A 56,222-nucleotide genomic window follows, 5' to 3' on the forward strand; every position below is an offset into this window, starting at 1 on the left:
CCACACCCAGGAGCACGTGCTCGCCGAGTCGGGAGGGAACGAGATGTCCGCAGGGAGTGCACTCTGACAGGGTGGTACCGAATTCGCAGTGGCGTAGTCGGCTTTTCGTGAACTCGTGGTCGAAGGAACAGCGGCCACTGGAACAGACATTCGCCGCCTCGCACGCCTACACGGCCATCGCCCACTTCTTCCGCGTGTACGAATCGTAGGAACTCAGGCCCGGTTTCGTTGCTGCCCAAGGCGCACGACCGAGCCGCTGAAATCGGTCGTTGGCTCGTCGCCCACCGAAGGGGCAATCTCCGCCCAGTTCTGACGTGACTGACCCGTTGCACGTGCTGTGGTGTGACAACAGGCCAAGAGGATGGCCGAGTCCAATCTGGTCACCGCGAGGGATCGGTCTGGGACCTGGCAGTTGTTCACCTCAAGCTCGACTGAGGTACACCCGCGCCACCAGGACGAATCGTCGCTGCGCCGGCCGACTGTCCGCTCGACATCTTCTGACTCGACGCGGACTCAAGCTAGCCCAACCACGCTCAGCGTATTTCGTATCCAGGCAGGTCTTGACCACTACACATGCCTACTTGGCAATATAGCTTAGTTGGCATATGGGCCCCTACGGGTGAATCGCTTGAGCATCGTTGCAAGGCGCTGACGTCAGGTGTCCGTTCAACGAAGTAGGACAACCTAGAGCGCCAGCTGCTGTTCTCCCAGGTCACAGCCGCATTGCCGATGCTGACCGGTTAACGCACCGTTCTGGGGAGGTACGGCGTCTCTGACCGCACCCGCACGGCAAGCGGTTCTGACCTGCAAAGACGCTTCGGCTCGCCCATTCACCGGCCCCACGCGAACTTTCGCCGGTGGAGTGTCTACAGTTCCCGCACCCCAACCACCCGCACCCGAAGAGGGTGCTTGTTCGCGCACCCCTTTAGTTTCTTCGGCCGCCGCGAGCACGCATGTAAGTCGACGACCTAGAGCCCTGGACACAAGCCCGCCCCGAGGAAGGCCACGATGCAGACGCCAACAGTGCAACCCCCAGACCCCATCTGGGACTTCCTAACGCAAGCGCTCCCCTACGTCTTCGGGTTCGCTGTCGTCCTAGTCGTCCTCAAGTACAACCGGGGCAGGATCGAGCTGACGTTCCTCAAGATCTTCAAACTCCTGCACCTCGGGACTAAGACCGACCAGCCCGAAACGAAGGAACTTCCGAAGGAGCCGGGTGACGGCGGCTCACACTGATGCGCCTCGTACTCGACATGGCCTCGCCCAACTCGGGACACCGAGCACCGCTCTCAGAGCCACGCGCATACCGAACGCCAGCGGTGATCGAGTGAACTGGGTGGTACATGTCCGCACCACACGCCCTCATCGACAACCCCACAGATTCCGATCGTAGGCACAACGCCAGCTGACCGGAGTGAACGTCTGTCAGCAGAACGTCCAGAAGTCCAGCAGCACGATCTTGCCGCGGAGATCCTTGAGGGCGACGGTGGTGTCACCGGTGTTCAGCCAGCCGCGTCCTACCAGCTCAGGGGCACGGACACGGGCACGGCGCTTCACAGTCGTCACGGCCGTATCCAACACCGTGGAACGAGTGCGTGTTCCTGCGTCCAGTACTTGAGACTTTCGTTTTGTTCGTTTTGCTGGGCTAGGATGGACGCATGACGGCTGCCAGTGAACGAACGGTGCTGCCACCCGCCAGACCTGAGAGCTTGGCCGGCTGGGTAGCAGCGCTGAGTTCCCTGCGCGGAGAGACCGCTGCCCTGGTCGCACCGAACGGCGCCCACCTCGACCTTCCACCGGAGGTCTTCGAGGTGCTGCGGCAAGTGGTCTTCGCGATGTCGCAAGGGCTGGCGATCACAGTCGCGCCACAACACACAGTTCTGACCACAAGCGAGGCCGCTCACCTGCTCGGTGTCTCGCGGCCCACCCTCGTGCGACTGCTCGAAGCGGGCGAAATCCCTTACGAGCAGCCGAACCGCCACCCCCGCGTCATGCTCGCAGACTTGCTCGCATACCAGGATCGAGTGCAACGGGCACGCGCCGCAGGACTGGACGAGATGGTTCGCGACGGTGAAGACAGCGGTCTGTACGACCTTCCGCTGGACACTCCGTTCGAACGGCTACCGACCGACGACAGGTGATCTTTGTTTCCCGTCTTCTTCGACACCTGTGTCCTGCTCAAGCCGTATTTGTGCGACACGATCCTCACAGTCGCCGAGTCCCGCATCTACCGGCCGCTGTGGTCCGTCGACGTGCTGGCCGAGCTTGATCGGAACTTGCGCAAGCGCGGTGCGTCCGATGCCCAGATCTCACATCGCCTGGAGCAGATGACCCGCCATTTCCCGGACGCTGAGGTCAAGGACTACGAGCAGCTCGTCGGATCGATGACGAACGACCCGAAGGACCGGCACGTGCTGGCCGCTGCGGTCCGAGGAGGAGCCGAGGTGCTGGTCACGGAGAACTTGAAGGACTTCCCGAACTCGTCCGCCGACCCCTACGGCATCACGATCCTCCATCCGGACGAGTTCCTGCAGGACCAACTCGACCTCGCACCTGAGGTGGTTCATGACGCCATCCGGCGCCAGGTGTCCCGGTACCGACGAGCTCCGCGGTCGGTGGACGACCTGCTGGACATCCTCGGCAACGAAGGCCACGGGTGCCTCGGTTTCGCGGATGCGTGTCGCGGTGATCGCAGGTTCGACACCTGGAGAAGCTGAGCCGTGGCAGCGGGCGTCCAGAAACGGGCACGGCGATTCACACTCGTCCTGGCCGTGGCTCAGGTACTCGTGTCCCACCGGAAGATCACGTGCGGCGCCACGTCCCCCCAGTGCACGACCACGCGGGTCTGCCCGCCCTTCGTGTGCCGCATCGTCAGCGTGAGCGGCGCCCACGTGCCGCCCGGCTCCGCGGTGCCGGACGTCGTGCAGGCGATGTCGCGCCCGCCCTCGCACGTCCACCCGTCGCCGCCGACGGTCAGGTCACCCTCGCCGTCCATGTCCTCGACGACGAACCTGATCCTGGCGCCCGTCTGCGGTGTGCTGGCGGTGTTGCGCGGCTTCAGCGTGAAGTCGACGGGCTGCGACCGGTAGACGAACCCCATCTCCTCCGGGGAGTTCTGCCAGGCGCGGATTTCCTTGCCGTCCGTCTCGATGTCGAACGGCTCCTGCCTGGGCGGCGTCGGCGGCATGGTGGTGGGCTCGCTCGTCGGCTCGGTGGGGGTGGGCTCGGGGGTGGAGGTCGGCTCGGCCTGGGAGGAGCAGGCGGCCAGCAGCAGAACCAGTGCCGGTACCGCGAAGAACCTCATCACCCCAGCGTAATGGCGCTGGCCCGAACTCGCCGGTAGCCGTCATCATGGACGCAGACCGCCCGTCTGAACCTTTTCGCCGTGTTCGGCGTAGAGGAGGCCGGGAGGGGTGCGTGATGGTTGATTACCTGGTGATCGGTGCGGGACCGGCCGGCCTGCAGATGGGGCGCTTCCTGCACAGGGCGGGCCGCGACTACGTGATTCTCGAGGCAGAGCCCGGACCGGCGAGCTTCTTCCGGATGTTTCCCCGGCACCGCGTCCTTTCGACGGACGACAACTCGCTGTTCGACGGAGTGCCGTTCTCCAGGTACAGCAAGCGTTCCTTCCCCGACGCGGACGATCTGGTGCGCTACCTGGAGGACTTCGCGCGGCCGTTGAACGTCCGCTACAACACCCCCGTCACCGACCTGGACCGTTACCAGGCCGGGCACGTCATCATCGCCACCGGCAAGAAGCCCCACGTGCCAAGCATTCCGGGCATCGAGCACGCCGAGACGTACGCGAGCGCCAGCACCGACCCGACCGCGTACGCGGGCAAGCGGGTGCTGATCATCGGACGCGGGCACAGCGCGTTCGAGACCGCCGACAACATCTCGACCACGGCCAGACTGACGCACACGGTCGGCCGAACGGTCCAGCGAATCGTCAAGCAGGGCAACGAGTTCGTCGCCACGATCGACGGCACCGGCGAGCTGCGGTACGACAGGGTCGTCGTGTGCGCGGGCTTCCGCAGGGACACCTCGCTCGACGTGCCGCACGCCCACGTGATCAGCGGCGACTCGATCAAAGCGATCAGGCACGCCGCGAGGTCGTTGCACCGCACCCTGGAGGCCCAGCACCACGGAGTGCCGTGGCCGCACCGCAGGCTGCGCAACCGGCCGGACGCGCTGGCCGCCACCATCGCCACGCGCGCCAGCGAGATCCCGGACGGCCTGGCGGACGTCGTTGTGCCACAAGGAGGACACGCGCTGCTCTACGACGAGATGCCCACGACCGAACGCAACGGGTTCGTCGTCACGAGCACCCAGGTCAGGCACTACCGGCGCAACGAGCTGATCGCGGTCGAACGCCGGCTGCACCGCAAGCCGCTGGAGAGGTTCTTCTCGCAGCAGCTCGCGGTGCCGTGCATCTCCTAGGCGGGCAACGTGCGCGCGAGGAACGCGGCGGTCAGGTCCCAGGCCCGGCCGGCGGCCTCCTCGTCGTACCAGGGGCCGAGGTGGTTGAGGAACGCGTGACCCGCGGGCTCCAGGTGGATCTCGGCGCCCTCGTGCGCGGCCACCGCGTCCACGACCTTCTGGTACCCGGTGATGAACGAGTCCTCGGTGCCGAAGTGGAACAGGATCGGGCAGGACACCTGGTCCAGCGTCCCGACCTGGTCGGGCACACCGGAACCGTAGAACGAGACGGCGGTGTCGGGGTCCGACGCGACGGCCGCCGAGTAGGCCAGGGTGCCGCCGAGGCAGAACCCGAGCACGCCGACGCCCCCGGTCACCTCGGGCAGCCCGCGCAGGTACTGCAGCGACGCGACGACGTCCTGCACGGCCAGCGGGAAGTCGAGGCTGCCGACGACCTCCATCGACTTCGCGATGCCGGCCTCGTCGTGCTCACCGACCCAGCCGGGCTGGAAGCGGTGGAAGAGCTCGGGCACGGCCACGACGTAGCCGAGGGCGGCGAGCTTCTCCGCGACGCCGCGCAGGTAGCCGTCCAGGCCGAAGATCTCCTGGATCAGCACGATGCCGGGGCCGGAGCCGGACTCGGGGAGCCAGACCGGCAGGGGCATGTCGTCAACTCGATGGGTCATGAGTCGATCCTGCCTGATGATCGTTGGTGGTCGGCAGCGACTTCGCCCTGCGCGACGGGTCGCGGCCGCGCCTGGCCGCGCTGATCAGGTCGGCCAGGGCGCGGATGATTTCGGGGCGCTGGCTCGGATCGGTTCCTCGGAGGGCGATCAGGCTGACGACCAAACGGCCACCGTCACCGGGAACGCGGCTCGGGGGACAACGCCGGGTTGCCCACCTGCGGTTCCTCAACTGACGACAACGGTGCTCAGGGAGTACTCCCCTCCGGATTGCACGTTCGAGTATGCCGCCCTCCACGGAGGCGAAGAGGCTACCGTTCGAGTGAGTCGGGAGTCCTGCCCGATAATCGGCCGATGATCCGGCTGATCGCGACCGACCTCGACGGCACGTTGCTGCAACCGGGCGGAGTCCTCAGCGACCGCACCCGCGCCACCCTCAACGCCGTCGACGCCGACGTCGTGGTCGTCACCGCGCGGCCGCCGCGGTTCGTGCAGGACCTCGAGCTGACCGGCACGGCGATCTGCTCCAACGGGGCGATGATCTACGACCTGACCAACCGCGAGGTGACCCAGGCGCAGACGGTGCCGCTCGACGTCGTGCGCAAGGTGTCGGAGGCCCTGGCCAATGTCATCCCTGAGGTCGGCATCGCGGTCGAGACCGGGCTGGAGGTGCTGTGCGAGCCCGGGTTCAAGGGGTTCAGCGCCAACAATCCACATCGGACACTGGAGTTGCTCGACCACGTCTTCGAAGAGGCGCACCAGGTCGTGCAGATGCTGGCTTGGGCTCCGGACGCCGAGGTCGACCACATGATGGAGATCGCCAGGGAGGCCGTCGGGCAGCACGTCACGGTCACCCACTCCGGTGGGCTCGGTCTGCTGGAGATCAGCCCGCCCGGCGTCTCGAAGGCGGTGACGCTCGAATCCCTCTGCACAGCAAGGGGAATCACCAAAGAAGAGGTCATCGCGTTCGGTGACATGCCCAACGACCTGTCGGTGCTCGGCTGGGCCGGGACGGCTTACGCGATGGGCAACGCGCACCCGCTCGTGAAGCAGGCCTGCGTCAACCACGCGCCGCCGAACACCGAGGACGGTGTGGCCCAGGTCCTCGAAAGCCTCTTCCGGCTCTAGCGGCGCGGTACCGAGGTGGGACCGGCCACCTCGGCGCCCAGCGCCATCACGCGCTGCCGCAACGCGCGGTCCGCGGTCACCACGGTCACGGCACGTCCGGCCGCGGCACGCACCACCTCGACGATCGCGTCGTCTCCGCTGCCGTCGGCGGCGACCACGCGGACGTCCTCGACGCCGGAAACGTTGCGCGCCTTGCCTTCCACGACCAGGACGACCTCCTCGTCACGGCCGCGCAGGGCGTCGCGGAGGCGTTCGGCCGCGCCCGCTCGGTCGCGCCACCACCCGTCGGGCACCGATCCCACGACGTTGGCTGCATCGACCACGAGCAACGGCTTCACGCCCCACAGCGTGCCTCAGCCCCGCCGCGCCCGCAGCGCGTCCAGCGAGTCCGGGCCCTCTTCGTCGGCACCAAGAGCACCAACAGGAGCGGAGACTCCGGCCCACCGCAGGACTGCCGCCGTCGCCGTGGCGCGCTCCTTCTCGGGCAACTTGGCGATGTTGGCGCCGTGGTTGCCGCTCGGCACCACGAACGACAGCGAGTCGCGCGTGCCCGGTCCGAGGCGGAACGGTTCCGCGCTCCACGGGTCGTTCTGCCCGTACACGAACAGCAGCCGCGAACCCTGGTGGCGCACCCAGCGATCGACGTCCTTCATCGCGTGCCGGTCGAAGCGCGGGAACTCGATCGAGGCGGGCACCATCGTGCGCGGCACGCCGGAACCGGGGTAGCGCAACAGGTCGCGCACCGCGGACTCGTCGGATTCCGGCCAGCCGAGCTGCGTGCCCGCCTGGTAGTAGTACGTCTCGTAGGGCGCGACACCGGCGTCGGTGTAGAAGTCCCAGCCGACGGTCTTGTCGATGAACGTCCAGATGTCGTCCACCGAAGCAGCCGCGCCGGGCACGAGAGCACACTGGTCCTGGGTGCCGTACTGCCAGAACGTGAACGGCGTGTCCAGCACCAGGACTTCCAACGCCCGGTGCGCCCCGCGGAACTGCTTGTAGGTGTAGCCCTTGGCCTCCAAGCGGGTCACGATCTCGTCCCGGTGCGCGAGGATCTGCCGCTGCACGCCCTCCAGCCGCCGGTTGCACGACGGGTCGTTGCCGACGTTCCGGATGAACTCGCCGTAGACGTCGCGGTCGTTCACCACGTCGTTCGGTGCGACGTACGCGATGGTCGCGTCGACGTCGCGCGGGAAGAACCTGCGGTGGTAGACCGACGTCATGCCGCCCTTGCTCGCACCGGTCGAGAGCCAGCGAGCGCCGTAGATCTTCTTGAACGCGGCGACGATCCGGTGGTGGTCGTTGGCCGCCTGCCAGATGTTCAGGTCGTCCCAGTCCGCCGGCGACGGCCGTGACGGCGTGAAGAACCGCTGCTCCACGCTGATCTGGTTGCCGTCGACGAGCCTGGCGGGCTCGGACGCGCTGATCGTGCCGGGCAGGTGGTAACCGGAGGTGTGCAGCACCATCGGCTTCGACTCCGCCTTGTGCAGCAACGAGAAGCGCTGCTCGAACCGCTGGCCGCTCGGCCAGCGGTGGTCCGCCGGCTGCTGGATACCGAGGACGAACGTCCGCGCGGTGCCGGACGTCCCCTCGCTGATGATCCGCACTCCGGGGATCGCCGCGATGCGGTCCTTGATGTCTTCTGCCGCGGACACGACCGCGGCCGTGGCGATGACCTGCGCCGATACCAGGCCGAACGCCAGCAGGGAGCGTACGAGTCTGTTCACCAAGCCACGTTATTGAGCCCGCACGTCCCGCCGGACCGGCCGATCGTCGGGCTTATTGATAGCTGGCGTAATAAGAAGCGGCCATGTCCTCGTCGCCGTGGCCCTTGGTGACCGCGCGGTTCAGGCGGGCGCTGGAGGCCTGCGCCACGTCGAGCTGCACGTTGGCCAGCACGGCCGCCTCGTTGACGAGCAGCGCGTCCTTCAACGCGGTCTGCACGGTGAAGGCCGGCGGGAAGGACCGCTCGATGATCGCGTTGCCCTTCATCTGCAGGTACGCGCAGTCCATCGCGCCACCGGACACGGCCTCCAGGAACAGCTTCGGGTCGAGCCCCGACGACTCCGCCAGCGACACGGCCTCACCGACCGCGGCGGTCAGCGCGAGCACCCAGCTGTTCGCGACGAGCTTCAGCTTCGAGGACGCACCGGCCTCGCCGACCCACATCGTGCGGGCGCCGATCACGTCGAAAACCGGCTGCACGCGCTCGCGCAGCTCCTCCTCGCCGGACGCGAGCACGACGAGCTCACCCTCCTGCGCCGGTTTCACGCTGCCCAGCACCGGGGCGTCGACGAACCCGAGCCCGAGCGAACGGGCGAGCGCGATGTGGCCTTCCGTGGCGGTGACGCCCACCGTGGACGCCTGGATCCACACCGCGTCGCGCGACAGCGAAGGGGCGGCCTCCTGCACGACCGCGGTGACGGCGGGTCCGTCGTTGAGCATCGTCAGCACGATCTCCGCGCCCTCGACGGCGGCAGCGGGTGTGTCGGCGACGGTGACGCCCTGGGCAGCGAGTGGTTCGGCTTTGGCGCGCGTGCGGTTCCAGACCCGGACCTGGTGTCCGGCTGCGGAGAGGTTGGCGGCGATGGGGGCACCCATGAGGCCGGTGCCGAGCACGGCGATCTCCATGTCCCCCAGCAAACAAGAAACCTCGCAGTGCTGCCAGGTCGGGGGTCCGACAGCACCGCGAGGTCAACCGTGACATCGGCGGACCGACGTGCACTGTTACAACGCCATCATACTGTGGCGTGGATCACGTTTAACAGATTGAAACCCCTGGAGCGCGGGAGGTGCTCCAGGGGTTTCCGTTGGGGAGGCACTCGCGACAGGGCGCTGTCGAGCGAGTGCCGGGTCGTGAGTCAGCGCAGGGTGGTGACCTGAGCCTGGGCGATGGCCATCAGCTCGTGACGCATGGCCGGCGTGGTGGCCATGTCGATCGCGCGAGCCACGGCCTTCCGGTTGCGCGCCTCGGCACGACGGGCGCGGAGCTTCGCTGCGAAGTTCATCTCGGTCTGCACTTCCCTCTCGGAGGTCTGTTCTCTGTTGGTGACTCAAGTATGCACCCTTCCACCCACGAACGCACGCGATTATCCGGTGAGTTGGGGCACAGGCCGATGAATCATCGGCCGACAACGTGAACGGCCGGACAACAGCAGTCAGTCCTCCCGGCCGAGCAGGAACCTCCCGAAGTGCGGCACGGTGAAGGCGATCTGACCCCGTTCCGCGCTGTAGACCAGGCCTTTCTTGATGAGCGAGTCCCGCGCGGGCGACAGCGACGAGGGCTTGCGCCCCAGGTGGTCGGCCACCTGGGCGGTGTTGACGCCCGCATCCTTTCCGTCGGTCAACTCGGCCATCGACCGGAGATACTCGCGTTCAGCGGGCGTCGCACGCTCGTATCGGGAGCCGAAGAAGCCCACGGCCAGCTCCGCGTCGGCCTCCGGAGCGGCCACGGAGACGTCCAGCGCGCTGATCGGATCGGTCGGCGCGGCGTCCCAGGCCGCCTTGCCGTAGGCCTGGATGAAGTACGGGTAGCCGCCGCTCGCGTCGAACAACGCGTCCAGCGCCTCGTCCGTGATGCCGGCGTCCTCGCGTTCGACCGGTGCCAGCACGGCGCGGTCGGCGTCCTCGCGGCTGAGCCGGTCGATGCGGACGTAGCGGAAGAGGCGTTCCGAGTACGACTTGCTCGCGGAAAGCACCGCGGGCAGGTGCGGCAGGCCGGCGCCCACCACGACGAGCGGCGCCCCGAGCTGCGAGAGCTCGTGGCACGCCGCGCACAACGCGCTGATGTCGTCGGGCTTGAGGTCCTGCATCTCGTCGATGAGCAGCGCGACGCCCGTGCCGACGTCCTGCGCGAGCTCTGCGACGTCGGTGAAGAGCTCGACGAGGTCGATCTCGATGTCACCGGAGTCCGCGCGCCCGGACGCCGCGGGGACGTCGATGCCCGGCTGCCAGCGATCGCGCAGCTTGGCGCCGTCCGGAGCGGCCCTGAGCGCGAACGCCTTGAGGATGCCGAGGATCGCCTCGACCCGGTCGGGAGCGCGGTGCCGGACCGCCAGATCGCGGATCGCCCGGTGGAGCGCGGCGGACAGGGGCCGTCTGAGGTCGGCGTCCGGCCGGGCCTCGACCTTGCCCGCGCCCCAGCCGCGTTTGACCGCCATGGACCGCAGCTCGCCGAGCAGCACCGTCTTGCCGACACCCCGCAGCCCCGTCAGCACGAGGCTGCGTTCAGGACGGCCGCGGGCCACGCGTTCGAGCACCACCTCGAACGCTCCGACTTCCTTGTCCCGGCCGGCGAGCTCAGGAGGCCGCTGGCCTGCACCGGGGGCGAACGGATTGCGCACCGGGTCCATGGCTCGCACCGTATCCGCGTTTCTAGTGCTCGCCGTAGAGACGCGCAGACGAACCTCGACTGGATCTGTATTCGGCTTTCTAGGATTGAAGCTATAAAGCCTAATAGTTGCGGATGGAGTGGTGTCCGGGTTGGCTGGCCAGGTGGCTGAAGTCGTGACGAAGGGGACCGGTGAGGTCGAGCGAACCGCCGACCGCGCCCAGGTGGACGTGACGTTCGAGGCTCTCGGCGCCGAACGCTCCGAGGCGGTGAGCCTGCTCAACCAGCGCATCTCGGCCGTCGAGCCGCTGCTGGAGAGCTTCGAGGTGCGTTCGCGGCAGCTGTCCGTGCACGACGACTGGGACAACAACCAGCGAGTCGGCAGCCGTGCCTCCCAGCAGTACGTGATCTGGGTGTCCGACCTCGACAAGCTCGACGGGCTGCTGGGCGAACTGGTGCAGGCAGAGCCGTCGTGGATCAACGGACCGACGTGGACGCTCGTCGACGACACCGAGGCGATCCGCGAGGCGCAGAAGGAGGCCGTCGCCGACGCGTTGCGGCGTGCCGAGGGGTATGCGGCGGCGCTCGGGCGGCGGCTCGGACCGTTGCTGCGCATCGGGGACGCTGAGGGTGGTGTCGGGTATTCGCCGCGGATGATGAGCGGGGCCGCGTCGTTCGAGATGGCTGGGCCGGCCGGGATGGTGGACCAGTTGAACCTGAAGGCGCAGCAGATCACGGTGGCGGCGGCGTGCACGGCCGCCTGGTCACTGCTCGACTAACTGGCCTGCAGGGTCTCCACCGCCGCGTGCACCGCCGCCGCGTCGCGGTCGCCCGGACGCGCTTCGAGCCACTTCTGGAGCCACGTGCCGCGGCGTGCGGCCGCGGTGGCCAGGGTCAGGGTCACGTAGGCGCGGCGTTCCCACTCCCGCGCCGACGCCATCGCGTCGGCGGCGGGGCGCCAGTCGTCTCGGATGGTGCCCACCAGCGCTCTGGCCAGCACCGGGTCTTCACTTGGATCGACGTCTGCGAGCATCAGCCACCCCCCGGAACCGCCACGTCGCGGTCCAGAGAGTGTGCCTGATTGACGGTTCAATTACATAGCTTTCAGCGCGCCGCGTAGCGCCAGAAGTCGCGCATGATCGCCAGTGGCGCCGGGCTCGTCATGGCCGTGCGGGTCAGCAGGATCGTGATCAGGTCGGCCGACGGGACGACGTGGGCGGCCGTGCCGGAACCGCCTACCCAGCCGTAGCGGCCCTGCACGTTCCACGGGTCGATCTCGGCGATGTCGACGCTGCCGCCGAGGCCCCAGCCCTGGCCCTCCAGGAAGATGCTCGCGGCCTCGCGCTCGGCGGGCGACGTGGTGTCCGTCGCCAGTTCGGGCAGCAGGTCACTCGACAGCAGAAAACGGTTGAACGCCAGCAGGTCGTCCACAGTGGACTTCAGGCCACCGGCGCCGGACGGCAGGACCCGGCTGATGAAGCTGGTGTTCGTCATGCCGAGCGGGCGGTACAGGCGATCGGCGAGGAAGTCCGGGAGCGAGCCGGTGACCCGGTCCAGCAGCACGCCGAGGACGTCGTAGGCCGTGTTGTAGAGCCAGCCGTCGCCAGGCTGGTGCAGCAGCGGGACCTCCGCGAGCTGCTTGAGCCACTCGTCCGGTGCCGGCAGGTCCTCGCGGCCGTGCAGGTGTGCGTTCTCGAAGAGTTTCTGGGTGGCGGGCAACGAGAAGTCCGCCGTGAAGCCCCAGCCGCTGCGGGAGGCCAGCAGGTGCCGGACGGTGATCGGCTTCGTGGCGGGGACCACGTCGTCGACCGGACCGTCCAATCTCCGCACGACCACCGGGTTCGCGAGCTCGGGCAGCCAGTTCGCGATCGGGTCGTCGAACGCGATCGTGCCCTCACGCACCAGCATCAGGCCCGCGGTGGCGACGATCGGCTTGGTGACCGAGGCGATCGGGAAGACCGACTCGCGGGTGTCGGCGCCGACCGACGCGATCTCGACGTCGCCGCCTCGGGCGATGAGCGCCACCGCGTCGGGCACGGTCTCGCGGTGAGCCTCCAGAACCGCCTGCAAAGTCATGGTCGCCATCCTTCTCCGAACGTGGTGTCGGAGGGGTGGACTTCACCCGACCGCGAAACTCATCGCTCCAGGATCGCCGTGATTCCCTGACCGCCTGCCGCGCACACCGACACGAACCCGCGCCCGCTTCCCTTCTGGTGCAGCAGCTTCGCCAGCGTCGCCACGATCCGGGCGCCGGTCGCGGCGAACGGGTGACCTGCCGCGAGCGACGAGCCGTTGACGTTCAGCTTCGCCCTGTCGATCTCGCCCAGTTCCTTCTCCCACGCCTTCAGCGTCGCGAGCACCTGGGACGCGAACGCCTCGTGCACCTCGTAGAAGTCGAAGTCCTGCAACGAGAGGCCCGCCTTGCCGAGCATCCTCGGCGCGGCGTGCACCGGGGCCATGAGCAGGCCCTCCTCGCCGTGCACGTAGTCGACGGCGGCCGTCTCGGCGAACGTCAGGTACGCGAGCACCGGGAGGTTGCGCTCCCGCGCCCACTCCTCGGTCGCCATCAGCACCGCGGACGCGCCGTCGGACAGCGGGGTCGAGTTGCCCGCGGTCATCGTGTCGCCGAAGACCGGCTTGAGCTTCGCCAGCTTCTCGACGCTGCTGTCCGGACGGAGGTTCTGGTCGCGGGTCAGGCCGAGGTACGGGGTCACGAGGTCGTCGAAGAAGCCCTCGTCGTAGGCCCGCGCGAGGTTGTGGTGGCTGCGAGCGGTGAGCTCGTCCTGGTCCTCGCGCGTGATGCCGTACTCGGCCGCGGTGATGGCCGCGTGCTCGCCCATCGACCTGCCGGTGCGCGGTTCGCCGTTGCGGGGCAGGTGCGGCACGACGTGGCCGGGGCGCAGCTTGGTCAGCAGGCTGACCTTGCGGGTGCGGTTGAACTCCAGCAGGAGCTTGCGGAAGTTCTCGTTGACGCCGATCGGCGCGTCGCTGGTGGTGTCGACGCCGCCCGCGATGCCCGCGTCGATCTGGCCGAGCGCGATCTTGTTGGCGACCGCGATCACCGCCTGCAGGCCCGTGCCGCACGCCTGCTGGATGTCGTACGCGGGCGTCTCGGGGCTGAGCCTGCTGCCCAGGACCGACTCGCGGACGAGGTTGAAGTCGCGCGAGTGCTTGAGCACGGCGCCCGCGACCACCTCGCCGAGGCGTTCTCCCTGCAGGCCGAAGCGGCTGACGAGGCCGTCCAGCACCGCGGTGAACATGTCCTGGTTCGACGCGGTGGCGTACGGGCCGTTCGAGCGGGCGAACGGGATGCGGTTGCCGCCGATGATCGCTACTCGCATGCCGCCATACTACCTACTAGCGGGTAGACTTACTAGCGAGTAGGTTGTGTGACGTGGACAGGTACCAGAAGTTCGCATCGTCGGGGCTGGGACGCCAGCTCGTGCGCAGGCTCGGCCTGCCGAACCCGCACCCACTCCGCCGCGACGCCGCTTTGGCCACACCCGTGCTGGTCGGTGGGGCTTCCCGGCTGTCGTTCCTGAAGCAGCTCGAGACAGGGGCCGCTCCCCACGGCGCGCTGGTCTTCGACGCGTCGGACATCTCGTCGGTGAGCGACCTGCGGCAGCTGCACGACTTCTTCCACCCGGTGATCACACAGCTCGGCCCGTGCGGACGGGTGATCGTGATCGGGCGGTCGCCGGACTCCGTCGCGCAACGGGCGCTCGAAGGCTTCGTGCGTTCCGTCGGCAAGGAACTGCGCCGAGGTGGCACGGCCAACCTCGTGTACGTGGCCGACGGCGCAGAAGACGGGGTCGAGTCGACGCTGCGGTTCCTGCTGTCCGGACGGTCCGCGTACGTGTCGGGGCAGGTCATCACCGTGTCCGCGGCGTCGCCGACCGGCACGCTGGAGGGCAAGGTCGCGCTGGTCACGGGTGCTTCGCGAGGCATCGGCGAGGCGATCGCCACGACCCTGGGCCGCGACGGCGCGCACGTGATCTGCCTGGACGTGCCCGCGGCCGGGGAGGACCTGTCGAAGGTCGCGAACGCCGTCGGCGGGTCCGCGTTGCAGCTCGACATCACCGGCGATCCCGCCCGGTTGACGTCGTACCTGCTGGAACGGCACGGCGGTGTCGACGTCGTCGTGCACAACGCGGGCATCACCCGTGACAAGACGTTGGCGCGCATGGACTCCTCGCTGTGGGACGCGGTGCTGGAGGTCAACCTCGCGTGCCAGGAGCGGATCAACGCCGCGCTGCTGGAGGGCGATGTGCTGCGCGCGGGCGGGCGGATCGTCGGCGTGTCGTCGATCGCCGGGATCGCGGGCAACGTCGGCCAGACCAACTACGCCACGTCGAAAGCCGGCGTGATCGGGATGGTCAACTCGCTCGCGCCCGTTCTGGCTGCTCGCGGGGCCACGATCAACGCCGTCGCGCCCGGTTTCATCGAGACGAAGATGACCGCGGCCGTCCCGTTGATGACGCGGGAGGTCGGACGCCGGATGAACAGCCTCTCGCAGGGCGGGCTGCCGGTCGACGTCGCGGAGACCGTGGCGTGGTTCGCGTCGCCGGGCTCCGGTGGTGTGAACGGCAACGTCGTGCGGGTGTGCGGACAGATGCTGCTGGGGACCTGATGTTGCTGCGTGCCGCCCTGACGTCGTTCCGGCGCGGGGAAACCCTGGCCGCCCAACCGGTTTCGGCCACCTTCGACGTCTCGTTGAAGCACCTGACGGCGTACAACGCGGTGTGCGGGTTCGGGTTGCGCGACGTGCTGCCGCTGACGTACCCGCACGTGCTGGGCTTTCCGTTGCAGATGAAGCTGATGACCGGCTCCGGGTTCCCGTTCCCGTTGCCAGGTCTCGTGCACGTCGCGAACCGGATCACGCAGTCGCGGCCGCTGACGTTGGACGAACCGCTGGAGATCACGGTGTCCGCGCGCGATCTGCGGCCGCACCCCCAGGGCACCCAGGTCGACGTGGTGACGTCGGTTTCCGGTGTGTGGGAAGGGGTTTCGACCTACCTGCGCCGGACCGGCGGCACATCGGGCTCTGGCGAGGAGCTCCACCGGCCGGTCGGGTCCGCGGTGTGGAAGGTGCCAGGGGACATCGGACGGCGGTACGGCGCGGCGTCGGGCGACCGGAACCCGATCCACCTGTACCCGTTGAGCGCCAAGCTGTTCGGCTTCAAGCGCGCGATCGCGCACGGCATGTGGACGAAAGCGCGCTGTCTCGCGGCGCTGGAGGGACGGCTGCCCGAGGCCGTCTCCGTCGACGTGAAGTTCAAGAAGCCGTTGCTGATCCCCGGCCGCGTCGAGTTCTCGGCGCACGAGAACGGCGCGGGCTGGGAGTTCGCCGTGTGGGGCAAGGGGCCCCACCTGCTGGGCTCAACGACGTGACGGTGGATGCCAGACGTTGCCCTCGACGAGGTCGCCGAAGCCCATCCAGACGAGGTTCATGAGGCGGGCCGCGACGACGCCGGCGGGTTCCTCGGGGTGGTCGAGCCACCACTCCGCGAGCGACTCGCCGGCCCCGACCAGCGCGGCGGCCAGAGACTCGGCCTCCAGCTTGGTCGCGGGAGCCTTCGTCGACTGGGTGAGCAGCGCCGCGACCAGCGACACCGCGCGGCCGCGCATGTCCGTGAGCTCGGCGGCGAACGGCCCGCCCTGGTTGGACGCCTGCCGGTGCAGCACCTGCCAGCTCGCCCGGTTCTCCCCGACGAACCCGAAGAAGGCTCTGAGCCCGCTCCACAGCTGCACGTCGGGTTCCTGGTCGGGCTCGACGCCGGTCGCGATGGCCTCCATCATCCGGGTGGCCTCACGCCGGATGCAGGTCGCGAACAGCTCGTCCTTCGAGCCGAGGTAGGCGTAGAGCATCGGCTTGGAGATGCCTGCGACCTCGGAGATCTCGTCCATCGAGGCCGCGTGGAAGCCGAGCCGCGAGAACACGTCGACGGCGGCGTCCATGATCTGCCGCTCACGCACCGCGCGTGGCAAGCGCTTGGCTCGACCTTCTGTGCGCATCACTACCCCTCGGTTCGGAGGAACAAGATTATCCGATCGGGTTGCCGGTCTACCTACTCGCCAGTATTCTTACTCGCGAGTAGGTACCAGGAGGTGTGTCAATGACGCTCGACCTCACCACCGAGGCGATCGCGAAGCTCAGCCCTGCCGAGCTGATCAGCACGCTGCAGCAGGTCTCGCCGGACGACCCGGCCCTCGCCGGCGTCGACATCGACGTCATCGCCCGCGGCATCGACCCGAAGAAGCTGGGCAAGGACGACTTCGCGGCACTTCTGACCGCGTTGGGCCGGCTGGCCGACGGTGGCGCTGACCTCGACCTCTCGAAGATGGACCCGTCCAACTTCGCCAGGATCATCTCGCGCGCCTCGAAGGACCAGATCGAGGCCGTGGTGGCCGATCCCGCACTGCGCGTCCGGGTGCTCGACGAGGTGTTCCGCCGCATGGAGGTCCACTTCCGCGCGGACCGTGCGGGCGCCACCCGTGCCGTCGTGCACTTCCACGTGCTGGAAGACGTCTACGAGGCCATCATCGAAGACGCTCAGTGCACCATCAACAAGGGTGTCACGCGCGAGGCCCGCGCCGTCGTGACGCTGACGCCCGCCGACTTCCTGAAGCTCGCGACCGGCAACGCCTCCGCCCCCGTGCTGTTCATGACGGGCAAGCTGAAGGTGAAGGGCGACCTCGGATTCGCGGCCGGGTTCATGAGCCTGTTCAACATCCCGAAGGCCTGACGGAGAGGTTTTGCAGTGGGTGGCTTCTCGCTCGAACTGAACGAAGACCAGACCGACCTGCGCGACTGGGTGCACGGCTTCGCGAAGGACGTGATCAGGCCGGCTGCCTCGGAGTGGGACGAGCGCGAGGAGACGCCGTGGCCGGTGATCCAGGAGGCGGCCAAGATCGGCCTCTACGGCTTCGAGGCTTTGGCGACCTGGTTCGCGGACCCGATCGGGTTGTCCTTGCCGATCGCCACGGAAGAGTTGTTCTGGGGTGACGCCGGCATCGCGTTGTCGCTGATGGGCACCGGCCTGGCCGTGGCCGGAATCTTCGCGGGCGGCGAACCCGAGCAGCTGGCCGAGTGGGTCCCGGAGTGCTTCGGCGACGAGTCGGACCCGAAGCTCGCGGCGTTCTGCGCCTCCGAACCCCAGGCGGGCTCGGACGTGGCCGGTTACCGGACGCGGGCGCGCTACGACGAGGCCACCGACGAGTGGGTCCTGAACGGCCAGAAGGCCTGGGCCACCAACGGCGGCATCGCGAACGTGCACGTGGTGACCGCAGTGGTCGACCCCTCGCTGGGCGCCCGCGGTCAGGCCGGCTTCATCGTGCCGCCCGGCACGCGGGGGTTGTCGTCGCCGGGGAAGATCAAGAAGCACGGCATGCGCGCCTCGCACACCGCTGACGTGTTCCTGGACGACGTGCGCGTGCCCGGCCGTTGCGTGCTGGGCGGTAAGGAGCGGTTGGACGCTCGGCTGGCGCGGGCACGTGAGGGACTGCGCGCGGGTGGCCAGGCCGCGATGGCGACGTTCGAGACCACGCGTCCGACCGTGGGCGCGATGGCCGTGGGTGTCGCACGGGCCGCCTACGACTACGCGCTGGAGTACGCGAAGGACCGCGAGGCGTTCGGCCGGAAGATCATCGAGAACCAGTCGATCGCGTTCGACCTCGCGAACATGCGGATGGAGATCGACGCGTCACGGCTGCTGGTGTGGCGGGCGGCGTGGATGGGGCGCAACAACGTGCCGTTCACCGCGGGCGAGGGCTCGATGTCGAAGCTCAAGGCGTCCGAGGTGTCGGTGTGGGCGACCGAGCGGGCCATCCACATCCTGGGTGGGGCCGGGTACACGCGGGAGCACCCCGTGGAGCGGATGCACCGGGACGCGAAGATCTTCACCATTTTCGAGGGGACCAGCGAGATCCAGCGTCTCGTGGTGTCGCGGATGATCTCCGGGATGCAGATCAAGTGAGCTGACGGCGGGCCGGGGCGCGGTGCCCCGGCCCGGTTCGTTCAGCAGGACAGGCCGCTGCGCCCGGTCAGCGATTCCTCGGTCGTCCGCAGGGTGGCCTCCGCCGCCGTGCACTTGTCGTTCAGCGCCTTGCTGAACGTCCACACGTCGCGCTGGCCCCGTGCGCCCTGCGTCGGCGGGGTGAACGAGCCACCGCCGACGAGGCGGATCGACGCGCGGTACAGGTTCGCCCCCTGGAGGCGGACGTGGCCGTACTTGCCGCCGCAGCCTTCGAACTGGGTGATGGTGGCCATGGTCGTGGCGCCGCGTTTGACGACACCGGTCGTGCCGATCTGCACCGCGCTCGGGCAGGTCGGCGGGGTCGGTTCTGCTGCTTGCGCTGTTCCCCCGAGAAGCAGGGCAACGCCGGTCGTGACGATTGCCAGTTTGATCAGCACGTGGTGAACGTAGGTCGCGCCGGTTAGCCGACGGTAAATCCTCGAACGCGCGGAGTAACGCGCGGACCCGCTGCTCCGATCAGCTCAGTGGATCGGCGTTAGGGGGAATCGTGATGCTCCCGAATGTGTACCTGATGGCCGCCGCGGTTCTGGCCGGTGCCGCGAGCAGTGCCTACGTCGTGACGGTCGTGGACCGTCCCGCACCGGTCGCCATCAGTCATGTCGTGCGCGTGGTCGACGCGGAGACCGTCGAGGTGCGCGAAGGCGATCGCGTCGCGGTGGTCAGGCTCGTGAACGTCGACGCTCCCGCTGCGGGCGAGTGCCTGCACGAGGAGTCCAGGAAACGGCTCGGCGAGCTGTTGCCGGAAGGGACTCCTGTCACCGTCGTGAAAGAGGGCCAGTTCGCTGCTCTGTCCACACAGGACGGACTGGTCAACGCCGCCCTCATCGCCGACGGGCTGGCGGTGCCGGTCGTCAACGGCACGCACTTCCTCGACAGGGTCAAGGAAGCGAACCACGCTGCCGCCGAGAAGCAGAAGGGGCTGCATTCGCCCGAGGTGCCGTGCACGTTGCCGGGGCAGGTCAAGGCGATCACCGAAGCGGCGGCGGTCGTGGAGGCGCAGCCGCTCAAGGCGAGCAAGGCGGAGCTGACGGTGGCGGCGGACACGGCCAGGACCGCGATCGGGCTGGTGGATCAGCTGGCCAAGCCCGGCGGGCTGACGTGGGACGCGGTGGCGCCGGTCGACCAGACGGTGTTGCTGTCGAAGGTCACCAAGGCGGTGCCGACGTTGTACCGCAAGGAGGCCGAGCTGCGGAACGTCGTGAAGGACTGAGGTGAGTGGCCCGCCGTTCCCCTGCGCCGGCGGGCCACTCACACCATCTCGTTTTGCGGTTATGGCCCGGTAAACGTCCAGGTCGGCCATATCCTGCTGGGCCATGAGGCTGTTGCCGTTGCAGTGGGCCGCGATCGTGCTGATCGTGCTCGACGCGAGCGTCGTCGTGTTCACGACGAACGGCGAGCCGGCGCTGCCCCCGTGGTGGAACTTCGTGGCGGTGCCGGCGTCCGCGGCCCTCGGCGTGTTGATGCTGGTGCGGTCGAGGGCCTCGCTCCAGGTCGGACTGTGGACGTCGGTCCGGCATCTGCGCGAGTCGTTGCCGATGTGGGCGTTGACGCTGGCCGCACTGGCGTTCTGCGGCGGGTGGATCATCGGGATTTCCACGTCGTCCGCGCGGAGCGAGCTCGGCGACCTCAACTACGAGAACGGTCAGTACACGGCGACCCGCAAGCACAAACCCGTCAAGGTGCTCACCGAAGAGCAGTACGACGCGGCCCAGGCAGCGGACCAGCGCACGTACAGCGCCTTCGGGTTGGCGATCGCCGGGGGTGTGCTCGGGTTCGCCGGCGTGGTGCGGCGGATCGAGGAGACCGGCTGATCAGGCCGGCAGCTTCAGGACCGCGCCGACGCGCTTGAGCTCGCGGCGGTGCACGGCGAGCAGCACGACGTCCTCGGCACGACGGAAGTGCAGCACCACGTAGTTCGGGTGCGGCGGGTCCTGGTCGACGATCAGCTCGACCCGGCCCTCGTCGTCGCTGAAGATGATCCGCTCGTCCCAGACGATCTTGGTGGGGCCGAAGAACAGCTCGCCCTCGTGCCACTCGCCGTCCAGGAAGACGTCACCGTCTCCGCGCGAGTGGTCTTCTCCGCTGGGCCCGAAGGCGTCGGCGATGGCTCCGCCGAGGATTTCGAACAGTGCAGACATGATCATCCCCCTTCGTTGTCACAGAAACGAGCTGGGCGCCCAGCTAGTTCCCGTCACCGCGAAGTGGATCAGCCGAAGGGCTGTCCGGCGGCGCGCAGCCAGGCCCGCTCACGCGAGTGGTCCGGCATCGCGGGCCAGCCGTTGATCTTCGCGATCAGCACCCAGTACCGCTCGGCACGCGGGTCCGCGAAGTCGGAGAACGTGCGCAGCCGCTCGACGACGCGTTCGTCGTTCGGCACGCCCAGCGCCTCCGCCCAGTTGGCGTTCACGCGGGCCACGACCTCGCGAGCAGCGTCCGACTCCGGCGCGATACCGGCCTCAAGTGCCTCTCGAGCCCGGGCGATCGCGAAGTTGAACGCCTCCATCTGGTTGTCCGACGGCGGGCCCATGTCCGCGCCGCTGCGACGCATCTCCTCGTGCTGCTGGGACATCCGCTTGATCGACGCGCGGAAGTCCGGGTCCTGCACGAGCTTCGCGAGCTCGACCCAGGCCTCCAGCTGCTCGGTCGTCGGGTCGTCCGGCAGCTCGATCCGCACGGACCGCATGCGCTGCTCGAACTGCGGATCCAGCTCGTACGGCCCGAACACCTCCTCGAAGAAGTCGTCGAGGATGCGCTGGCGCTCCTCGTCCGACATCCGTGCCAACTCGTTCATCAGTTCCATCTCCCCTCCTTTGGCGACGGCGCGCAGGACGGCACGGCGCAGCCGCAACGTCTTCATCTGCGCGTCGATCGCTTCCGCGTGTGCACGCGCCACGTCGGTCACCGTGACCTCGCGGGCGAGAATCCGCCCGGCGGTCGGCAGGTCGACTCCCAGGTCCCGCAGTGTGCGGACGAGCTTGAGCTTCGCGACGGCCTCACCGTCGTACGTCCGGTAGCCACCGACCGTTCTGGACGTGGGCGGGATGAGCCCCTGGTCGGAGTAGAACCGGATCGTTCGGACGGTGAGGCCGGTCATCCTGGCCAGCTCGCCGATCTGGTAGCGCGTCACGGGGACAACTCTGAACCCTCCAGTGACTGGAGAGTCAAACCGCATTAACCGATCGAGTTCCAGAACGAGCAGTTGTGCCTGATCAGAGCGTTGATCTGGCCGACGTGACCCAACGAGTACTCCTGGACGTTCCCCCTCGAGTACCGCGACCAACCCGGCTTGCCGGTCCGGGCGAACGTCGTCCAGTCGCGGATCATCGTCGACGCGAGCTGCTGCTGCGCCGGGTTGAGGTCGAACGTCGGGATGTCGAAGAAGTAGGAGAGCTCGAACGAGTGCGCGGCGCCGCCGGGGAAGCCCTCGGGGAAGAAGTCCTTGAACCAGCCCACCGGCGCGGTGCGGTCGGCGAACTCGTAGCCGTACGTCGGCGTGAAGCGCGAAAGCAGCCGATCGTCGGCGAGCTGGTTGCACGCCCAGACGCTGTCGGTCAGCACGGCGCCGTACGCCAGTCGCGCGTTCCCGTACGCGCTCACCGGGTACTCAGCGATGATCTCGGCTGCCTTCTCCTGCCCGAACCCCTGCTCCAGCAAACCTTGGTAGTCGAACGGTTCCGGCACGGTCGCGGCCGTCAGCCTGCCCTCGTCACGGGTGTTGCCCCAGATCAGCGGCACACGGTTGAACCGACCCGACCGCACCGCGTCGACAGGACTCACCGGCAGCACGCTGTTGCCGGTCACGACCGGGGTCTCACCGCGGTCGATCGCGGTGAAAGCCGTGGGAGGCAACGCACGCAGGCACGCGACGTCCGAGCACCCGAGCTGAGCGGAGAGGGCCACGGCTTCGGCTTCGGCCGCGGGCTTCGCGATCCAGGGGGCACCCGCGGGCTTGCCGTGGATCACGCCGTTGGCACCCCACGTCGTGGAGCACCCGCCGCTCTGCGCGATGGCCTTCTGGAACAGTCCACGAGAGCGCGGCGACGTCACGTGCGCGCACACGTCGAACGCACCGCCGGACTCACCGAAAACGGTGACGTTGCGCGGGTCCCCGCCGAACGCAGAGGCGTTGCGCTGCACCCACTTCAGCGCGGCCTGCTGGTCCTCGATGCCGTACGCGCCCGAGTCCGGCAGGTCCGGATGCCCGAAGAAACCGAAGAAGCCCAACCGGAAGTTCATGGTCACGACCACGACGTCACCCTGCACGGCCAGGCGCCGCGGGTTGAACCCGTCGCCCGACAGATAGCTGTTGCCGCCGCCGTGGAGGTAGACCATGACCGGCTTGCGGCCGTGCGTCGAGGGCGTGGTGACGTTGAGGTACAGGCAGTCCTCGTTGCTGCTCGGCTGGCCGGCACCCGCCGCCTGAGCGCAGGCGGAGCCGGGCTTGGTGGCATCACGCGGTGTCGTCCACGGCGTGACGGGCTGCGGCGAACGCCACCGCAGTTCACCAACAGGTGGCGCCGCGTACGGAATCCCTTGGTACAGCTGGCGATCGGCGAGAACCGTGCCGCGGACAGGGCCGGAGTCGGTCCGCACCAGGCCGGGCTCGCCGGCCTGTGCCACACCGATCGGGCTCGCCAGCAAGGCCGCGGCGATCAACAAAGACAGTCGCTTGCGCACGTCGTGTGTCCCCTCAGCAGAAGCGTTGACACACCTGCGTCGAACGGGCGGCCCGCTTTCGACAGCCGCGCGCACCCTCACATACCAGCTGTCCAGTTGGTCCGAACGAGCTAGTGACGCAGCCGCGTGACCTGTGGAAACGTGGATGGCGTCGGTATTCGCCTGGGGGGCCAGCATCGATTTGCGACCTTCGTCGAAGGTCTGTTCGGTGTGCGCCGACCCTGTTGGTTCTGGGGGAATCAATGCGTTCGTTTTCGCGTGCGGTGAAAGCCGCCCTCGGCACTGTCGGACTCGTCGCCGCGCTGCTCGGTGCAGTCGCCGCACCGGCCAACGCCGAGGCGTCCGGCCCGGCGAGAACTGTGGAGGAGGCACTGCGGCAAGCAGGCGGCATCAGTGAGGGAATCGCCGCGGACCTGCCACCTGAGGTGGTCGCGAGTGCGAACCCGTCGGTCTGCTTCAGCGGTCACGTCCAGGACATCGGCTGGCAGCCCTGGGAGTGCGACGACGGCGGCAACCTGGCCTACGCGGGTACTGAGGGCCAGGGCCTCAGGCTCGAAGCGCTCCGGGTCGCTCCATCGGGCACAGGCGGTGTGACCTGCGTGCAGGCACACGTTCAGAACGTGGCCTGGCAGAAGCCGGTGTGCGTGAACGACGGACGAATGGCGGAGATCGGCACGCAGGCCCAGAGCCTGCGGATGGAGGCGTTCGCGTTCAGCAGCAGCACCCGGGAGGTGTGTGCAGAGGCCCACATGCAGAACAGCGGCTGGCTGGGCGAAGACTGTGAGCCCGCCGGCAAGACCGCCGTCGTCGGCATCGTGACCCTGGGCCTGCGAATGGAAGCCCTCCGGGGCCGGATCAACTAGAGGCCTGGCCTGACGTAGTGGGTGTTTCCTTCGCCAGGAAGAAAACACCCACTTCCTGCGCTCGCCGACGAAATCCGGAACGATCTCGATCGTGTCGACGACCCTGGCGTGGTTCGAACGCGCGTTCGCCGCTTACTGGTCTCCTGTGCTGGCAGCGCTCGTGCTGTTCTGGGCGTATCGACTGGGAAAGCGCGCCCTGGCCATCTGGGCAGGGCACGACGTCGACTTCCCGGACTCGAAGCCGTCCAAGGAGACCGAGCCGGGCGTCAAGGGATCGATGGCGTGGGCGGTCGTCAAGTGGCTGACCCTCGCGATCGTGCTGGCCTGCGCGACCGGCTACGGCCTCTTTCTGGTACTCGGCAGTCCTTCCCTACCGGACCGGAACACCTTCACGACGAGCGAGCTGCTGGATCTCATGAAGATCGGGCTCGCGGTGGTCGGTGGACTCGGTGCGGTCGTCGCGCTCGCCGTCGCCTACCGCAAGCAGCAGGTCTCCGAAGCGGCTCACCTCATGGCCGCTGGTCAGGAGCTCCGCGAACACACCAAGTTCTTCAACGAACGCTACGTGAGCGCCGCGGAACAGCTGGGGCACGAGCGTTTTGCCGTGCGGCTGGCCGGGGTCTACGCCATGGTCGGACTGGCGGACGACTGGCCGGCGGGGCGACAGACGTGCGTCGACGTGCTGTGCGGTTACCTGCGAACCCCGTACCCGGAGGACGATCCGACCGAACGGGAAGTGCGGCAGGAGATCATCAAATCCCTGCTGGACCACGTCTGGGACTTCCGGGCCGGGGAGCAGCGGGTCCGCATGGACTTCAGGAAGGTCCAGTTCGAGGACCTGGACCTGTCCCGCCGGAAGTTCAGCGGCGAGATGGACTTCGAGAAGGCCGTCTTCCAGGGCGAGCTGACCAACATCGCGGACTGCGTCTTCACCGGCAAGGTCAACTTCAGTGGAGCGATCTTCAAGTCCGGGACGACGTCCTTCGCCGGCTCGACGTTCGAGAGTGCCACCGTGCTCTTCCACCGCACGGAGTTCCGCGGAAACCGGGTGGAATTCACCCAATCCGTCCTGTCGGACAGCGAGCTCAGCTTCGCGGAGGCGACTGTCGGGGACGGGATGACGGTGACGTTCCGGGACGTGCAGGCGCAACACTCGACGATCTCGTTCGAGGGTGTCCACCTCCGCAACGCGGAACTCGACTTCGCTGACGTGTCCTTCCTGCCGTCGAAGGCCTACCGGAAGGTGTCGAACATCAGCCTGCGCAGGGTGGTCGCGGAAGCGACTGCGCTGACGTTCAGGGGAAGCAAGATCAACGACACGAACCTGCGCCTCGACGGGGCGGAGTTGGCCGACTGCGCGATCGACGTCAAAGACCTCGAGCTGATCAAAACGACTGTTCTGGCACACGGCCTGATGCCGGTCGAAGCAGTCAAGCTGTTCCACAGCCTCACCGGCGCGATGCAGAAGGTCCCCGTGCCGGAGCACGGGGACCTTCGTCAGGACGAACCTCAGTAGGTCATCGCGATGCCCGGCTCGGCCAGCAGCGCGCCGACGTCCGCCAGGAACTGCGAGCCCTGCTGCCCGTCGACCACGCGGTGGTCGAACGAGAGCGCGAGCTGGCAGATCTTGCGGATCTTGATCTCGCCGTCGACCACCCACGGCATGTCGCGGATCGCGCCGAGCGCGAGGATCGCGGACTCGCCGGGGTTGAGGATCGGCGTGCCGGTGTCGACGCCGAAGACGCCGACGTTGGTGATCGTGATGGTGCCGTTCATCATGTCGGCCGGCGAGGTCTTGCCGTCACGGGCGACGGTGGCGAGCTCGTCCAGCGCGACCGCGAGTTCCTTCAACGACATCCGGTCGGCGTCGCGGACCTTCGGGACCACCAGGCCGCGCGGCGTTGCGGCCGCGATGCCCAGGTGGACGTAGTCCTTGTAGACGATCTCCTGGGCCGCCGCGTCCCACGTGGCGTTGACGTCCGGGGTGCGGCGCGTGGCGAGGACGACCGCCTTGGCGCAGAACGCCAGGGGCGTCAGCTTCACGCCGCGGAACTCCGGCGCGTTCTTGAGCTTCGCGCGCAGTTCCATCATCGGCGTCACGTCGACCGTCAGGAACTCGGTGACGTGCGGTGCGGTGAACGCGCTGTCCACCATCGCCTGTGCGGTCGCCTTGCGGACGCCCTTGATCGGCACCCGGCGTTCGCGCGTGCCGTTGTCCACGAAGGACTGCGCTGCCGGAGCAGCGGCCGGGGCCGACACGGCGCTTTCCACATCCTCGCGCGTGATCACGCCGTCGGGGCCGGAACCCGTGAGCGCGTACAGGTCGACGCCGAGGTCCTTGGCCAGCTTGCGCACCGGTGGCTTGGCCAGCGGCACGTACCCGCCGGGAGCCCGGACCGGAGCCGGCGCGGCGACCGGTGCCGCGACCGGAGCGGGAGCAGGAGCGGGTACGGGCGGGGCCGCCACGGCAGCGGCCGGAGCAGCCGCCGGTGCGGCGGTGTCCTTGCGCGCACGACGCTTGGCCGCACCGGACTTCGGGCCGTAGCCCACGAGCGTCGCGATGCGTCCGCCCGGCATCTCCTCGCCGATCTTGCCGGACGAGGTGCCGTTCGCTTCTGCCGCAACAGGAGCGGGAGCAACGGCCGCGCCACCGGGGTCGGTGTCGATCGTGATGATCGGGACGCCGACCTCGACGGTCTGGCCGGGCTCGGCCAGCAGCTCGGTCACGACGCCGGCCCACGGGCACGGCAGCTCGACGGCCGCCTTGGCCGTCTCGATCTCGACGATGATCTGGTTGACCGTGACGGTGTCACCGGGCTTGACGTGCCAGGTGAGGATCTCGGCCTCGGTCAGCCCCTCTGCCGTGTCGGGCAGGGGGAATTGCTTGTACTGCGGCATTTCCGGTGTTCCCCTTACCAGGCGAGAGAGCGGTCGACGGCGTGCAGCACCCGGTCGAGGTCGGGGAGGAACTCCTCCTCGAGCTTCGACGGCGGGTACGGGGTGTCGAAACCGGTCACCCGCAGCACCGGTGCCTGCAAGGAGTAGAAGCACTCCTGCTGGACCTTGGCTGCAATCTCACTGGCGATCGAGGACTCGGACGGCGCCTCGGACACGACGACCAGCCGGCCGGTGCGGCGCACCGACTCGAACACGGGCGCGAGGTCCAGCGGCGACAGCGTGCGGAGGTCGATGACCTCCAGCGACGTGCCGTCCTCAGCGGCCGCGTTGGCGGCGTCGAGAGAAGTGCGCACCATCGGGCCGTACGCGACCAACGTGGCGTCCGTGCCGGAACGCAGCACGCGCGACTCGAACAGCTTGCCGGGCTGGGCCGTGGTGTCGACCTCGCCCTTCTCGTAGTAACGGCGCTTGGGCTCGAAGAACAGCACCGGGTCGTCGCAGTCGATCGCCTGCTGGATCATCCAGTAGGCGTCGGCCGGGTTCGAGCACGAGACGACCTTGAGGCCGGCGGTGTGCGCGAAGTACGACTCGGGCGACTCCGAGTGGTGCTCGACGGCACCGATGCCGCCACCGAACGGCACGCGGATCACGATGGGCATCTTGATCTTGCCCTGCGTGCGGTAGTGCAGCTTCGCGACCTGCGACACGATCTGGTCGAAGCCTGGGAAGATGAAGCCGTCGAACTGGATCTCGCACACCGGGCGGTAGCCGCGGATCGCGAGGCCGACGGCGGTGCCGATGATGCCGGACTCCGCGAGCGGCGTGTCGAGCACGCGCTGCTCACCGAAGTCCTTCTGCAGACCGTCGGTGATTCGGAAGACACCACCGAGCTTGCCGATGTCCTCGCCCATCATGATGACCTTGGGGTTGGCCTCCATGGCCGCCCGCAGGCCCATGTTGAGCGCCTTCGAGATCGTGAGCGTCTGCACCGGGGTCGCCGGGGCAGCGGCGGTCGAACGATCCATCGTCGGAGCAGCCATCAGTGCTCACCTCCAGCAAAACCCGAGACGTAGTCGAGGAACTCATCGCGCTGCGCTTCGAGGTTGGGGTTCCCCTCCGCGTACACGTTGCTGAAGATCCGTTCCGCGGGCGGGTCGGGCATGTTCGTGCAGAACTCCCGCAGCTCCTCGCCCAGCTTGTCCGCGTCCGCCTCGACGCCGTCGAAGAACTCGCTGTCCGCCCACTGCTGGCGCACCAGGTAGACCTTGACCCGCTCGATCGGGTCCTTGAGCTTCCACATCTCCAGCTCGTCCGACAGCCGGTAGCGGGTCGGGTCGTCGGAGGTGGTGTGCGCGTCCATCCGGTAGGTGAACGCCTCGATCAGGATCGGTCCGTTGCCGTGGCGGCACTCGTCCAGAGCCCACTTCGTCACGGCCAGCGTCGCGAGGACGTCGTTGCCGTCGACCCGGATGCCGGGGAAGCCGTAGCCGCGGGCGCGCTGGTACAGCGGCAGGCGCGACTGGCGCTCGGTGGGCTCGGAGATGGCCCACTGGTTGTTCTGGCAGAAGAAGACGAGCGGCGCGTCGTACACAGCCGCCCACACGAAGCCTTCGTGCACGTCACCCTGGCTGGTCGCGCCGTCGCCGAAGAAGCACATGGTGGCTTCTCCCTCGTCGTCGCCGACCCTGCCGTCGAACTTCTGGCCCATCGCGTACCCGGCCGCGTTGAGGACCTGGTTGCCGATGACGATCGTGTACGGGTGGAAGCGCTTCTCGACCGGGTCCCACGTGCCCTGGTCGGTGCCGCGGAAGATGCCGAGCAGCTCCGTCGGGTTGATCCCGCGGGTCCACGCGATGCCGTGCTCGCGGTAGCTCGGGAAGGCCATGTCGGTCTCGCGCATCGCGCGGCCGGCGCCGATCTGCGCGGCCTCCTGACCGAGCAGCGGCACCCAGATGCCGAGCTGGCCCTTGCGCTGCAGCGCGTTCGCCTCGCGGTCGACCCGCCGGATCAGGACCATGTCGCGGTACAGGCCGCGCAGCTCCTCCGGCGTGATGTCGATGTCGAAGTCGGGGTGCGTGACGCGCTCACCCTCGGGAGTGAGGAGCTGCACCAGGTCGGCGCCACCCTCGTCTGTCGCTCGCAAGCCTGCGATCACCTGTTCCGCTGTCGGTTTTGCGGCAGTGGCGGCCGGCGCTGCGTCCGGCTCAGGGTGCGTCCATTGCTCAGGGGACGACATGCGCCTTCTCCTCTGTCTCTCCGACCGCCTGGTCGCTCGTGACGACCTCGTGCGGCGACGTCGGCGGTCGCCGCCAACCCTGTGGGGCCGGAGGCAGCCGTCGACGGTGACGGTGGCTTACGACCACATCCTGACACGGCCCCACCCGTGTTGGTGAGACCCGTCCCACTTCGTAACACACGAGTCAACGTTCTGATCAGCGACAACAGTCGGAGGTTCGACCTTTTGTCCTCCAACTAGGCCGTCCGATTACCGGACGTCGCTGTCCCGGTTACCGATCGTTAACTTCGCCAGGGGCCTCCTGGGAAGAGCCTAAGGACGCGAGCAGAGCCGGAGTCGTGACAGGATCGAGAGGTGGACCGCTCAGTTGTGACCAGCACTGTCAGGGCGCTCTGGGACGACGACATCGTCCCGAGCCTGTCTCAGCTCGTCGCCGTGCCGGCGATCTCGCCCGCGTTCGATCCCGCCTGGGAGGAACACGGCGAACTGGCCGCCGCGATCGAGCACGTGCGGGCGTGGATCGCCTCCCGCGACCTGCCCGGCGCGACCCTGGAGGTCGTCCAACTGGCGGGACGAACGCCGCTTCTGGTGGTCGACGTGCCGGCGTCCGGTAACGCGGCCGACGACACGGTGTTGCTCTACGGACATCTCGACAAGCAGCCGCCGGTGGGTGGCTGGGGCCCCGGGCTCAGCCCCTGGACCCCGGTGCTGCGTGACGGACGTCTCTACGGCCGCGGCTCCGCGGACGACGGTTACTCCGGATATGCCGCAATCGCCGCGATCGAGGCCGTGCGCGCGGCGGGCGGCTCGCACAGCCGGTGCGTCGTCCTGCTGGAGACCGGCGAGGAGTCGGGTTCGCCCGACCTGCCGGCGTACCTGGAGCACCTGTCGGACCGCTTGGGCCGCGTGTCGCTGGTCGTCTGCCTGGACTCGGGCGGCTCGGACTACGAGCGCATGTGGCTGACCACGTCGCTGCGCGGGTTGGTGCAGGTCACGGCCACTGTTCGGGTGCTGGAAGGTGGCATGCACTCCGGGATGGCATCCGGGATCGTGCCGTCGTCGTTCCGGATCGCTCGGCAGTTGCTGGACCGGCTGGAGGACTCGGCCACCGGTGAGGTTCTCGTGCCCGAGATGCACGTCGAGATCCCCGAGCACAGGCTCACCGAGGTCAGGGAGGCCGTCGAAGCCGCGCCGGGTGCGTTGTGGGGGTCGGTGCCGCGGGTCGGCGAGCTGCGGCCGATGTCGGACGACGAGGTAGAGCTGGCCCTGAACTCCGGGTGGCGGCCGACCCTGTCCGTCACGGGCGCCGAGGGCCTGCCGCTTCCAGACGACGCGGGCAACGTGCTGCGCCCGTTCACGACTTTGGTCTTGTCGTTCCGGTTGCCGCCCACAGCTGATGCTGCTGCGGCGTTGGAGGCGGTTCGGGAGCGGCTGACCACCGATGTGCCCTATGGCGCGACCGTCGAGCTTTCGCGGATCGAGTTCGCTGACGGCTGGAACGCGCCCGAGCTCGCGCCGTGGTTGTCGGCAACGCTGGACGATGCCGGCAAGGAGGTCTTCGGGTCGCCGTGGCGGACGGTGTCGCTGGGCGGCTCGATCCCGTTCATGGGGCTGCTGCACGAGGCGTACCCGGAGGCGCAGTTCCTGGTGACCGGCGCCGTCGGGCCGGACTCCAACTGCCACGTGCCGGACGAGTGGCTGCATCTGGCGCACGCGGCTCGGGTCACGGAGGCGGTGGCGCTGGTGCTGGACGCGCACGCGTCTCAGCGCTGAGCTCCTCCAGGAACGCCAGACCTGTCGCCGGGTTGCTCCCCGCGTACGTCCTTGCTCTTGCCAGGGCTTTGACGTGCGCGGGACCACCTCGGTCAGGTCGTCGGTGAAGTGGTTGCGAGCACGCGTCCTCGAGTGAGGAACGACTCAAACCACACCTGGACCCCACCGGCCGTCCGAGAAGGTGTCTCACACTGGGCCGATGGGCGAACAAGCGGAACGGGCGCGTCTCGCGGAGTCGGACACACCGACTTCGCCGTGGCGGCTGTGGGGGCCGTACCTGTCCGGTCGCCAGTGGGGCACGGTCCGCGAGGACTACTCGCCCGAGGGTGACGCCTGGGCCTCGTTCCCCTTCGACCACGCACGCAGCCGCGCCTACCGGTGGGGTGAGGACGGCATCGCGGGCATCTGCGACGTGCACGGGTTCCTCAACCTCGCCGTCGCGCTGTGGAACGGCCGGGACCCGATCCTCAAGGAACGCTACTTCGGTCTCACCAACAGCGAGGGCAACCACGGTGAGGACGTCAAGGAGCACTGGTGGGTCACCGACGGGACGCCCACGCACTCCTGGATGCAGGTCGTCTACCGCTATCCGCAACGCGAGTTCCCCTACGGCCAGCTCCGGGAGATGGCCCGCAATGCCGGCCGGGAGAACCGCGAACCCGAGCTGAGTGACACCGGGGTGCTCGACGAGAACCGGTTCTTCGACGTCCAGGTCACCTACGCCAAGGCCGACACCGACGACATCTGCGTCGAGATCAGGGCCACCAACCACGGGCCCGAGGACGCGCCGCTGCACCTCCTGCCGCAGTTGTGGTTCCGCAACACCTGGGCTTGGGGGCGGGACCAGCGGCCTTGTCAGCTCATCGCGAGCACCACGACCGGGCGCAAGGTCACGGCCGACCACGGCAACCTCGGGCGGTACACGCTGCACCTGGACGACTCGCCGTCGCTGCTCATGACGGACAACGAGACCAACGAGGTGGCGCTCTTCGGGGCCGAGCGCAACCCCTCGCCGTGGACCAAGGACGGCATCTGCGACTACGTGATCAACGGCAACACGTCCGCGTGCCAGGTCGTCGGGCCGAACGACGCCGGGGCGGCCGGTACGAAGTTCGCGGCCTGGTACTCCTTCGACCCCGTGGAGCCGGGCGAGACGGTGACCGTCCGGCTGAGACTCGTGGGCGGCGACGGGCACGTGGACCCGTTCGGGCCGAGTTTCCAGGAGACCCTGGAGACCAGGAAGCTCGAAGCCGACGAGTTCCACGACGCCATCGCGCCCGAGAGGAACGTGGAAGAGAAGCACGTGCTGCGGCGCGCGCTGGCCGGGCTGATGTGGACCAAGCAGCACTACCGGTTCCGCACGCGCGACTGGCTCGACGGCGACCCGACCAAGCCGGAAGCACCCAGTTCCAGGCGCACCCCCGAGGCGCGCAACGTCCACTGGCGGCACCTCGACGTGGCCGACGTGATCTCCATGCCGGACGAGTGGGAGTACCCCTGGTTCGCCGCGTGGGACCTCGCGTTCCACACCATCCCGTTCACGCTGGTCGACCCGGCGTTCGCGAAGGAGCAGCTGCTGCTGTTCTGCCGCGAGTGGATGATGCATCCCAACGGCCAGATACCGGCCTACGAGTGGGAGTTCGGCGACGTCAACCCGCCGGTGCACGCGTGGGCGGCGTTGCAGGTCTACCGCGCGGACGGCAGCAGGGACCGGCAGTTCCTCGCGAAGATCTTCCACAAGCTGCTGCTGAACTTCTCGTGGTGGGTGAACCGCAAGGACGCCGGCGGCAGCTACCTGTTCGAGGGCGGGTTCCTCGGCATGGACAACATCGGGCCGATCAACAGGTCCGAGCCGATGCTGGGCGAGTGGCGGCTGGAGCAGTCCGACGCCACGTCGTGGATGGCCGCCTACAGCCTGCACCTCATGCAGATCGCGCTGGAGCTCGCGCGCGACGACGAGTCCTATGAGGACGTCGCGACGAAGTTCGTCGAGCACTTCCTGTCGATCGCGGAGGCGTTCACGCACTTCGGGTCGCACGGCGGCGGCATCTGGCACGACGAGGACGGCTTCTGCTACGACCGGGTCTCGCGGCGCCGCCCCGACGGCAGCGTCGAGTCGGAGCCCGTGCGCGTGCGGTCGATGGTCGGCCTCATCCCCCTGCTGGCGAGCGCGGTGCTCGAACCGTGGGTGCTCAGCGACCTGCACGGCTTCACGAGCCGGCTGGAGCACCTGCTGAAAAGACGCCCTGAGCTGCGGCAGTTCATCACGTTCCACTACGAGCGCGGCGCGTTCGTGTCGTTGCTCGACGAGCACAAGCTCAAGCGGGTCCTGCACCGGATGCTCGACGAGCACGAGTTCCTGTCGCCGCACGGCATCCGCAGCCTCAGCGCGGCCCACCGCGAGGGCCTGGAGGTCAACGTCGCGGGCCAGGAGCACCGGATGGGCTACGAGCCGGGCGAGTCGCACACGCCGATGTTCGGCGGCAACTCGAACTGGCGCGGCCCGATCTGGCTGCCCACCAACGCGCTGCTCGTCGAGGCGCTGCGCACGGTCTGCGCGTTCCACGACGGCACGTTCGCGGTCGAGATGCCGACGCACTCCGGCCGTCTGCTCACCGCCGGGCAGGTCGCGGACGAGCTGAGCGACCGGCTCGTCGGCCTGTTCCTGCCCGACCACGACGGGCGCAGGCCGTCGGACGGCAAGCGGATCGAGTCCTCCGAGTCACCGCTTTGGCGCAGCCACGTCACGTTCAGCGAGTACTTCGACGGCGACACCGGTGAGGGGCTCGGCGCGACCCACCAGACCGGGTGGACCGCTCTGATCGCGGGCTTGCTGACCGAACGCACGCGCTGAGCAGCACCGTCGTGATCAAATCCTGATCAAGGACGCGCTCGCACATCGTCACCATTCGGGTGCAATACGTGCAGACGTTGTGTGATCTAGGGCATTTCGCACAATAATCTGTGCCCATAAGGCGGATTTCACGCAAAGTTGTTGCAACGCAGTGGCCTGTAACACGCACGTGCTGTCCACCACGTCACCCGAGTGGCAGGATCCCGTTCACTCGTCCGCAACAGTTACGAGGAGTGACGCAGTGGCTCGTCGAACCAGGCAGTTGATGGCCATGATCCCGGTACTGGGGCTGGCCGTGATGGCAGCGTCGGGCTGCGCGACTCCCGTGAACCAGGGCAGTGGCGGCTCGAACATCCCACTGGTGCAGAGCGGGAAGCTGGTCACCTGCACGCACCTGTCCTACAAGCCCTTCCAGTACAGCGAGGGCGACAAGACGGTCGGCTTCGACGTCGACCTCGTCGACCTGATCGCCAAGGACCTGGGCGTCCAGCAGCAGATCTTCGACACGCCGTTCGAGACGATCACCTCGGGCACGTCGTTCAACGCGAACCAGTGCGACCTGGCCGCGGCGGGCATGACGATCACCGACGAGCGCAAGCAGGCGATCGACTTCTCCGACCCGTACTTCGACGCCGAGCAGGCGCTGCTGGTCAAGAAGGGCTCGAACCTGAAGTCCCTCGCGGACCTCAAGGGCAAGAAGCTCGGCGTCCAGCAGGACACCACCGGTGAGAAGTACGCCAACGACAACGCGGCCGCCAACGGCTACACCGTCGTGCAGTTCGAGGACCTGCCGCTGTCCGAGACGGCCGTGCGCACCGGTGCCGTCGACGCGGTGATCAACGACAACGGCGTGCTCTACGACTACGTCAAGGAGTTCCCGGACACCGAGGTCACGACCGAGTTCAAGACCAACGAGAAGTACGGCATCGGTGTCAAGAAGGGCAACACCGCCCTGCTGAACAAGATCAACGAGGTCCTGAAGAAGGCCAAGTCGGACGGCACGTACGACACGATCTACGAGAAGTGGTTCGGCAAGAAGCCGACGTCGAAGTAGTCGCTTCTCCGGGGCCGGCAGCGCTGCGTCGCGCCGGCCCCGCCGCTTGTCCGAACCACATTTGCTAGGAGCCGCAATGGCCATGTCGAAGCGCAAGCGCGCCGAGTACATCCGCTACGCGCAATACGGCGTGCTCATCGTCGTCGTACTCCTGGTCGCCTTCCTCGCGGACTGGGGCCAGATCAGGCGGGCGTTCTTCAACACCGAGATCGCCGCGTCGATGTTCCCCAACGTCATCACCGTGGCGTTGAAGAACACCATCATCTACACCGCGCTCGGCTTCGGGTTCGGACTCGCGCTGGGCCTCGTGCTCGCGCTCATGAAGCTGTCCTCGGTCGCGCCGTACCGGTGGATCGCGACCGTCTACATCGAGTTCTTCCGCGGTGTGCCCGCGCTGCTGGTGTTCATCGGCATCTACTACGGCGTGCCGATCGCGTTCCAGGTGCAGTTCCCGCCGCTGACCACGGTCATGCTGGCGCTCGGTGGCGTCGGTGCGGCCTACATGGCGGAGACGATCCGCGCCGGCATCCAGGCGGTGCCGAAGGGTCAGGTCGAGGCCGCCCGGTCGCTCGGCATGTCGCAGGGCCGCGCCATGATCACGGTCGTGATCCCGCAGGCGTTCCGGATCATCCTGCCCCCGCTGACCAACGAGCTGATCCTGCTCACCAAGGACTCCTCGCTGATCTACATCCTCGGCCTGTTCCGCGAGCAGTACGAGCTCACCAAGTTCGGCCGCGAGACGCTGAGCCGCAGCCCCTCGCTGACCCCGATCCTCATCGCGGGTCTGTGCTACCTGATCATCACGTTGCCGCTCGGCTACCTGTCGCGGTGGCTGGAACGCCGCGGTACCACCGGTAGCAGGAAGAAGGTGTCCGCATGAGCGAGACGTGCGTCGAGATCACCGGGCTGAAGAAGTCGTTCGGCCCGCTGGACGTCCTCAAGGGCATCGACCTGCAGGTCAACCGCGGAGACGTGGTCTGCATCATCGGCCCGTCCGGTTCCGGCAAGTCGACGTTGCTGCGGTGCGTGAACCTGCTGGAGGAGCCGAACGGCGGCAAGATCGTCGTCAACGGCACCGAGCTGACCGATCCGGACGTCGACATCGACAAGGCCCGGACGAAGATCGGCATGGTCTTCCAGTCGTTCAACCTCTTCTCCCACCTCAACGTGCTGGCGAACCTCACGGTGGCGCAGCGCAAGGTGCTCAAGCGCTCCGAGGAGGAGGCGAGGCGGGTCGCGCTGCACAACCTCGAGCGCGTCGGGCTGGGCGAGAAGGCCCACTCGATGCCCGCGCAGCTCTCCGGCGGCCAGCAGCAGCGCGTGGCGATCGCCCGCGCGCTGTCGATGGACCCCGAGGTGATGCTGTTCGACGAGCCGACCTCCGCGCTCGACCCCGAGCTCGTCGGTGACGTGCTCGGCGTCATGCGCCAGCTCGCCGACGAGGGCATGACGATGCTGGTCGTGACCCACGAGATGCAGTTCGCCCGCGAGGTCGCCGACAAGGTGATCTTCATGGACGGCGGCTACATCGTCGAGGAGGGACCGGCGGCCGAGGTGATCGGCAACCCGCAGGAACCGCGCACCCAGGAGTTCCTGGCCCGCGTGCTCGACCCGACGCACCACGGCCCGAGCGATCCGGTCTAGGTCGCGTGGCGAGGGGGAAGGTCGCCGCGGCGGAGGTGCTGCGGGGGCTGTTGGGGGAGAACGACGGAGCGGGCGGGTGGAGGTTGCCTCGGCGCAGGCCGAGCACCCCACCCGTCATCCGCGTGGTGGACCGGGTGGTCACCGACGTGCTCGACCTGCGCGCGGTCGAGGTGCCGTACGTGCTGGAGTTCGAGCGCTGCCAGTTCGAGGCGGCACCGGACCTGAGGCAGGCGAACCTCGCCGGTGTCTCGTTCACCGACTGCGACCTGCCCGGTCTGGAGGCTCGCAACCTCAGCAGCAGCAACGACGTCTCGTTGCTCGGTTGCCGGATGTCCGACCTCGTCGACCTGACCGACGCCGAGATCGCGGGCTCGGTCCTGTTGCGGGACAGCAGGTTCAGCGTGCCGGGCGGGCTGTGCGTGCACGGTGACCGGCTGACGGTCGCGGGTGCGCTGCTCGGGTTCGGCATCCACACCGAGGGTGAGGTGCGGCTCGCGGGGTCGCGCATCGGCGGCAACGTCAACCTCGGCAGCGCCGTGCTGAACAACCCCGACGGCTTCACGCTGAACGGCAACGGCATGCAGGTCGGCGGCAACCTGCTCGGCGCGTTCACCTCGCACGGCGTGGTGTTCCTGGCCAACGCCCGGATCAGCTCGACGTTGTCGTTGAGCCGCGCCCAGCTCTCGCGCAGCGACGCGTTCGAGGAGACCACCGACCCGCACGCCGACCCGTCCGCGACGCTGGTCCTCGACCGCGTGGACGTGTCCGGCGACCTGGAACTGGACCGCGGCTTCACCAGCGCGGGCACCGTCCGCGCCGTGAACGCGCGCATCGGCGGCACGTTGTCGCTGGCAGACGCCGTGCTGGACGCCGTGTCCCCGCCGTCGGTCGGCACCGACCCGACCGGATCGGGCCGCGCACTGCACGTCGACGGCGCGGAGATCGGCGGTGACATCGTCGGGCGCGGCGTGCGGATCAAGGGCCAGCTGCGCATGGTCGACACCCACGTCCGCGGCAGCATCACGCTCGAACGGGCCACTGTGGACAATCCGGCCGCGGACGCGTTGCTGACGAACCGCTCGCAGATCGGCAGCAACTTCGTGGTGCGCGAGTCGGAGGTCGCCGGCGGCCTGGAGCTGCGCGGCATCACCGTCGGCGCGAACCTCGACCTGCGCGGCAGCCGCCTGATCAAGCCCGGCACGTACCGCCACCAGCCGCGCGAGAAGCCGTCGCTCGACATCGGCGGCGCCACGATCGGCCGCGACCTCATCTGCGCGCGCGGCGAGAAGGAGTTCGTCGCGCACGGCGGTGTCCGGTGCCGGCGCGCGACCATCGGCCGCATGGCGAACTTCAACGGCGCGGTGCTCGGCTACAAGCTCGACAGCCACGCGTTGAACGCCATGGGCATGCAGGTCCAGGAGCTGATGCTCAACGTCGTGTCGCCGCCCAAGGGCCTGGTGACGCTGCGGCAGGCGCGCTGCACGTCGTTGGACGACAACGAGAACTTCTGGAACGCCACGGGTTTCATCGACCTCGACGACTTCCGCTACGACTCGCTGGCCTACCCGATCGACCTGCGCGACGACGCCCAGGTCCAGCAACGGCTGCGCTGGCTGCGGCACGCGATGCGGCGCAGCTACAGCCCGCGCCCGTACGACCAGTTCGCCGAGATGCTGACCGCGTCCGGCAACGAGGAGCACGCCTCGACGGTGCTGATCGAGAAGCAGCGCCTGCGGTACCGCGCGGTCGCCGAGGGCATGCGGTTCTTCGGCCCGTTGGTGCTCTTGTGGAGCTTCTTGCAGCGTTCGATGGTCGGCTACGGCTACCGCCCGGCGCGCGCTTTGGGGTGGTTGATCGCGGCGTGGGTGGTTGGCAGCATCTGGTTCCAGTTCAAGGGACCGCTCACGGTGATCAACGACGACGACCACCTGCCGTGGAACGCGTGGCTCTACACGATCGACCTGGTGGTGCCGATCGTCGACTTCGGCAACAAGAACCGCTGGCAGACGCCGGGTGCGTCGCAGTGGATCGCCTCCGGGCTGATCGTGACCGGCTGGATCCTGGCCACAACCGTGGCGGCCGGCTTGACACGAATGTTGAAACGATAGGTCGGCGGCCGCCGCACTACTCCACCATCGGGGTATTTCGTCCAGTACTGAACGATGGTGCGATCGTTCGGTGATCGCCGCCGAGTCCACCGAACTCTTCGTCGGACCTCGGACCGCACTGCTGCAGGTGGTGCGGGTGATCTCGCCTACGTCGACCGGACCGGTGCACGCGCACGTCTCGGGCCCTGGCCTGCACTCGCCGAGGCACGGCGGAACCGCGGCTCTGGGCCCGTTCGGCTACGAGGTCGCCGTCGACGTCTCCGAGCACTCCCCTGGCGCCGTGGTGCCCGCCGAGGCCGTATTGCGCTCAGCGGCCGGCGAGGAGAGGTGCGCGTTCTCGCTGGTCGTGGGCTCGCCGGGGTGGACGGTGCACCTGGTCGCACACGTGGCGGGCGACGCACCGTTCGACGCGCTGCGGGCCCATGTGGACCTGGCGCTGACCGATCCCGCCTACCGGTTCGCGGTGACGTCGGTGGAGCTGCTGCAGCCGTACTGGGACACGTTCCCGCAGCACCGCTCGCTGCTCCTGCGGCTGATCTCCGAGGGGCGCGTCGAGGTGGTCGGCGCGAAGTCCAATGTGGTCGGTGTGTCGCCGCTGCTGGCCTCGCTGCCCGTCGGCGCTGCGCTGGAGGTCGCGTCCCTGGGCGAGGCAGAACGGTCTGTCTACGTCTCGTTCCTGAAGCTGCGGGCCAAGGCTTCCGCACCGCACGTGATGCTGCCCGTCGGCACCGACCGTTCCGCGCCGAACCCGTGGGTGACCTCGATCCACCACGACTGGAGCGCGCGCTACACCTGGCCACGCGTCGTGTGCTCGTTGCCGCGCGACTACTACGTGCGTGGCGCCGTGCCCGTGCCATCCGCACCTTCCGACGACACACCTGCCGCCGTGTTCGCCTCACACGCCGCACGGCTGACCGGCGCGGCCTACCCCACCGCTGCTCTCACCCGCGCCGCTGCGGCACATCCCCGCGAAGCCTTCGACCTGCGCTCGGAGGTCGTCTCGCGCTCGCTGGCAGCACTGACGTCCACTGTGGACTCGTCCGTGGTCGCCTGGAATCCCCTCTCAACGCCCTGCACCGACATCGTGTCCGTGCATCTGCCGTCCCCCAGAAACGTGCACGTGGAGTTCGATGGCGACGCACTGCCGACGTTGGTCGACGGCGTGACGGTGACCTTCCTGGCCAGAGACGTGCCTTCTCGCGGATGGCGCACCTACGCGCTCGTGGAAGACGACATCGATCACGGCTGGAAACAGGGCTACGGCACAGAGATCGCCTCCACTCACTACGTCCTCTCGTACGACCCGATCGCCTCCCTCGTCGCCGTAGACGGCCCAGCCCTGGAACCTCCGCGCCTGACGGGCCCGGTGACCGTCTGGCACAGCGAGGTGGGCGAGAAGATGGTCGGCTCCACAACTTTCACGTTGTGGCACGAGGTGCCCCACCTGAACCCCTCACCGCTGGTAGGCGTACTGGGCACCCGCACACCTCCGTCAGGCACCCTGCCGTCCGTGGCCCCGAAACTCGCCGTGGCCAGCCCGCCGCTGGGCCCGGCGGAACCCGCCGCGACCCCGGTGTTCGCCAGGTACTGGCTGCACGAGCCGGCCCCACTGGGCGGCCTGGCGGCGAACGTCCGCCTCGAGGTGCTCAGCCCGACCCGCCTGCGCGTGGTGGCGGTGTCGGACGGCCCGGACTTCACCGGCGCGGTCCACCTGACCCTGCCCGACGGCTGGTCGTCCTCCTGGGACACGCTCCCCGTGAACCTGCCGGCAAGCGGCTACACGTCGGCCGAGGTACGCCTGACGCCACCCCGCACTCCCGGCTGCTACCCGATCCGCGCGACGCTGGAGGGCCTCCCGTTCGAGGTCTACGACGTCGCCCTGCTCACCGTCCCGGAATGGGACTTCGAAGACCCGGTCGAGGTCCTGTGGGTGGCCTCGGCCCCTTCGACCGTCTCCGTCGCGCCGGGTTCGTCCGCACCGCTCCAGGTGGTCGTGGCCTCGGGCGCCCGCGGCGACCTCCCGCTCCAAGCGCGAATCCTGTCCCCGCGCGACACCTGGGACCTGGTGGCCCCGTTCACCGTCGGCGCGCTGCTAGCCGCCCAGGGCCACACGTCGCTCGACTTCACCGTCTCGGCCCCTTCGTGGGCAAGCCCCGGCTCGTGGTCCGCGGTGGTGAAGGTGGCGGCGGGCGACCTGGTCAGGACCAGCCCGCCGATCCGCCTCGAAGTCGCTGATTAGCATGGATCACCGTGACTGATCTGGTGCTGGCACTGGACTTCGGCGGCACCAAGATCGCCGCCGCCCTGGTGGACCCCACAGGCGACGTGGTGCGCTCCTCACGCGTGCCGACTCCTTCGGCTGATCCGTGGGACGCCGTGGAGTCCCTGCTGTCCTCAGTGGTCCAGGGCGCGACCGTGGCGGGCGTCGGAATCGCCTCGGCGGGCCCGGTGGACACGGTCGCGGGCACCGTCTCCCCGATCAACGTCCCGTCGTGGCAAGCCTTCCCCCTGCGCTCAGCCGTCTCGTCGCTGTTCCCTGGCGTGCCGGTGGAACTGGCAGGCGACGGCGTCTGCATGGCCCTGGGCGAACACCGCCGGGGAGCAGGCCGAGGAAGCAAGTTCATGGTGGGCCTGGTCGTCTCGACGGGCGTGGGCGGCGGCCTGGTTCTGAACGGCCACCCCTTCGGCGGCCGAACGGGCAACGCGGGCCACATCGGCCACGTGGTCGTGGACCCGGACGGCCCACCCTGCACCTGCGGCGGCCGAGGCTGCGTGGAAACCATCGCAGGAGGCCCCCGAATGGTCGCCTGGGCCCGCAGAGCGGGCTGGCAGGCCCCGGACGACGCCGACGCCGCCGTACTGGCCGCCGCAGCCCTGGCCGGGGAGGAAATCCCGCTGGAAGCGTTCGACCGCGCAGGTCAGGCAGTGGGCCTGGCCATCGCAGGCGCCGCAGCCGTGTGCGACCTGGACCTGGCAGTGATCGGCGGCGGGGTGGCGCAGGCGGGCGAGCTGCTGTTCGAGCCGGTCCGCCGCACGCTGAAGACCCACGCGGGCTTGTCGTACCTGGAGGGGCTGGAGGTGCGGGCAGCCGAGCTGGGCGGCGAGGCGGGCCTGGTAGGAGCGGCAGCGCTGGTCCGGTAGGCAGGCTCACGCAGGCGTCCCCTTGGATTCGGAGTCCCCCGCGACCCAACGTACAAGGCGGGTCTGACAGTCCGGCCAAAACCGGCAGCCGCCGACGCAACCGGGGGCTGGCCGCAAAAGCCGGCAGGCGCCGACACAACCGGGGGCTGGCCGCAAAAGCCGGCAGGCGCCGACACAACCGGGGGCTGGCCGCGAAAACCAGCAGGCGCCGACACAACCGGGGGCCAGCCGCGAAAACCAGGGGGCCGACCACGAAAACCGACGCGTCACCCAGCCCGGGAATGCCGAAGCGGCGACTCCACCCGTCCCACGACAACCCCGGCCGACTCCAGAGCAGCCCGAACCGCCCGAGCGATCTCCACAGCGTTCGGCGTGTCCCCGTGAACGCAGATGGAATCCGCCTGAACCCGCACCGGACGCCCGCTCACGCTGCGGACCCACCCCTCGACAGCCAGCTGCACACACCGAGCCGCGATCTCAGCCAGATCACGCAGAACCGCCCCCGGCTCACCGCGCGGAACCAACGTCCCAGCAGCCGTGTAGGCACGATCAGCGAAAGCCTCGTGCCAAACCCGCAGCCCGGCCACAGCAGCCCGTTTCAACCACACCGCACCAGGCGGCCCGAGCACAGCGAGCCCGGGATCGAACAACCGCACCGCATCCACCACCGCGTCGGCCTGGGCCTCGTGCCGGACCAACGCGTTGTACAGCGCCCCGTGCGGCTTCACGTAGGACACCCGAGTCCCGGCAGCCCGGGCAAACGCCGACAACGCCCCCAGCTGCGCAAGAACCTCGTTGGTCAACGTGTCCGGAGCAACGTCGATGAACCGGCGCCCGAACCCGGCCAGGTCCCGATACCCGACGTGCGCCCCCACGGCCACCCCGGCCGACGCCGCCGCAGCGCACACCGACCGCATCGTGTCGGCATCGCCGGCGTGATAGCCGCACGCGACGTTTGCGCTGGTCACGACCGACAGCAGCGCACGGTCGTCGCCCAGCGTCCAGTGGCCGAAGCCCTCGCCGAGGTCCGCGTTCAGATCCATCGAAGCCCCCAACACACGCCGGTTTTGTTGGATCGTGGGATTGTTGAACGATTCTACGATAGTGCAATCGAACGATCCTGCAAATAGACTTGGCAGGTGACCGAGACGTGGGTGTCGACGCTGGCGCAGGGCAAAGCCGACCTGGAGCGCGCGAGCACCGCGCAGAAGGTCGCCGACATGCTGCGAGAGCGGGTGCTCGACGGCGAACTGGCGCCCGGACTGCGACTCAGCGAGGAAGCCATCGGCGGGGCGCTCGGGGTCAGCCGCAACACCCTCCGCGAAGCCTTCCGACTGCTCACCCGCGACCGGCTGCTGGTCCACGAGCACAGCCGCGGCGTCTTCGTGCGCCGGCCGAGCGGTGACGACGTGCGCGACCTCTACGCCGCGCGGCGGGTGATCGAGTGCGGGGCGCTGAGGCTGTGGAACGACGTGACCGAGGCCCAGCGCGAGGCCGTGCGGGCGCCGGTGCGGCAGGCCGTCGCCAGGGCCGAGAAGAACGACTGGACCAGGGCCGGCCAGGCGAACATCCAGTTCCACCGCGCCATCGTCGGGCTCGCGCGCAGCACGCGGCTCAGCGACGAGTCGGACCGCCTGTTCGCCGAACTCATGCTCGCCTTCCGGGTGGCGCAGGAGATCAACGACTTCTACCAGACCTACGTGCCGTGGAATCGTAGGATTGTCGAATTGTTGAACAATGGTGCGGTGGACCAGGCCGTCGACCAACTGCTGGAGTACTTCGACGCCGCTGAACAGGATCTTGTCGGACGCCTTGAGGCCGAATAGTCCAAAGAGAACGTTAAGCGAAGTGCAACGATTCCGATCACGAGGCTGACGACACGTCCTATCAGGCCTAACATCCGCGCAACACCGCGTTCACGGAGGGCCACCATGCCGTCGGATCACAAGACCGGCTTGCGCTGGAGCAACTGGAACCTGTTGCTGGTAGTTCCGCTGCTCATGCTCATCACGCCGTGGTTCAACATCGACGAGCCCCGGATCTTCGGGCTCCCGTTCTTCTACTGGTACCAGTTCGCGTTCGTGCCGCTCGGCGTCCTGTGCGTCGGCCTGGTCTACGTCAAGACCAAGGACAAGCCGGTGGTCACCGGCAAGCCGGACAAGCTGGGCGTCGACGACCTGGATGAGGGAGCGAACTGATGCAGTGGACTGAGCTGATCGTTTTCAGCGTCCTCTTCCTGCTCGTCACGGTGATGGGCTTCGTCGCGGCGCGCTGGCAGAAGGGCTCCACCCTGGAGCACCTCGACGAGTGGGGCCTCGGCGGACGGAAGTTCGGCAGCTGGATCACGTGGTTCCTGGTCGGCGGCGACCTCTACACCGCGTACACGTTCGTGGCGGTGCCGGCGCTGATGTTCGGCGCGGGCGCGACCGGGTTCTTCGCCCTGCCGTACACGGTGATCCTCTATCCGATCGTGTTCCTGCCGCTGGTGCGGATGTGGTCGGTGAGCCGCGTGCACGGCTACGTCACGCCCGCCGACTTCGTGAAGGGCCGCTACGGCTCGCACTGGCTGGCGCTGCTCGTCGCGATCACCGGCATCGTCGCGACCATGCCGTACATCGCGCTGCAGCTCGTCGGCCTCGAAGCCGTGCTGCGCAGCATGGGCCTCAACGGTGGCGGCATCCTCGGCCACCTGCCGCTGTTCATCGCCTTCGTGATCCTCGCGCTCTACACGTACCAGTCGGGTCTGCGGGCGCCGGCGCTGATCGCGTTCGTGAAGGACATCCTGATCTACATCGTCATCCTGGTGGCGATCGTCTACCTGCCGTCGAAGTTCGGCGGCTGGGGCGAGATCTTCAACGACGCGCAGGCCAAGTTCGACGCGACGCCGGCCAAGACCGACGGCATCCTGCTCAACAGCAACAACCAGCTCCAGTACGCCACGCTGGCGCTGGGCAGCGCGCTCGCGCTGTTCATCTACCCGCACTCGCTGACCGGCATCCTGGCCAGCCGCGGCCGCAACGTCATCAAGCGCAACATGGTCGCGCTGCCGGCGTACTCGCTGGTGCTCGGCCTGCTGGCGCTGCTGGGCTACGTCGCGATCAGCGCGGGCACCAAGCCGATCGTCAACCAGGCGACCGGCCGTCCCGACACCAACACGATCGTGCCCGAGCTCTTCGGCGCGAACTTCCCGTCGTGGTTCGCGGGCGTCGCGTTCGCGGCCATCGGCATCGGCGCGCTGGTGCCGGCGGCGATCATGTCGATCGCGGCGGCGAACCTGTGGACGCGCAACGTCTACAAGGAGTACATCAAGAAGCACGCCACGCCCGCGGAGGAGGCCAAGCAGGCCAAGCTCGCGAGCCTCGTCGTGAAGTTCGGCGCGGTCGCGTTCATCGTGTTCGTCGACCCGCAGTTCTCGATCGACCTGCAGCTCATCGGCGGCGTCATGATCCTGCAGACGCTGCCGGCGGTCGCGATCGCGCTGTACACGCGCTGGTTCCACGTGTACGGCCTGGTCGCGGGCTGGATCGGCGGCATGGGCTACGGCATGTGGCTGCTCTACAACATCGGCAACCCGGCCATCAACAAGGCGCACTTCGCCGGTTCGGCATTGCCGCTCGGCAAGCTGTCGCTCTTCGGCTGGCACCCGTTCGGCGCGTCGACCGTGCAGATCTACGTGGGCATCGTCGCGCTGACGGTCAACCTGCTGGTCGCGGTGATCGTCACGCTGATCGCCAAGAAGGCCAAGGTCTTCAACGGCACGGACCAGACGGACCCGTCCGACTACCACGTCGACGAGGACAGCCCGAGGGTCAAGCCGGTCGCGGCGCACTGAGACGCGGCAGTTAACGCCAAGGGCCACCCGTCGGTTACGGCGGGTGGCCCTTTCCGTTGAGATCGAAGGCGTGAAAACCATCGCCGGACTTGTCGGACTGACCGCGATCGCACTCACCCTGAGTCCTGCCGTCGCCCGGGCGCAGGACGCGAACTGCTACGACACCACAGCCGGGCTGACCGTCGAGGAGCAGCGGCTCGACGACACGCTCGTCACCGGCGGCCCCGCCGTCGGGCCCGCGCTCGTGAAGCTCGCCGGCTTCGACGGCCGCGTCGCCGGCTTCACCGCCGCGCTCTGCCACCAGGCCGTGCCGAAGCAGGCGCAGCAGTTCGTGGAACGCGAAGGCAACGCGCTGTGGAAGGCCGCGGTCGCCCGCGCGCAGAGCACGATGCCCCTGGCGCACGACGCCTACGACGACCGCCCGCTCTACTGGGCGCGCGTGCAGCTCAGCAGCGCGCTCCGCCAGTGGAAGCCGCGGTTCGCGATCTCGCCGAACGAGCGCGCGAAGCTCATCCGGCAGTTCGACTGGGCCTCACGCGGCCTGAGCGACTCGGCGTTCCCCGCGAAGCCCGGCGTGCGCAGGATCGCCGTGACCGGCTTCGACCCGTTCCAGCTCGCCGGGACGAACGTGCGGCGCGCCAACCCCGCGGGAGCGGCGGCGTTGCAGCTCGACGGCCGTGAGATCACCACGCCGAACGGCAAGGTCGTGCTGCAGGCCGCGGTGCTGCCGGTGCTGTGGGGCGGGTTCGACGAGGGGGTCGTCGAGCAGTTCTACGGATCCGCGCTCCGGCAGAAGCCCGACGCGTTCGTGACGATCAGCCAGGGCAGGCCGGACCGCTTCGACGTCGAACGGTGGGCGGCGCGCTGGCGCGGTGGCTTCGGAGACAACAACGACGTCAGCTCGTACGGCACCGTCCCGAACGCGGCGGGCTGGCCGCAGCCGTCGAACGAGTTCATCGAGACCACGCTGCCGTTCCAGAAGATGATCGACGCGGGCACCGGGCCGTTCACCGTGAACTACAACCGGAGCTTCTGCGAGTGGGTCGTCGTCGGATCCCAGCAGTCGTGCCGCACGGACGAGCCGACGCCGGGCAGGGTCGCGGCCAGCGGTGGCGGCGGCGACTACCTCTCCAACGAGAGCATGTACCGGGCCAACCGCGTGCGAATCGGTTACGGCGCAACGAATGTCCTCGGTGGACATCTGCACACGCCGGTGCTCGGACAGCCCGCCGACCCGGCCGCGTTGACGGATTCGGCGTTCGAAAGTCAGCGTCGGGCCATCGCCGATCAGGTCAAGGCCCTAGTCTCTGTGGTGTGACTCGTGTGCGGCTGGCGGTGGCAATCTTCCTGAGCGCGTGGGCGCTGTCCGCGTGCGCGATTCAGGTAGGGGGGCAAGCGGTCCCCGGACCCATGCCGTCCACGGCCTCCGCCTCCGCACCCACGCTGCCCAAGGCCGGGCAGTGCATGAACGCCTACGAGCTGAAGGTGCTGCAGTGCACCGACTCGCACGAGGCCGAGGTCATGAGCGTGGGCGAGCTCTCCGGTCTGCCGTCGACCTATCCGGACACGCAGGCGCTGCGCAAGGCCGCGCTCCCGCCGTGCCGCCAGGTGCTCACCGACTACCTGGGCAGCGCGGACGCGGACTCCACGCGCCTGCGTGTCTGGGCGTTCTGGCCCAACGAGCAGGGCTGGAAGGACGGCCAGCGCTGGCGGCTGTGCACCGTCGTGGAGATCAGCCCGGACGAGAAGCCGCTGGCGCGCAAGGGTTCCGTGAAGGACGCGCTCAAGGGCAACGGCTTCGGCACGTTCCAGACCTGCACCCAGGGTTCGCCGTCCAAGGACCAGGAGGTCAAGGTCGTCGCCTGCAACACCTCGCACCTGGCGGAGGCAGTGCCCGGTGGTGTCGTGTCGCTCGGCAAGTCGACCGACCCCGCTCCGTCCAAGGAGCAGATGAACGCCATCGCGAACGACAAGTGCACGAAGGCCGTGCACGACTACCTGGGCTCGTCCAAGCGCACCGACGTGTTCCCCGCGTGGCGGAACCCCGGTTCGCAGGCCTGGTCAGAGGGTTGGACCAACGCCGTCTGCTACGCGGAGGCCACCAAGGCCTTCAGCAGCACTCTCCTCGGCATCCGGGACAACCCGCTCCCGAACTGACGACGCGATCACGACCATCAGCACGGCGGCCAGGGACAGCACCAGCATCGCGATTCCTGCGATCCCCACGGCACACCTCCCTTTCCGCCTTGGTGACGATCTTTGTGACCGCCATCACGTACTTAAGACGTTCCCGGAAGGGGCCAGGTTCATTCCTGGAGCAAGACCGTTTTTGCGAACCTGTGGAGAAGTCCCCAGCGCTGTCCACAGCCGTCCACAACATGTGCACAAGTCCGTCCACAGCTGTGGACAACTTCGTCTCAAGTGGACCATGAGCTGCGCTGACTCAGAGAAGATTGCTGCACAGGACCACGCCGGCAGCGGTACCGATCGCTAAACCGAGCCCGAAGACCAGGGTGTAGCGCCACCACGGCGTGCGGGCCGGTGGGGCGGGTGGCACCGGGTAGTAGCGCACGATGCCCGTCGTCGGGCCGACCTCGACATCGCGCTTCGAGCCGTCGTAGTGGAGTCCGCCGAGGAAGTCCTCGTCCTGCGTCACACGTTCAGTGATACCTCACCCAGGCGACCCCGTCACTCACCGCACCTGCTTGAAATGCACGCGGGGACCCTGCGTACGTTCTGAGAGTACGTAGGGTCCCCGCGTGAACTAAGAATCAGCCCAGGCGCTGCTTCAGGGCCGCCAGCTCGTCGCGGAGCGTGGTCGGGACCTTGTCACCGATCTTGGCGAACCACTCCTCGACCAGCGGGATCTCGGCACGCCACTCGTCGGCGTTGAACTCCAGCGAGGCCTCAATGTCTTCACGCGACGCGTCCAGGCCCTCGAGGTCCAGGTCGTCCGCGGTCGGCACGTAACCGATCGGGGTCTCCTGCGCGGCGGCCTTGCCCTCGAGGCGCTCGATGGCCCACTTCAGCACGCGCGAGTTCTCGCCGAATCCCGGCCACAGGAAGCGCTTGTCCTCACCGCGGCGGAACCAGTTGACGTAGAAGATCTTCGGCAGCTTGTCGGCGTCGGCGCGCTTGCCGAGGTCGACCCAGTGCTGGAAGTAGTCGCCGGCGTTGTAGCCGATGAACGGCAGCATCGCCATCGGGTCGCGACGGACGACGCCGGTCTTGCCGACCGCGGCGGCCGTGGTCTCCGACGACAGCGTGGCGCCCATGTAGGTTCCGTGCTGCCAGTCGCGCGACTCGGTGACCAGCGGGATCGTCGTGGCGCGGCGGCCGCCGAAGAAGATCGCCGAGATCGGCACACCCTTCGGGTCGTCCCACTCCGGCGCCTTGATGTCGCACTGCTCGATCGGCGTGCAGTAGCGCGAGTTCGGGTGCGAGGAGAGCTCCTCGCTGTCCGGCGTCCAGTCCTGGTGCTTCCACGAGGTGAGGTGGGCCGGGGGCTCGCCCATGCCCTCCCACCAGATGTCGCCGTCGTCGGTCAGCGCGACGTTCGTGAAGAGCGAGTTGCCCTTGGCGATGGTGCGCATCGCGTTCGGGTTGGTGTGGTAGTCCGTGCCGGGCGCGACGCCGAAGAAGCCGTTCTCCGGGTTCACCGCGTACAGGCGGCCGTCCTCACCGAAGCGCATCCACGCGATGTCGTCGCCGAGCGTCTCGACCTTCCAGCCGGGGATGGTCGGCTGGAGCATCGCGAGGTTCGTCTTGCCGCAGGCCGACGGGAACGCGGCCGCGATGAAGTAGACCTTGTTCTCCGGCGAGGTGAGCTTGAGGATCAGCATGTGCTCGGCGAGCCAGCCCTCGTCACGCGCCATTACGCTCGCGATGCGCAGCGAGTAGCACTTCTTGCCGAGCAGGGCGTTGCCGCCGTAGCCGGAACCGAAGCTCCAGATCTCGCGGGTCTCCGGGAAGTGCGAGATGTACTTGGTCTCGTTGCACGGCCACTGCACGTCTTCCTGGCCGGGCTCGAGCGGCGCGCCGAGCGAGTGCAGCGCCGGGACGAAGTCGGCGTCCTCACCGAACAGCGCGAGGGCCTTGGAGCCCATGCGGGTCATGATGTGCATCGAGACGACGACGTACTCCGAGTCGGTGATCTCGACACCGAGCATCGGCTTCTCCGCGTCGAGCGGGCCCATGCAAAACGGGATGACGTACATCGTGCGGCCACGCATGCAGCCCCGGTAGAGCTCGGTCATGATGGCCTTCATCTCGGAAGGGTCCATCCAGTTGTTCGTCGCGCCCGAGTCCTCCTCGCGCACCGAACAGATGTAGGTCCGCTCCTCCACACGAGCCACGTCGCTCGGGTCCGAGGCCGCCCAGAACGAGTTGGGCTTCTTCTTCAGGGGCACGAAGGTGCCGGCGTCGACGAGCTTCTTCGTGAGACGGTCCCATTCGCCCTGAGACCCGTCAGCCCAAACAACCTCGTCCGGGCAGGTCAGCTCAGCGACTTCCTGAACCCATGCGAGCAAGCGCGCGTGGTTGGTAGGTGCCTGTTCGAGACCGGGAATGGTCACTGCCGTCATCTCGTCTCGTCTCCTGACTGAACGCCTCGGCCGCCCGAGGACGTGGTGGTCCGGTGCAGGACTTCGTCGTCCTCGGGAATAGCTCCAGACGCCCGGTGGGGCCGGGCGTACGTGGAAGGGGATGGATCGAGGTTAGCCCGGTTAATGGTGGGTAAAGCACCCCCAGCCTGTCGCTTCCCTCACAAAACCGATTCTGGAATCGATTCAGCACTCGGACGGCGTTAAGGCGCGCTTGAGGTGGGAAAAACACAAGAGGCCTCGGTGCGGTTCTCACCACACCGAGGCCTGTGACCTGCGCTTCAGTTCAGACGTCAGTTCGGGCTGATCCACTGCCCGGTCGTGGAATCGATTCGGACGACGCCCTCGAACCGTTCTTCCTCGAACCAGTCGTCCGACTCGTCCAGAATGCCGCTCTTGGAGTCGGTGACGTACCGGCCGTCGGAGTCGATGTGCCCGTGCTCGACCTCGACCCAGTCGTCACCTCGGTGTTCCGACATCGTGACCTCGCCGGATCGCGTGATCTCGGTCGCCACGTCGGCCCGTCCGTCGCCGTTCTTGTCGGTGAACAGCCAGGTGTCGCCGTCGTCGTCGCGCACCACCGCGGTGTCGGCCTTGCCGTCCCCGTCGGTGTCCTCGGTGGCCTGCCCGACGTTTCGGTCACCTTCATCGGTGTCCACGACAATCGCCTGCTTGGGCGAAGAATTTGTTTTTTCTTGTTGAGAGTCGTTCGGGTCGACGGCAACCCACTCACCGGAATTCTCCTCGAACCGCGCCTGGCTCAGGAGATTGCCGTCCTTGTCGAACGTGCTCATCAGATCGGCGTCACCATCGCCGTTCGTGTCGGTGAACGCGAGGTGACCACCGTCATCGGTCTCGACCACGGCGGAGTCGTTCACACCGTCGTCGTTGAGGTCGAAGGTGACGTCGGCGGTGTACTCCTCGTCCTCGACGGTCACCTTCAGCTCGGCGTCGGCCGCACCGTTCTCGTCGATGTACACCGGGACACACCTCCTACTGCTCATGTACCGGTATGACCCACGTTATGCCGGTTCGGTTCCGTCGCCAACCGCCCGGCCCTGTTCGGATGACCTTCGGCGGCGGTAGGCGGCCTGGCGGCAGGCGTCGGAGCAGTACTTGCGCCGACGGCCGTACTGCTGGGCGGCCAGTGCGCACGGGCAGCCGACGCAACGGGACACGTCCGGCCCCGACTCGCTCCAACCGTGACGATCGCAATGAACGAGCGGGCCAGGCTCGGTGTTGAGAGCTCCCAGCAACTCCGCGCGGACAGGTTCGGGGAGCTCGACGAACTCGCCGTCCAGGAAGTCCCGCAAAACCATTGACCGCGACGGGTGGCGCAGCTTGGACATGACCTTCGACTCGATGAAACGAGCACGGGTGCGGTCGATCCCGTAGATCCGGCCGATTTCGTCCAGAGTGCGTGGGCGACCGTCCAGCAGTCCGAACCTGTACGTGATCACGCCTGCTTCTCTTGCGCTGAGAGTGCCCAGCACCGCGCGAAGCAGCCGCACGTAGGCGTCCGCGCCACCACGCTTTCCGGTCGGATCGAGGAAGCCGAGCTGTCGGCGCGTCATGCTCCCTCCTCGTCCCGCCGACCTCTGATGGCTCGGGTGCGGGGCAGCCGGTGGACCAGCGACTTGAACACGTTGACACAGTCGGAAAGCACGATGGGCACGTCGTCGCGATTGGCCCGGCAAAGAGCAACGACCACCACGACGCCGAAGACGAGCACCAGCAACGCGAGCAGGGCGGCGAGGGCAAGCACCACCAACACGGACAGGGACATCGGCGGCCTCCGGGCACGACGAAAGCCCCCTGGCGCGGAAGCATCCAGGGGGCGGGTGGTCTGGAAACGAAAAAGCCCCTGGCGGAGTGGCCAGAGGCGATGTCGCAGGCACGGGAGTGCGCGACCTGTGACCAGGAAATCACGCCGGAGGCAGCAGGTCAAGACATGTTCGTGCTGGTCAAGACATTTTCGTGCTTGTCAGGTGCAGGTCGACAGCAACACCGAGTTTCGTAACGCGTCAGGCGCGATCGCGGACCGAGCGGATGCGGCCCAGCAGTTCCTCCGCCTTCGCCCGCCCCGACTCCACCTCGGCCAGCTGACGGGTCACGGACTGCAGTTCGCGGCCCCGTTCGCCGGCCTCCATCCGCAACGCGCGGTCGACCTCGCGCAGTTCGGCCTCGATGGCCTCGATCCGCTTGGCGAGGGCCTCGTCCAACGCCAACGAGAGAGCCTGCTCGGCTTCGATGAGCTGCTCGGCGGCGATCTGGTCCACTGTGGACCGCGCATCGGCGATGGCATCGGAGAGCCACTGCTTGACGTGCTGTTTCTCGGCGGTGTGGGTGCGGGTGCGGGCCATCCACCAGCCCGCGCCGAGGCCCAGGGCGATCGTGACGGGCAGGACGACCGGGTTCAGGGCGGCGATGCCCAGGCCTGCCAGGGGCATCACGGCCAGTTTGCCCGCTCCCAGGCCACCGGAGACGCCCATGAAGACCAGGAGTTTGTCCTCGGCCGTTGGTGGGCGCTTTTCCTTGGGGCGCAACACGACTGGTGGTTGCTCGCCGCGGGCGAACTGGCCTCGGATCAGGGTCAGTTCCTCCGGGGAGAACAGGGTGGCCAGGACCGCGTCCGTCACCTGGGCCAGGCGGACGGACAGGGCTGTGGAGATTCGGCCGGAGACGACCTGCAGGGCGGTGTCGACCTGTTGGGGCAGGGTGGCCAGGGCGGTGCGGTCGGCGGCGTCGATGGCCTGGCGGTACCAGGTCTGCAGGTCGCGCATCTGGCGGGAGATCTCGTGCGAGTTCTCGACGCGGGCTCGTTGGATCTCGCCGCGCAGACGGACCTGCCAGCCTCGGGTCGAGGAACGGCGTTCGGTCTGCAGTTCCTCGCGGCGTGCCCTCAGGACGACGGCTTCGTCTTCGCCCACGGACAGAGCGCGCTTCTCGTGTTCAAGGCGCACAACGAGTTCGTCGAGCACTGTGGAGAGCGCGCGCAGGGCGTTGGCCTCGGCGAGCATTCCGGCGCGGCCCGCGACCAGCTCCTGCAGTGCGGTCTGCAGAGCGGCCACGCCCGACCGTTCGCGGAGCATCGCGGCGGCGTCCGGGTTCGGGGCCTGGGCCGCCATGCCGAACATGCGGGACGACACCGGGTAGAAGGTGGCGTCGGCGAAACGCGGGGCGTGCTCGGCCAGCAGGGCGCGGTCGGCGTCGAGGACCTGGCGCCAGCCGCGGTACTGGTCGGTCTTCGTCAGGGCGAAGACGACGGTTTCGACGCGGTCGCCCACGCGTTTGAGGAAGTCGAGCTCGCCGCGGGTGAACGGGGCCGAGGCGTCGACGACGAAGACCAGGGCCGTGGCCGAGGTGACTGCTTCCAGGGCCAGTTCGCCGTGCACCGACTCGAGGCCGCCGACGCCCGGAGTGTCCACAACGGACATTCGTTCCAGCAACGGGATCGGTGCGTCGACCTCGACGTAGCGCGGGGGCAGCTCGCCCTCGGGCAGCTCGTGGGCGGCGGAGACCCAGTTGATCAGCGCGGGCAGCGGGAAGCTGACGGGCGCGAGCAGGCCGGGGTAGCAGGCGCGGGCCGCCCACGACGGTCCGTGCTGGAAGACGAGGTACGTCGAGGTGGCGACGTCGGCGTCGACCGGCGAGAGGCCCGGCGTGGCCAGCAGGGCGTTGACCAGCGAGGACTTGCCGCGGTTGGTCTCGCCGACGATCACCACCGACGAAACTTCGGGTGCCGCCCTGCGCGCCACCCAGTCGGCCATGGACGGGTCGAGCTCGCGCACGAGAGAGGTGAGACGTTCGCGCGTCTGCCGGACTGTCTGGGAGAGGTTGCTCATCGGGCCGTGTAGACCGTCACGATCGGAGCGCGCAGAACACGTCCGCGATCGCAGAAGCCCGGCACCTCGGTCTCGGCGACCAGGCCCTGCAACGACAGGTCGTCCGTCGGCACGGTGCCGCCCGCTTCGTGCAGCGACGGGTCGAAGCGCTGACCGTCGGCCCGCAGCGCCACGACGCCTATGGACGACAGGCCCTCCTCGATGCGCTCGACGACGCCGGCACTGGCGCGGTCCAGCGCGTACAGGCACAGCTGCACCAGTGCGCGGCGTTCGGCCAGCGCCTGGTCGAGCAGCTCGTCGGCAATGGTCTCCACACCGTCGTCCGACGCCACTCCGGTCGGATCGGTTCCGTTCACGCTCATCGGTGCCCCCCAGCACGTAGTTGCTGCCAGATGAGGAAATACGCCCGGTGGACGACGTGCGCCACCCGAGCCTGGGCCGGCGTGGCGCCGAACGACGCGAACGAACGCCACCAGCCAGCACGTTCCAGCGAATACGCGACCAGTTCCTCGGCGGGACGGCCCCTGAGCCCGAGCTGACCCGCCACGTCCGGGGTGCTGCCGACGCGCAGCACCTCGTCGGTCAGGTCCTGGGCCAGCGTGACCGCACCGGACGACACCAGCGTGAGCGCCTCCAGCAGCCGCAGCTGGTGCGCCTCCGGCCTTGCCAGCAGGACCTCGATCGCGTCGTGCACGCGCTGCCGTTCACCCGGATCGCCCGCGGCCAGCGAGGTGACCGACGCCAGCGCGGCCGCGGCCTTGATGCCGTCGGCCCGCGCCCGGAACACCGCGTCCAGGCGGCCTCGCACGGCGGCGAACCCGGAGGCGTCGAACAGCACCCGCCGCAACGCCCCCGCCGTCAGTCCCGGCTCGGCGTCCAGGGCCTCCAGCGCGCGGCCGATGCCGTACAGGTCGAGCTTCTCCAGCAACCGCGAGCGCACGCCGGACGCGACGTCGCAGTCCCACGACGTGAAGAGGTCGCCGGACATCAGCATCATCGTGCGGGTGTCCACGTCCAGTGCCGCGAGCTGCCGCAACGCCTCCGCGTCCGCCGACGTGAACTCACCGGTCTCCGCCGACTCGGCGAGCAGGCTGATCACCGGCAGCACGTCGGCCACCCGCGGCCGCAGCAGCTGGGCCTGCTTCGACGCCAGGATCTCCGCGGCCCGCCACACCTCACCGTCCGAGCCCTCAACGGTTTCCGGCGCGACCGCGTCGACCTTGTTCAACGCGGCGATGGCGTTGACCGGCCCGGCGTCACGAGACGCGGTCGCGGCGGTGAAGGCCGCGATGGTGGAGTGGTCGTCCGCGCGCACGCCCTGCGTCACGACGTAGAGAACGGCTTCGGCGCCCGCGACCGCGTTGCGTGACACGGGATCCAGCAGTTCCTCGGTGCGTGCGACCGATGCCGCGTCCAGCGAACCGAGCCCTGGTGTGTCGATGACGGTGAAGTCGCGCAGCACGGCGTTCGTCAGGTACGCCTCGATGTGCGAAACACCTTCCACGCCCAGAGAAGCGGGAATCATGCCGTTCGCGTCGAACGGCAGCACCTGCCGCCGTCCGTCCTGGAGCACGACTTCGATGCGGTCGACTGTTCCGTACTGATAGCGCGTGACCAGCCGTGTGCACTCACCGACGTCGGTGGGCGCGACCCGCCGACCGATCAACGCGTTGACCAGCGTCGACTTCCCCGACTTGATCCGACCGGCCACCGCGACCTGCAACGGCGCGTGCAGACGGCGCAGCACCTCCTGAAAACCGGCGGCGGTCTGCTGGGAGACCTGTGGTTGCAGGGCAACGCACAAATGGGCCACCGCAGCACACAGCGGTCCGGCCAGTTGTTGTCCCTGCAACGCCGTCACGAGCACTGATCGTGCCACGGTTTGTACGCGTGCGTGCGCGGGTAGCCACAGCCCATGGGTGACAGCTACGTGACGTTCCTAGTGCTGGGGATCGTCCTGGTCGTGGTCGACGGCCAGCTGATCTACCACAGCGGCAAGGGATATCTGAGGCGTGCCGCTGCGTACGACGACGAGCAGGTCGGCGGGATGATGAAGCTCACCGCCGTGCTGTTCCACCTCGTCGTGCTCGGCCTGTTGGCGCT

56 protein-coding genes and 1 pseudogene (1 of these 57 running past the window's edge) are annotated in these 56,222 nt (G+C 68.2%); 28 read left to right on the top strand and 29 right to left on the bottom strand.

Annotated features, from left to right (window positions below):
• Positions 1-1,008 precede the first annotated feature (1,008 nt).
• Positions 1,009-1,236 (top strand): hypothetical protein, encoded by a 228-nt coding sequence (locus AOM45_RS01145; RefSeq protein WP_030465777.1) that lies wholly within the window; start codon positions 1,009-1,011, stop codon positions 1,234-1,236.
• A 189-nt stretch (positions 1,237-1,425) separates the two neighbouring features.
• Here the strand turns inward: AOM45_RS01145 and AOM45_RS50470 are convergent, their stop codons facing one another.
• Positions 1,426-1,566, bottom strand: coding sequence for a thioredoxin domain-containing protein (locus AOM45_RS50470; RefSeq protein ID WP_156249712.1), 141 nt, complete (start codon positions 1,564-1,566; stop codon positions 1,426-1,428).
• Positions 1,567-1,658: 92 nt separating this feature from the next.
• On the opposite strand from AOM45_RS50470, the gene AOM45_RS01150 reads away from it, so the two are divergent.
• Together AOM45_RS01150 and AOM45_RS01155 are read left to right on the top strand one after the other, a co-directional pair.
• Positions 1,659-2,141, top strand: a complete 483-nt coding sequence (locus AOM45_RS01150; RefSeq protein ID WP_030465776.1) for an excisionase family DNA-binding protein — start codon at positions 1,659-1,661, stop codon at positions 2,139-2,141.
• A gap of 3 nt (positions 2,142-2,144) precedes the next feature.
• The gene (locus tag AOM45_RS01155) at positions 2,145-2,717 is read left to right on the top strand and encodes a PIN domain-containing protein (RefSeq protein ID WP_030465775.1); all 573 of its coding nucleotides are present in this window, start codon (positions 2,145-2,147) and stop codon (positions 2,715-2,717) included.
• Positions 2,718-2,776: 59 nt separating this feature from the next.
• On the opposite strand, the gene AOM45_RS01160 is transcribed toward AOM45_RS01155, so the two are convergent.
• Entirely contained in the window at positions 2,777-3,304 is a 528-nt protein-coding gene (locus AOM45_RS01160) for a hypothetical protein (RefSeq protein WP_030465774.1), read from the bottom strand.
• A gap of 116 nt (positions 3,305-3,420) precedes the next feature.
• On the opposite strand from AOM45_RS01160, the gene AOM45_RS01165 reads away from it, so the two are divergent.
• Positions 3,421-4,440 carry an NAD(P)-binding domain-containing protein gene (locus AOM45_RS01165; protein WP_030465773.1) on the top strand — a complete coding sequence of 340 codons (1,020 nt, stop codon included), beginning with the start codon at positions 3,421-3,423 and terminating at the stop codon, positions 4,438-4,440.
• Here the strand turns inward: AOM45_RS01165 and AOM45_RS01170 are convergent.
• Both AOM45_RS01170 and AOM45_RS51645 read right to left on the bottom strand, forming a co-directional pair.
• Positions 4,437-5,105, bottom strand: a complete 669-nt coding sequence (locus AOM45_RS01170; protein WP_030465772.1) for a dienelactone hydrolase family protein — start codon at positions 5,103-5,105, stop codon at positions 4,437-4,439. The genes AOM45_RS01165 and AOM45_RS01170 overlap by 4 nt on opposite strands.
• A complete protein-coding gene (locus AOM45_RS51645) occupies positions 5,089-5,268 on the bottom strand; it encodes a hypothetical protein (RefSeq protein ID WP_156093601.1) in 180 nt (59 codons plus the stop codon). Before AOM45_RS51645 ends, AOM45_RS01170 begins: the two co-directional genes overlap by 17 nt.
• 188 nt (positions 5,269-5,456) lie before the next feature.
• Between AOM45_RS51645 and AOM45_RS01175 the strand changes: the two genes are divergently transcribed.
• Complete coding sequence (locus tag AOM45_RS01175; RefSeq protein WP_201779872.1) at positions 5,457-6,230, top strand: HAD family hydrolase; 774 nt, start codon at positions 5,457-5,459, stop codon at positions 6,228-6,230.
• On the opposite strand, the gene AOM45_RS01180 is transcribed toward AOM45_RS01175, so the two are convergent.
• From AOM45_RS01180 to AOM45_RS01195, 5 genes are all read right to left on the bottom strand, one after another.
• Positions 6,227-6,568, bottom strand: a complete 342-nt coding sequence (locus tag AOM45_RS01180) for a PIN domain-containing protein (RefSeq protein ID WP_035909178.1) — start codon at positions 6,566-6,568, stop codon at positions 6,227-6,229. The genes AOM45_RS01175 and AOM45_RS01180 overlap by 4 nt on opposite strands.
• Before the next feature lie 15 nt (positions 6,569-6,583).
• Positions 6,584-7,954 carry a S28 family serine protease gene (locus tag AOM45_RS01185; RefSeq protein ID WP_063756974.1) on the bottom strand — a complete coding sequence of 457 codons (1,371 nt, stop codon included), beginning with the start codon at positions 7,952-7,954 and terminating at the stop codon, positions 6,584-6,586.
• Positions 7,955-8,006: 52 nt separating this feature from the next.
• A complete protein-coding gene (locus AOM45_RS01190) occupies positions 8,007-8,858 on the bottom strand; it encodes an NAD(P)-dependent oxidoreductase (RefSeq protein ID WP_030465768.1) in 852 nt (283 codons plus the stop codon).
• Positions 8,859-9,088: 230 nt separating this feature from the next.
• A complete protein-coding gene (locus tag AOM45_RS51650) occupies positions 9,089-9,235 on the bottom strand; it encodes a hypothetical protein (protein ID WP_167969512.1) in 147 nt (48 codons plus the stop codon).
• A gap of 150 nt (positions 9,236-9,385) precedes the next feature.
• Positions 9,386-10,579, bottom strand: a complete 1,194-nt coding sequence (locus AOM45_RS01195) for an ATP-binding protein (protein WP_030465767.1) — start codon at positions 10,577-10,579, stop codon at positions 9,386-9,388.
• A gap of 154 nt (positions 10,580-10,733) precedes the next feature.
• Here AOM45_RS01195 and AOM45_RS01200 point away from each other — a divergent pair, with 154 nt between their 5' ends.
• Positions 10,734-11,336 carry an SIMPL domain-containing protein gene (locus tag AOM45_RS01200; protein WP_236703040.1) on the top strand — a complete coding sequence of 201 codons (603 nt, stop codon included), beginning with the start codon at positions 10,734-10,736 and terminating at the stop codon, positions 11,334-11,336.
• On the opposite strand, the gene AOM45_RS01205 is transcribed toward AOM45_RS01200, so the two are convergent.
• The 3 genes from AOM45_RS01205 to AOM45_RS01215 form a co-directional block, all read right to left on the bottom strand.
• The gene (locus AOM45_RS01205; protein ID WP_030465765.1) at positions 11,333-11,590 is read right to left on the bottom strand and encodes a hypothetical protein; all 258 of its coding nucleotides are present in this window, start codon (positions 11,588-11,590) and stop codon (positions 11,333-11,335) included. The genes AOM45_RS01200 and AOM45_RS01205 overlap by 4 nt on opposite strands.
• Positions 11,591-11,661: 71 nt before the next feature.
• Positions 11,662-12,633: a serine hydrolase domain-containing protein gene (locus AOM45_RS01210; RefSeq protein WP_051782841.1), complete on the bottom strand. Its 972-nt coding sequence runs from the start codon at positions 12,631-12,633 to the stop codon at positions 11,662-11,664.
• A gap of 59 nt (positions 12,634-12,692) precedes the next feature.
• Positions 12,693-13,898 (bottom strand): acetyl-CoA C-acetyltransferase, encoded by a 1,206-nt coding sequence (locus AOM45_RS01215; RefSeq protein ID WP_030465763.1) that lies wholly within the window; start codon positions 13,896-13,898, stop codon positions 12,693-12,695.
• 53 nt (positions 13,899-13,951) lie between these two features.
• Here AOM45_RS01215 and AOM45_RS01220 point away from each other — a divergent pair, with 53 nt between their 5' ends.
• Both AOM45_RS01220 and AOM45_RS01225 read left to right on the top strand, forming a co-directional pair.
• The gene (locus AOM45_RS01220; RefSeq protein WP_030465762.1) at positions 13,952-15,187 is read left to right on the top strand and encodes a 3-oxoacyl-ACP reductase; all 1,236 of its coding nucleotides are present in this window, start codon (positions 13,952-13,954) and stop codon (positions 15,185-15,187) included.
• Positions 15,187-15,948: a MaoC family dehydratase gene (locus AOM45_RS01225; RefSeq protein WP_030465761.1), complete on the top strand. Its 762-nt coding sequence runs from the start codon at positions 15,187-15,189 to the stop codon at positions 15,946-15,948. The genes AOM45_RS01220 and AOM45_RS01225 overlap by 1 nt, the downstream gene beginning before the upstream one ends.
• Here the strand turns inward: AOM45_RS01225 and AOM45_RS01230 are convergent.
• On the bottom strand, positions 15,937-16,572 hold the full coding sequence (locus tag AOM45_RS01230) for a TetR/AcrR family transcriptional regulator (protein WP_030465760.1): 636 nt from the start codon (positions 16,570-16,572) through the stop codon (positions 15,937-15,939). The two genes, AOM45_RS01225 and AOM45_RS01230, sit on opposite strands and share 12 nt — an antisense overlap.
• A gap of 101 nt (positions 16,573-16,673) precedes the next feature.
• On the opposite strand from AOM45_RS01230, the gene AOM45_RS01235 reads away from it, so the two are divergent.
• On the top strand, positions 16,674-17,303 hold the full coding sequence (locus tag AOM45_RS01235; protein ID WP_030465759.1) for an SCP2 sterol-binding domain-containing protein: 630 nt from the start codon (positions 16,674-16,676) through the stop codon (positions 17,301-17,303).
• 15 nt (positions 17,304-17,318) lie between these two features.
• A complete protein-coding gene (locus AOM45_RS01240) occupies positions 17,319-18,533 on the top strand; it encodes an acyl-CoA dehydrogenase family protein (protein ID WP_030465758.1) in 1,215 nt (404 codons plus the stop codon).
• Between the two features lie 41 nt (positions 18,534-18,574).
• Here AOM45_RS01240 and AOM45_RS01245 read toward each other — a convergent pair whose 3' ends face one another.
• Entirely contained in the window at positions 18,575-18,970 is a 396-nt protein-coding gene (locus AOM45_RS01245) for a hypothetical protein (protein ID WP_156093598.1), read from the bottom strand.
• 113 nt (positions 18,971-19,083) lie between these two features.
• Between AOM45_RS01245 and AOM45_RS01250 the strand changes: the two genes are divergently transcribed.
• Both AOM45_RS01250 and AOM45_RS01255 read left to right on the top strand, forming a co-directional pair.
• Complete coding sequence (locus tag AOM45_RS01250) at positions 19,084-19,803, top strand: thermonuclease family protein (RefSeq protein WP_156093597.1); 720 nt, start codon at positions 19,084-19,086, stop codon at positions 19,801-19,803.
• A 103-nt stretch (positions 19,804-19,906) separates the two neighbouring features.
• On the top strand, positions 19,907-20,404 hold the full coding sequence (locus AOM45_RS01255; RefSeq protein ID WP_030465755.1) for a hypothetical protein: 498 nt from the start codon (positions 19,907-19,909) through the stop codon (positions 20,402-20,404).
• Here the strand turns inward: AOM45_RS01255 and AOM45_RS01260 are convergent, their stop codons facing one another.
• The 3 genes from AOM45_RS01260 to AOM45_RS01270 all read right to left on the bottom strand — a co-directional run bounded on the left by AOM45_RS01260 (position 20,405) and on the right by AOM45_RS01270 (position 23,270).
• The gene (locus AOM45_RS01260) at positions 20,405-20,731 is read right to left on the bottom strand and encodes a hypothetical protein (RefSeq protein ID WP_156093596.1); all 327 of its coding nucleotides are present in this window, start codon (positions 20,729-20,731) and stop codon (positions 20,405-20,407) included.
• Between the two features lie 68 nt (positions 20,732-20,799).
• Positions 20,800-21,720 carry a helix-turn-helix domain-containing protein gene (locus tag AOM45_RS01265; RefSeq protein WP_030465753.1) on the bottom strand — a complete coding sequence of 307 codons (921 nt, stop codon included), beginning with the start codon at positions 21,718-21,720 and terminating at the stop codon, positions 20,800-20,802.
• A gap of 44 nt (positions 21,721-21,764) precedes the next feature.
• Positions 21,765-23,270: a carboxylesterase/lipase family protein gene (locus AOM45_RS01270; protein ID WP_051782839.1), complete on the bottom strand. Its 1,506-nt coding sequence runs from the start codon at positions 23,268-23,270 to the stop codon at positions 21,765-21,767.
• A 242-nt stretch (positions 23,271-23,512) separates the two neighbouring features.
• On the opposite strand from AOM45_RS01270, the gene AOM45_RS01275 reads away from it, so the two are divergent.
• Positions 23,513-24,133 carry a hypothetical protein gene (locus tag AOM45_RS01275; RefSeq protein WP_051782838.1) on the top strand — a complete coding sequence of 207 codons (621 nt, stop codon included), beginning with the start codon at positions 23,513-23,515 and terminating at the stop codon, positions 24,131-24,133.
• A 91-nt stretch (positions 24,134-24,224) separates the two neighbouring features.
• Positions 24,225-25,649: a pentapeptide repeat-containing protein gene (locus AOM45_RS01280; protein ID WP_051782837.1), complete on the top strand. Its 1,425-nt coding sequence runs from the start codon at positions 24,225-24,227 to the stop codon at positions 25,647-25,649.
• Here the strand turns inward: AOM45_RS01280 and AOM45_RS01285 are convergent.
• The 3 genes from AOM45_RS01285 to pdhA are packed head-to-tail and all read right to left on the bottom strand — an operon-like array spanning position 25,643 to position 29,267.
• The gene (locus tag AOM45_RS01285; RefSeq protein ID WP_030465749.1) at positions 25,643-27,031 is read right to left on the bottom strand and encodes a dihydrolipoamide acetyltransferase family protein; all 1,389 of its coding nucleotides are present in this window, start codon (positions 27,029-27,031) and stop codon (positions 25,643-25,645) included. The two genes, AOM45_RS01280 and AOM45_RS01285, sit on opposite strands and share 7 nt — an antisense overlap.
• 14 nt (positions 27,032-27,045) lie before the next feature.
• Positions 27,046-28,071: an alpha-ketoacid dehydrogenase subunit beta gene (locus AOM45_RS01290; protein ID WP_030465748.1), complete on the bottom strand. Its 1,026-nt coding sequence runs from the start codon at positions 28,069-28,071 to the stop codon at positions 27,046-27,048.
• A complete protein-coding gene (gene pdhA / locus AOM45_RS01295; protein ID WP_030465747.1) occupies positions 28,071-29,267 on the bottom strand; it encodes a pyruvate dehydrogenase (acetyl-transferring) E1 component subunit alpha in 1,197 nt (398 codons plus the stop codon). Before pdhA ends, AOM45_RS01290 begins: the two co-directional genes overlap by 1 nt.
• A 354-nt stretch (positions 29,268-29,621) precedes the next feature.
• On the opposite strand from pdhA, the gene AOM45_RS01300 reads away from it, so the two are divergent.
• The 8 genes from AOM45_RS01300 to AOM45_RS01335 all read left to right on the top strand — a co-directional run bounded on the left by AOM45_RS01300 (position 29,622) and on the right by AOM45_RS01335 (position 41,841).
• A complete protein-coding gene (locus AOM45_RS01300; protein ID WP_030465746.1) occupies positions 29,622-31,040 on the top strand; it encodes a M20/M25/M40 family metallo-hydrolase in 1,419 nt (472 codons plus the stop codon).
• A 199-nt stretch (positions 31,041-31,239) separates the two neighbouring features.
• The gene (locus tag AOM45_RS01305) at positions 31,240-33,894 is read left to right on the top strand and encodes an MGH1-like glycoside hydrolase domain-containing protein (protein WP_035909172.1); all 2,655 of its coding nucleotides are present in this window, start codon (positions 31,240-31,242) and stop codon (positions 33,892-33,894) included.
• Between the two features lie 241 nt (positions 33,895-34,135).
• Complete coding sequence (locus AOM45_RS01310) at positions 34,136-34,948, top strand: basic amino acid ABC transporter substrate-binding protein (RefSeq protein ID WP_030465744.1); 813 nt, start codon at positions 34,136-34,138, stop codon at positions 34,946-34,948.
• 76 nt (positions 34,949-35,024) lie between these two features.
• Positions 35,025-35,828 (top strand): amino acid ABC transporter permease, encoded by an 804-nt coding sequence (locus AOM45_RS01315; protein ID WP_030465743.1) that lies wholly within the window; start codon positions 35,025-35,027, stop codon positions 35,826-35,828.
• Complete coding sequence (locus AOM45_RS01320) at positions 35,825-36,592, top strand: amino acid ABC transporter ATP-binding protein (protein ID WP_030465742.1); 768 nt, start codon at positions 35,825-35,827, stop codon at positions 36,590-36,592. The genes AOM45_RS01315 and AOM45_RS01320 overlap by 4 nt, the downstream gene beginning before the upstream one ends.
• A gap of 5 nt (positions 36,593-36,597) precedes the next feature.
• Complete coding sequence (locus AOM45_RS01325) at positions 36,598-38,700, top strand: hypothetical protein (RefSeq protein ID WP_030465741.1); 2,103 nt, start codon at positions 36,598-36,600, stop codon at positions 38,698-38,700.
• A gap of 70 nt (positions 38,701-38,770) precedes the next feature.
• Positions 38,771-40,939, top strand: a complete 2,169-nt coding sequence (locus AOM45_RS01330) for a hypothetical protein (protein WP_030465740.1) — start codon at positions 38,771-38,773, stop codon at positions 40,937-40,939.
• Positions 40,940-40,950: 11 nt separating this feature from the next.
• Positions 40,951-41,841, top strand: coding sequence for an ROK family protein (locus AOM45_RS01335; protein ID WP_030465739.1), 891 nt, complete (start codon positions 40,951-40,953; stop codon positions 41,839-41,841).
• A 266-nt stretch (positions 41,842-42,107) separates the two neighbouring features.
• Here the strand turns inward: AOM45_RS01335 and AOM45_RS01340 are convergent, their stop codons facing one another.
• On the bottom strand, positions 42,108-42,884 hold the full coding sequence (locus AOM45_RS01340) for a LamB/YcsF family protein (protein ID WP_051782871.1): 777 nt from the start codon (positions 42,882-42,884) through the stop codon (positions 42,108-42,110).
• A 96-nt stretch (positions 42,885-42,980) separates the two neighbouring features.
• Here AOM45_RS01340 and AOM45_RS01345 point away from each other — a divergent pair, with 96 nt between their 5' ends.
• From AOM45_RS01345 to AOM45_RS51660, 5 genes are all read left to right on the top strand, one after another.
• Complete coding sequence (locus AOM45_RS01345) at positions 42,981-43,667, top strand: GntR family transcriptional regulator (protein ID WP_035909170.1); 687 nt, start codon at positions 42,981-42,983, stop codon at positions 43,665-43,667.
• Between the two features lie 105 nt (positions 43,668-43,772).
• Positions 43,773-44,039 carry a DUF3311 domain-containing protein gene (locus AOM45_RS01350; RefSeq protein ID WP_030465736.1) on the top strand — a complete coding sequence of 89 codons (267 nt, stop codon included), beginning with the start codon at positions 43,773-43,775 and terminating at the stop codon, positions 44,037-44,039.
• Positions 44,039-45,673: a monocarboxylate uptake permease MctP gene (gene mctP / locus AOM45_RS01355; RefSeq protein WP_030465735.1), complete on the top strand. Its 1,635-nt coding sequence runs from the start codon at positions 44,039-44,041 to the stop codon at positions 45,671-45,673. The genes AOM45_RS01350 and mctP overlap by 1 nt, the downstream gene beginning before the upstream one ends.
• Before the next feature lie 70 nt (positions 45,674-45,743).
• A complete protein-coding gene (locus AOM45_RS53700; RefSeq protein WP_030465734.1) occupies positions 45,744-46,991 on the top strand; it encodes a PA0049 family protein in 1,248 nt (415 codons plus the stop codon).
• On the top strand, positions 46,988-47,830 hold the full coding sequence (locus AOM45_RS51660; RefSeq protein WP_030465733.1) for a septum formation family protein: 843 nt from the start codon (positions 46,988-46,990) through the stop codon (positions 47,828-47,830). The genes AOM45_RS53700 and AOM45_RS51660 overlap by 4 nt, the downstream gene beginning before the upstream one ends.
• Positions 47,831-48,116: 286 nt before the next feature.
• On the opposite strand, the gene AOM45_RS01370 is transcribed toward AOM45_RS51660, so the two are convergent.
• From AOM45_RS01370 to AOM45_RS01405, 8 genes and pseudogenes are all read right to left on the bottom strand, one after another.
• Positions 48,117-48,329 carry a hypothetical protein gene (locus AOM45_RS01370; protein ID WP_030465732.1) on the bottom strand — a complete coding sequence of 71 codons (213 nt, stop codon included), beginning with the start codon at positions 48,327-48,329 and terminating at the stop codon, positions 48,117-48,119.
• 115 nt (positions 48,330-48,444) lie between these two features.
• On the bottom strand, positions 48,445-50,256 hold the full coding sequence (locus AOM45_RS01375) for a phosphoenolpyruvate carboxykinase (GTP) (protein WP_030465731.1): 1,812 nt from the start codon (positions 50,254-50,256) through the stop codon (positions 48,445-48,447).
• 311 nt (positions 50,257-50,567) lie between these two features.
• Positions 50,568-51,254 carry a hypothetical protein gene (locus AOM45_RS01380; RefSeq protein ID WP_030465730.1) on the bottom strand — a complete coding sequence of 229 codons (687 nt, stop codon included), beginning with the start codon at positions 51,252-51,254 and terminating at the stop codon, positions 50,568-50,570.
• Positions 51,255-51,569: 315 nt separating this feature from the next.
• Positions 51,570-51,776: pseudogene (locus AOM45_RS52630) on the bottom strand (sigma factor-like helix-turn-helix DNA-binding protein); the annotation flags it as partial.
• 68 nt (positions 51,777-51,844) lie between these two features.
• Positions 51,845-52,060, bottom strand: a complete 216-nt coding sequence (locus AOM45_RS01390; protein WP_030465728.1) for a hypothetical protein — start codon at positions 52,058-52,060, stop codon at positions 51,845-51,847.
• Between the two features lie 238 nt (positions 52,061-52,298).
• Positions 52,299-54,119 carry a dynamin family protein gene (locus tag AOM45_RS01395; RefSeq protein ID WP_030465727.1) on the bottom strand — a complete coding sequence of 607 codons (1,821 nt, stop codon included), beginning with the start codon at positions 54,117-54,119 and terminating at the stop codon, positions 52,299-52,301.
• Positions 54,116-54,481: a nucleotide exchange factor GrpE gene (gene grpE, locus AOM45_RS01400; protein ID WP_030465726.1), complete on the bottom strand. Its 366-nt coding sequence runs from the start codon at positions 54,479-54,481 to the stop codon at positions 54,116-54,118. Before grpE ends, AOM45_RS01395 begins: the two co-directional genes overlap by 4 nt.
• Complete coding sequence (locus AOM45_RS01405; RefSeq protein WP_030465725.1) at positions 54,478-55,980, bottom strand: dynamin family protein; 1,503 nt, start codon at positions 55,978-55,980, stop codon at positions 54,478-54,480. The genes grpE and AOM45_RS01405 overlap by 4 nt, the downstream gene beginning before the upstream one ends.
• Positions 55,981-56,034: 54 nt before the next feature.
• On the opposite strand from AOM45_RS01405, the gene AOM45_RS01410 reads away from it, so the two are divergent.
• A protein-coding gene (locus AOM45_RS01410) for a hypothetical protein (RefSeq protein WP_030465724.1) crosses the window boundary here: on the top strand, positions 56,035-56,222 show its 5' end (the start). Its footprint extends 253 nt past the window's final position; only the first 188 of its 441 coding nucleotides appear in the window; its start codon is at positions 56,035-56,037; the stop codon falls past the right edge of the window.

Origin of the sequence: Lentzea aerocolonigenes (assembly GCF_000974445.1) — a bacterium.
Taxonomy (GTDB): Bacteria; Actinomycetota; Actinomycetes; order Mycobacteriales; family Pseudonocardiaceae; genus Lentzea; species Lentzea aerocolonigenes.

What these genes read in the sequence shown, in the direction of transcription:
- AOM45_RS01145 (WP_030465777.1), top strand. Translation starts at nt 1,009, where the DNA reads ATGCAGACGCCAACAGTGCAACCCCCAGACCCCATCTGGGACTTCCTA.
- AOM45_RS01150 (WP_030465776.1), top strand. Translation starts at nt 1,659, where the DNA reads ATGACGGCTGCCAGTGAACGAACGGTGCTGCCACCCGCCAGACCTGAG.
- AOM45_RS01160 (WP_030465774.1), bottom strand. Translation starts at nt 3,304, where the DNA reads ATGAGGTTCTTCGCGGTACCGGCACTGGTTCTGCTGCTGGCCGCCTGC.
- AOM45_RS01165 (WP_030465773.1), top strand. Translation starts at nt 3,421, where the DNA reads ATGGTTGATTACCTGGTGATCGGTGCGGGACCGGCCGGCCTGCAGATG.
- AOM45_RS01170 (WP_030465772.1), bottom strand. Translation starts at nt 5,105, where the DNA reads ATGACCCATCGAGTTGACGACATGCCCCTGCCGGTCTGGCTCCCCGAG.
- AOM45_RS01175 (WP_201779872.1), top strand. Translation starts at nt 5,457, where the DNA reads ATGATCCGGCTGATCGCGACCGACCTCGACGGCACGTTGCTGCAACCG.
- AOM45_RS01190 (WP_030465768.1), bottom strand. Translation starts at nt 8,858, where the DNA reads ATGGAGATCGCCGTGCTCGGCACCGGCCTCATGGGTGCCCCCATCGCC.
- AOM45_RS51650 (WP_167969512.1), bottom strand. Translation starts at nt 9,235, where the DNA reads ATGAACTTCGCAGCGAAGCTCCGCGCCCGTCGTGCCGAGGCGCGCAAC.
- AOM45_RS01195 (WP_030465767.1), bottom strand. Translation starts at nt 10,579, where the DNA reads ATGGACCCGGTGCGCAATCCGTTCGCCCCCGGTGCAGGCCAGCGGCCT.
- AOM45_RS01205 (WP_030465765.1), bottom strand. Translation starts at nt 11,590, where the DNA reads ATGCTCGCAGACGTCGATCCAAGTGAAGACCCGGTGCTGGCCAGAGCG.
- AOM45_RS01210 (WP_051782841.1), bottom strand. Translation starts at nt 12,633, where the DNA reads ATGACTTTGCAGGCGGTTCTGGAGGCTCACCGCGAGACCGTGCCCGAC.
- AOM45_RS01215 (WP_030465763.1), bottom strand. Translation starts at nt 13,898, where the DNA reads ATGCGAGTAGCGATCATCGGCGGCAACCGCATCCCGTTCGCCCGCTCG.
- AOM45_RS01225 (WP_030465761.1), top strand. Translation starts at nt 15,187, where the DNA reads ATGTTGCTGCGTGCCGCCCTGACGTCGTTCCGGCGCGGGGAAACCCTG.
- AOM45_RS01230 (WP_030465760.1), bottom strand. Translation starts at nt 16,572, where the DNA reads ATGCGCACAGAAGGTCGAGCCAAGCGCTTGCCACGCGCGGTGCGTGAG.
- AOM45_RS01235 (WP_030465759.1), top strand. Translation starts at nt 16,674, where the DNA reads ATGACGCTCGACCTCACCACCGAGGCGATCGCGAAGCTCAGCCCTGCC.
- AOM45_RS01250 (WP_156093597.1), top strand. Translation starts at nt 19,084, where the DNA reads ATGCTCCCGAATGTGTACCTGATGGCCGCCGCGGTTCTGGCCGGTGCC.
- AOM45_RS01255 (WP_030465755.1), top strand. Translation starts at nt 19,907, where the DNA reads ATGAGGCTGTTGCCGTTGCAGTGGGCCGCGATCGTGCTGATCGTGCTC.
- AOM45_RS01260 (WP_156093596.1), bottom strand. Translation starts at nt 20,731, where the DNA reads ATGTCTGCACTGTTCGAAATCCTCGGCGGAGCCATCGCCGACGCCTTC.
- AOM45_RS01275 (WP_051782838.1), top strand. Translation starts at nt 23,513, where the DNA reads ATGCGTTCGTTTTCGCGTGCGGTGAAAGCCGCCCTCGGCACTGTCGGA.
- AOM45_RS01285 (WP_030465749.1), bottom strand. Translation starts at nt 27,031, where the DNA reads ATGCCGCAGTACAAGCAATTCCCCCTGCCCGACACGGCAGAGGGGCTG.
- AOM45_RS01290 (WP_030465748.1), bottom strand. Translation starts at nt 28,071, where the DNA reads ATGGCTGCTCCGACGATGGATCGTTCGACCGCCGCTGCCCCGGCGACC.
- pdhA (WP_030465747.1), bottom strand. Translation starts at nt 29,267, where the DNA reads ATGTCGTCCCCTGAGCAATGGACGCACCCTGAGCCGGACGCAGCGCCG.
- AOM45_RS01305 (WP_035909172.1), top strand. Translation starts at nt 31,240, where the DNA reads ATGGGCGAACAAGCGGAACGGGCGCGTCTCGCGGAGTCGGACACACCG.
- AOM45_RS01315 (WP_030465743.1), top strand. Translation starts at nt 35,025, where the DNA reads ATGGCCATGTCGAAGCGCAAGCGCGCCGAGTACATCCGCTACGCGCAA.
- AOM45_RS01320 (WP_030465742.1), top strand. Translation starts at nt 35,825, where the DNA reads ATGAGCGAGACGTGCGTCGAGATCACCGGGCTGAAGAAGTCGTTCGGC.
- AOM45_RS01340 (WP_051782871.1), bottom strand. Translation starts at nt 42,884, where the DNA reads ATGGATCTGAACGCGGACCTCGGCGAGGGCTTCGGCCACTGGACGCTG.
- AOM45_RS01350 (WP_030465736.1), top strand. Translation starts at nt 43,773, where the DNA reads ATGCCGTCGGATCACAAGACCGGCTTGCGCTGGAGCAACTGGAACCTG.
- mctP (WP_030465735.1), top strand. Translation starts at nt 44,039, where the DNA reads ATGCAGTGGACTGAGCTGATCGTTTTCAGCGTCCTCTTCCTGCTCGTC.
- AOM45_RS01375 (WP_030465731.1), bottom strand. Translation starts at nt 50,256, where the DNA reads ATGACGGCAGTGACCATTCCCGGTCTCGAACAGGCACCTACCAACCAC.
- AOM45_RS01390 (WP_030465728.1), bottom strand. Translation starts at nt 52,060, where the DNA reads ATGTCCCTGTCCGTGTTGGTGGTGCTTGCCCTCGCCGCCCTGCTCGCG.
- AOM45_RS01395 (WP_030465727.1), bottom strand. Translation starts at nt 54,119, where the DNA reads ATGAGCAACCTCTCCCAGACAGTCCGGCAGACGCGCGAACGTCTCACC.
- grpE (WP_030465726.1), bottom strand. Translation starts at nt 54,481, where the DNA reads ATGAGCGTGAACGGAACCGATCCGACCGGAGTGGCGTCGGACGACGGT.